The 57,258-nt window shown below is 57.3% G+C and carries 53 protein-coding genes, 1 tRNA gene, 4 pseudogenes and 1 other annotated feature (1 of these 59 only partly in view); of the genes and pseudogenes, 35 read left to right on the top strand and 23 right to left on the bottom strand.

Translation table 11 applies throughout. The features are described from left to right. The 3 genes from BFR47_RS16545 to ttcA form a co-directional block, all read left to right on the top strand. Positions 1-237, top strand: partial view of an FNR family transcription factor gene (locus BFR47_RS16545; protein WP_071474090.1) — the end only. The gene continues 510 nt to the left of window position 1, outside the view; only the last 237 of its 747 coding nucleotides appear in the window; the start codon falls outside the window, past its left edge; its stop codon occupies positions 235-237. 27 nt (positions 238-264) lie between these two features. Beyond that, positions 265-1,176 carry a universal stress protein UspE gene (gene uspE / locus BFR47_RS16540; RefSeq protein ID WP_071474089.1) on the top strand — a complete coding sequence of 304 codons (912 nt, stop codon included), beginning with the start codon at positions 265-267 and terminating at the stop codon, positions 1,174-1,176. Positions 1,177-1,246: 70 nt separating this feature from the next. Beyond that, the gene (gene ttcA, locus BFR47_RS16535) at positions 1,247-2,200 is read left to right on the top strand and encodes a tRNA 2-thiocytidine(32) synthetase TtcA (protein ID WP_071474088.1); all 954 of its coding nucleotides are present in this window, start codon (positions 1,247-1,249) and stop codon (positions 2,198-2,200) included. A gap of 189 nt (positions 2,201-2,389) precedes the next feature. Here ttcA and BFR47_RS16530 read toward each other — a convergent pair whose 3' ends face one another. Next, positions 2,390-2,989 (bottom strand): DUF2987 domain-containing protein, encoded by a 600-nt coding sequence (locus BFR47_RS16530; protein WP_071474087.1) that lies wholly within the window; start codon positions 2,987-2,989, stop codon positions 2,390-2,392. After that, positions 2,986-3,753: a DUF2189 domain-containing protein gene (locus tag BFR47_RS16525; protein ID WP_071474086.1), complete on the bottom strand. Its 768-nt coding sequence runs from the start codon at positions 3,751-3,753 to the stop codon at positions 2,986-2,988. Before BFR47_RS16525 ends, BFR47_RS16530 begins: the two co-directional genes overlap by 4 nt. Positions 3,754-3,988: 235 nt before the next feature. On the opposite strand from BFR47_RS16525, the gene potA reads away from it, so the two are divergent. Genes potA through BFR47_RS16505 form a run of 4 tightly spaced genes read left to right on the top strand, consistent with a single transcriptional unit; the run spans position 3,989 to position 7,828 of the window. Next, entirely contained in the window at positions 3,989-5,110 is a 1,122-nt protein-coding gene (potA, locus tag BFR47_RS16520) for a spermidine/putrescine ABC transporter ATP-binding protein PotA (protein WP_071474085.1), read from the top strand. Further along, the gene (gene potB / locus BFR47_RS16515; RefSeq protein ID WP_083399196.1) at positions 5,097-6,017 is read left to right on the top strand and encodes a spermidine/putrescine ABC transporter permease PotB; all 921 of its coding nucleotides are present in this window, start codon (positions 5,097-5,099) and stop codon (positions 6,015-6,017) included. The genes potA and potB overlap by 14 nt, the downstream gene beginning before the upstream one ends. Next, a complete protein-coding gene (potC, locus tag BFR47_RS16510) occupies positions 6,010-6,777 on the top strand; it encodes a spermidine/putrescine ABC transporter permease PotC (RefSeq protein WP_071474084.1) in 768 nt (255 codons plus the stop codon). Before potB ends, potC begins: the two co-directional genes overlap by 8 nt. Before the next feature lies 1 nt (position 6,778). Further along, positions 6,779-7,828: an extracellular solute-binding protein gene (locus BFR47_RS16505; RefSeq protein ID WP_071474083.1), complete on the top strand. Its 1,050-nt coding sequence runs from the start codon at positions 6,779-6,781 to the stop codon at positions 7,826-7,828. A 61-nt stretch (positions 7,829-7,889) separates the two neighbouring features. Here the strand turns inward: BFR47_RS16505 and cobB are convergent, their stop codons facing one another. The 8 genes and pseudogenes from cobB to thrS form a co-directional block, all read right to left on the bottom strand. Further along, a complete protein-coding gene (gene cobB / locus BFR47_RS16500; protein ID WP_071474082.1) occupies positions 7,890-8,606 on the bottom strand; it encodes a Sir2 family NAD+-dependent deacetylase in 717 nt (238 codons plus the stop codon). 160 nt (positions 8,607-8,766) lie between these two features. Further along, positions 8,767-9,072, bottom strand: a complete 306-nt coding sequence (locus BFR47_RS16495; RefSeq protein WP_071474081.1) for an integration host factor subunit alpha — start codon at positions 9,070-9,072, stop codon at positions 8,767-8,769. A gap of 4 nt (positions 9,073-9,076) precedes the next feature. Further along, positions 9,077-11,463, bottom strand: a pseudogene (gene pheT, locus BFR47_RS16490) (phenylalanine--tRNA ligase subunit beta). Between the two features lie 15 nt (positions 11,464-11,478). Beyond that, positions 11,479-12,462, bottom strand: coding sequence for a phenylalanine--tRNA ligase subunit alpha (gene pheS / locus BFR47_RS16485; RefSeq protein ID WP_071474080.1), 984 nt, complete (start codon positions 12,460-12,462; stop codon positions 11,479-11,481). Positions 12,463-12,617: 155 nt separating this feature from the next. Continuing rightward, entirely contained in the window at positions 12,618-12,974 is a 357-nt protein-coding gene (gene rplT, locus BFR47_RS16480) for a 50S ribosomal protein L20 (protein WP_071474079.1), read from the bottom strand. A gap of 14 nt (positions 12,975-12,988) precedes the next feature. Then, positions 12,989-13,183 (bottom strand): 50S ribosomal protein L35, encoded by a 195-nt coding sequence (rpmI, locus tag BFR47_RS16475; RefSeq protein WP_071474078.1) that lies wholly within the window; start codon positions 13,181-13,183, stop codon positions 12,989-12,991. A gap of 74 nt (positions 13,184-13,257) precedes the next feature. Beyond that, positions 13,258-13,755, bottom strand: coding sequence for a translation initiation factor IF-3 (gene infC / locus BFR47_RS16470; RefSeq protein WP_281245988.1), 498 nt, complete (start codon positions 13,753-13,755; stop codon positions 13,258-13,260). A gap of 41 nt (positions 13,756-13,796) precedes the next feature. Further along, complete coding sequence (gene thrS, locus BFR47_RS16465) at positions 13,797-15,731, bottom strand: threonine--tRNA ligase (protein WP_071474076.1); 1,935 nt, start codon at positions 15,729-15,731, stop codon at positions 13,797-13,799. Positions 15,732-16,107: 376 nt separating this feature from the next. On the opposite strand from thrS, the gene BFR47_RS16460 reads away from it, so the two are divergent. The 3 genes from BFR47_RS16460 to BFR47_RS16450 are packed head-to-tail and all read left to right on the top strand — an operon-like array spanning position 16,108 to position 17,957. Next, entirely contained in the window at positions 16,108-16,971 is an 864-nt protein-coding gene (locus tag BFR47_RS16460; RefSeq protein WP_071474075.1) for a fructosamine kinase family protein, read from the top strand. A gap of 8 nt (positions 16,972-16,979) precedes the next feature. Then, positions 16,980-17,726 (top strand): pteridine reductase, encoded by a 747-nt coding sequence (locus BFR47_RS16455; RefSeq protein WP_071474074.1) that lies wholly within the window; start codon positions 16,980-16,982, stop codon positions 17,724-17,726. A gap of 27 nt (positions 17,727-17,753) precedes the next feature. Beyond that, positions 17,754-17,957 carry a CPXCG motif-containing cysteine-rich protein gene (locus tag BFR47_RS16450; protein WP_071474073.1) on the top strand — a complete coding sequence of 68 codons (204 nt, stop codon included), beginning with the start codon at positions 17,754-17,756 and terminating at the stop codon, positions 17,955-17,957. Positions 17,958-17,999: 42 nt separating this feature from the next. Here the strand turns inward: BFR47_RS16450 and BFR47_RS16445 are convergent, their stop codons facing one another. Beyond that, entirely contained in the window at positions 18,000-18,605 is a 606-nt protein-coding gene (locus tag BFR47_RS16445) for a riboflavin synthase (RefSeq protein ID WP_071474072.1), read from the bottom strand. A 160-nt stretch (positions 18,606-18,765) separates the two neighbouring features. On the opposite strand from BFR47_RS16445, the gene BFR47_RS16440 reads away from it, so the two are divergent. From BFR47_RS16440 to aptA, 4 genes are all read left to right on the top strand, one after another. Continuing rightward, entirely contained in the window at positions 18,766-20,154 is a 1,389-nt protein-coding gene (locus BFR47_RS16440) for an MATE family efflux transporter (protein WP_071474071.1), read from the top strand. After that, entirely contained in the window at positions 20,099-21,133 is a 1,035-nt protein-coding gene (locus tag BFR47_RS16435) for a DUF3080 family protein (RefSeq protein ID WP_071474070.1), read from the top strand. The genes BFR47_RS16440 and BFR47_RS16435 overlap by 56 nt, the downstream gene beginning before the upstream one ends. A gap of 91 nt (positions 21,134-21,224) precedes the next feature. Then, positions 21,225-21,301, top strand: a tRNA-Val gene (locus BFR47_RS16430). Between the two features lie 582 nt (positions 21,302-21,883). Continuing rightward, positions 21,884-23,206 carry an omega-aminotransferase AptA gene (gene aptA, locus BFR47_RS16425; protein WP_071474069.1) on the top strand — a complete coding sequence of 441 codons (1,323 nt, stop codon included), beginning with the start codon at positions 21,884-21,886 and terminating at the stop codon, positions 23,204-23,206. A 71-nt stretch (positions 23,207-23,277) separates the two neighbouring features. Here aptA and BFR47_RS16420 read toward each other — a convergent pair whose 3' ends face one another. Further along, positions 23,278-23,871 (bottom strand): FMN-dependent NADH-azoreductase, encoded by a 594-nt coding sequence (locus BFR47_RS16420; protein WP_071474068.1) that lies wholly within the window; start codon positions 23,869-23,871, stop codon positions 23,278-23,280. Positions 23,872-24,552: 681 nt separating this feature from the next. On the opposite strand from BFR47_RS16420, the gene BFR47_RS16415 reads away from it, so the two are divergent. The 3 genes from BFR47_RS16415 to BFR47_RS16405 are packed head-to-tail and all read left to right on the top strand — an operon-like array spanning position 24,553 to position 29,289. Next, on the top strand, positions 24,553-26,475 hold the full coding sequence (locus BFR47_RS16415) for a PrkA family serine protein kinase (RefSeq protein WP_071474140.1): 1,923 nt from the start codon (positions 24,553-24,555) through the stop codon (positions 26,473-26,475). A 23-nt stretch (positions 26,476-26,498) separates the two neighbouring features. Then, complete coding sequence (locus BFR47_RS16410; RefSeq protein ID WP_071474141.1) at positions 26,499-27,767, top strand: YeaH/YhbH family protein; 1,269 nt, start codon at positions 26,499-26,501, stop codon at positions 27,765-27,767. Between the two features lie 7 nt (positions 27,768-27,774). Further along, positions 27,775-29,289, top strand: coding sequence for a SpoVR family protein (locus BFR47_RS16405; protein ID WP_071474067.1), 1,515 nt, complete (start codon positions 27,775-27,777; stop codon positions 29,287-29,289). A gap of 37 nt (positions 29,290-29,326) precedes the next feature. Here BFR47_RS16405 and fadR read toward each other — a convergent pair whose 3' ends face one another. Then, on the bottom strand, positions 29,327-30,040 hold the full coding sequence (gene fadR, locus BFR47_RS16400; protein ID WP_071474066.1) for a fatty acid metabolism transcriptional regulator FadR: 714 nt from the start codon (positions 30,038-30,040) through the stop codon (positions 29,327-29,329). 126 nt (positions 30,041-30,166) lie between these two features. On the opposite strand from fadR, the gene dsbB reads away from it, so the two are divergent. Then, positions 30,167-30,679 carry a disulfide bond formation protein DsbB gene (gene dsbB / locus BFR47_RS16395; RefSeq protein WP_071474065.1) on the top strand — a complete coding sequence of 171 codons (513 nt, stop codon included), beginning with the start codon at positions 30,167-30,169 and terminating at the stop codon, positions 30,677-30,679. Between the two features lie 7 nt (positions 30,680-30,686). Here the strand turns inward: dsbB and BFR47_RS16390 are convergent, their stop codons facing one another. From BFR47_RS16390 to BFR47_RS16380, 3 genes are read right to left on the bottom strand one after another with little or no spacing between them, the layout of a single operon-like run. Then, positions 30,687-31,121 carry a YcgN family cysteine cluster protein gene (locus BFR47_RS16390; RefSeq protein WP_071474064.1) on the bottom strand — a complete coding sequence of 145 codons (435 nt, stop codon included), beginning with the start codon at positions 31,119-31,121 and terminating at the stop codon, positions 30,687-30,689. Positions 31,122-31,125: 4 nt separating this feature from the next. Further along, on the bottom strand, positions 31,126-31,788 hold the full coding sequence (locus tag BFR47_RS16385) for a fumarylacetoacetate hydrolase family protein (protein ID WP_071474063.1): 663 nt from the start codon (positions 31,786-31,788) through the stop codon (positions 31,126-31,128). A gap of 38 nt (positions 31,789-31,826) precedes the next feature. Continuing rightward, positions 31,827-32,108: a YcgL domain-containing protein gene (locus tag BFR47_RS16380; protein WP_071474062.1), complete on the bottom strand. Its 282-nt coding sequence runs from the start codon at positions 32,106-32,108 to the stop codon at positions 31,827-31,829. Between the two features lie 105 nt (positions 32,109-32,213). On the opposite strand from BFR47_RS16380, the gene minC reads away from it, so the two are divergent. The 3 genes from minC to minE are packed head-to-tail and all read left to right on the top strand — an operon-like array spanning position 32,214 to position 34,036. After that, on the top strand, positions 32,214-32,891 hold the full coding sequence (gene minC / locus BFR47_RS16375) for a septum site-determining protein MinC (protein WP_071474061.1): 678 nt from the start codon (positions 32,214-32,216) through the stop codon (positions 32,889-32,891). 23 nt (positions 32,892-32,914) lie between these two features. Beyond that, the gene (minD, locus tag BFR47_RS16370; RefSeq protein WP_071474060.1) at positions 32,915-33,727 is read left to right on the top strand and encodes a septum site-determining protein MinD; all 813 of its coding nucleotides are present in this window, start codon (positions 32,915-32,917) and stop codon (positions 33,725-33,727) included. 3 nt (positions 33,728-33,730) lie between these two features. Further along, a complete protein-coding gene (gene minE, locus BFR47_RS16365) occupies positions 33,731-34,036 on the top strand; it encodes a cell division topological specificity factor MinE (protein ID WP_071474059.1) in 306 nt (101 codons plus the stop codon). A gap of 37 nt (positions 34,037-34,073) precedes the next feature. Here minE and rnd read toward each other — a convergent pair whose 3' ends face one another. The 6 genes and pseudogenes from rnd to BFR47_RS16340 all read right to left on the bottom strand — a co-directional run bounded on the left by rnd (position 34,074) and on the right by BFR47_RS16340 (position 40,735). Further along, a complete protein-coding gene (gene rnd, locus BFR47_RS16360; protein WP_071474058.1) occupies positions 34,074-35,168 on the bottom strand; it encodes a ribonuclease D in 1,095 nt (364 codons plus the stop codon). 54 nt (positions 35,169-35,222) lie between these two features. Next, the gene (gene fadD / locus BFR47_RS16355; protein WP_071474057.1) at positions 35,223-36,935 is read right to left on the bottom strand and encodes a long-chain-fatty-acid--CoA ligase FadD; all 1,713 of its coding nucleotides are present in this window, start codon (positions 36,933-36,935) and stop codon (positions 35,223-35,225) included. A gap of 136 nt (positions 36,936-37,071) precedes the next feature. After that, the gene (locus tag BFR47_RS18055; RefSeq protein ID WP_175514124.1) at positions 37,072-37,221 is read right to left on the bottom strand and encodes a hypothetical protein; all 150 of its coding nucleotides are present in this window, start codon (positions 37,219-37,221) and stop codon (positions 37,072-37,074) included. Positions 37,222-37,232: 11 nt separating this feature from the next. Continuing rightward, positions 37,233-37,912 (bottom strand): annotated as a pseudogene (gene tsaB / locus BFR47_RS16350) (tRNA (adenosine(37)-N6)-threonylcarbamoyltransferase complex dimerization subunit type 1 TsaB). 6 nt (positions 37,913-37,918) lie between these two features. Beyond that, the gene (yoaA, locus tag BFR47_RS16345) at positions 37,919-39,862 is read right to left on the bottom strand and encodes a DNA repair helicase YoaA (RefSeq protein ID WP_071474056.1); all 1,944 of its coding nucleotides are present in this window, start codon (positions 39,860-39,862) and stop codon (positions 37,919-37,921) included. Positions 39,863-40,018: 156 nt separating this feature from the next. Continuing rightward, positions 40,019-40,735, bottom strand: a complete 717-nt coding sequence (locus BFR47_RS16340; RefSeq protein WP_071474055.1) for a ZIP family metal transporter — start codon at positions 40,733-40,735, stop codon at positions 40,019-40,021. Positions 40,736-40,953: 218 nt separating this feature from the next. Here BFR47_RS16340 and BFR47_RS16335 point away from each other — a divergent pair, with 218 nt between their 5' ends. The 13 genes and pseudogenes from BFR47_RS16335 (at position 40,954) to hisIE (ending at position 55,118) form a co-directional block, all read left to right on the top strand. Further along, a complete protein-coding gene (locus tag BFR47_RS16335) occupies positions 40,954-41,682 on the top strand; it encodes a tRNA (adenine(22)-N(1))-methyltransferase (RefSeq protein WP_071474054.1) in 729 nt (242 codons plus the stop codon). Positions 41,683-41,825: 143 nt separating this feature from the next. Next, on the top strand, positions 41,826-43,193 hold the full coding sequence (gene hglS / locus BFR47_RS16330) for a 2-oxoadipate dioxygenase/decarboxylase HglS (RefSeq protein ID WP_071474053.1): 1,368 nt from the start codon (positions 41,826-41,828) through the stop codon (positions 43,191-43,193). Between the two features lie 363 nt (positions 43,194-43,556). Beyond that, positions 43,557-44,555, top strand: coding sequence for a TAXI family TRAP transporter solute-binding subunit (locus BFR47_RS16325; RefSeq protein WP_071474052.1), 999 nt, complete (start codon positions 43,557-43,559; stop codon positions 44,553-44,555). Positions 44,556-44,624: 69 nt separating this feature from the next. Continuing rightward, on the top strand, positions 44,625-46,556 hold the full coding sequence (locus BFR47_RS16320; RefSeq protein ID WP_071474051.1) for a TRAP transporter permease: 1,932 nt from the start codon (positions 44,625-44,627) through the stop codon (positions 46,554-46,556). Between the two features lie 99 nt (positions 46,557-46,655). Further along, on the top strand, positions 46,656-47,570 hold the full coding sequence (locus tag BFR47_RS16315; protein WP_217645597.1) for a LysR substrate-binding domain-containing protein: 915 nt from the start codon (positions 46,656-46,658) through the stop codon (positions 47,568-47,570). Between the two features lie 250 nt (positions 47,571-47,820). Continuing rightward, positions 47,821-47,943: a sequence feature (His leader region), on the top strand. 55 nt (positions 47,944-47,998) lie between these two features. After that, positions 47,999-48,895 (top strand): ATP phosphoribosyltransferase, encoded by an 897-nt coding sequence (gene hisG, locus BFR47_RS16305; RefSeq protein WP_139215219.1) that lies wholly within the window; start codon positions 47,999-48,001, stop codon positions 48,893-48,895. Between the two features lie 3 nt (positions 48,896-48,898). Then, on the top strand, positions 48,899-50,191 hold the full coding sequence (gene hisD / locus BFR47_RS16300; RefSeq protein ID WP_071474047.1) for a histidinol dehydrogenase: 1,293 nt from the start codon (positions 48,899-48,901) through the stop codon (positions 50,189-50,191). Next, positions 50,188-51,246: a histidinol-phosphate transaminase gene (gene hisC, locus BFR47_RS16295; RefSeq protein WP_071474046.1), complete on the top strand. Its 1,059-nt coding sequence runs from the start codon at positions 50,188-50,190 to the stop codon at positions 51,244-51,246. Before hisD ends, hisC begins: the two co-directional genes overlap by 4 nt. Further along, positions 51,247-52,317: a bifunctional histidinol-phosphatase/imidazoleglycerol-phosphate dehydratase HisB gene (gene hisB, locus BFR47_RS16290; protein WP_071474045.1), complete on the top strand. Its 1,071-nt coding sequence runs from the start codon at positions 51,247-51,249 to the stop codon at positions 52,315-52,317. Then, a pseudogene (gene hisH / locus BFR47_RS16285) lies at positions 52,314-52,915 on the top strand (imidazole glycerol phosphate synthase subunit HisH). Before hisB ends, hisH begins: the two are co-directional and overlap by 4 nt. A gap of 79 nt (positions 52,916-52,994) precedes the next feature. Then, entirely contained in the window at positions 52,995-53,732 is a 738-nt protein-coding gene (hisA, locus tag BFR47_RS16280; protein WP_071474044.1) for a 1-(5-phosphoribosyl)-5-[(5-phosphoribosylamino)methylideneamino]imidazole-4-carboxamide isomerase, read from the top strand. After that, positions 53,714-54,487, top strand: coding sequence for an imidazole glycerol phosphate synthase subunit HisF (hisF, locus tag BFR47_RS16275; RefSeq protein WP_071474043.1), 774 nt, complete (start codon positions 53,714-53,716; stop codon positions 54,485-54,487). The genes hisA and hisF overlap by 19 nt, the downstream gene beginning before the upstream one ends. Next, on the top strand, positions 54,480-55,118 hold the full coding sequence (hisIE, locus tag BFR47_RS16270) for a bifunctional phosphoribosyl-AMP cyclohydrolase/phosphoribosyl-ATP diphosphatase HisIE (RefSeq protein WP_281245987.1): 639 nt from the start codon (positions 54,480-54,482) through the stop codon (positions 55,116-55,118). The genes hisF and hisIE overlap by 8 nt, the downstream gene beginning before the upstream one ends. A gap of 479 nt (positions 55,119-55,597) precedes the next feature. Here the strand turns inward: hisIE and BFR47_RS16265 are convergent, their stop codons facing one another. After that, positions 55,598-56,800, bottom strand: coding sequence for a cation:proton antiporter (locus BFR47_RS16265; protein WP_071474042.1), 1,203 nt, complete (start codon positions 56,798-56,800; stop codon positions 55,598-55,600). 340 nt (positions 56,801-57,140) lie between these two features. On the opposite strand from BFR47_RS16265, the pseudogene BFR47_RS17885 reads away from it, so the two are divergent. Further along, a pseudogene (locus BFR47_RS17885) lies at positions 57,141-57,258 on the top strand (IS630 family transposase); the annotation flags it as partial.

Here is a 57,258-nt window from a genome sequence, read left to right as displayed (position 1 = left end):
GCCTTTTTGCACGGCCTGTCGACGCGCTTTTCACAACGGGGTTTTTCTGCCCGCGAGTTTCGCCTGACCATGACCCGGGGTGATATCGGCAACTACCTGGGACTCACCGTCGAAACCGTCAGTCGTCTGCTGGGCCGTTTTCAGAAAAACCACCTGATCGAGGTGGAGGGAAAGTATATCCGGATTCTGGATCTGCCGGAGCTGGCCCAATTGGCCGGCTCACCGACCCCGACCTGAGTTTCACTCCTATAGAAGGGACTCGTTATGATTAAATATCAACATATTCTGGTGGTGGTTGATCCTGTAGCCGAGGTTCAGGCGGCGCTGCACCGGGCTGTTTCCGTCGCCGCCCTCGAAGAAGACGCCATCGTCACCCTGTTTCTGCCCATCTACGACTTTTCCTATGAAATGACCTCCATGCTGTCCAGCGACGAGCGCGACGAAATGCGTGAAGGTGTACTCCAGGGCCGGGAAGAATGGTTGAAAACCCTGCTGAGGCCCTATGCCGACAGTAAGATCCGTTTCGAACTCAAGGTGGTATGGCACAGCCGGCCGTTCGAGGCCATCATCCAGCAGGTGCAGACAGGCCATCACGATCTGGTGGTGAAGAGCACCCACAAGCATGCGCTGATCCAGTCGTTTATCTTTACCCCTACCGACTGGCATCTGTTGCGCAAGTGTCCCTGTCCGGTGTTGCTGGTCAAGGAACAGGACTGGCCCATGGGGGGCAACGTCCTGGCGGCCGTCAACTGCTGCAGCGACGACAAGGCGCAGGAAGCGCTGAACAACAGGATCATTCACGAAAGTGCCGAAGTCGCCCGCTTGCTGTCGGCGACCCTGCATCTGGTAAATGCCTATCCCATCACGCCGGTGAACATGGCGCTGGAGCTGCCCGACTTCGATCCCCATGCCTACAATGCGGCGGTGAAAAAGCATCATGAGCGCGCCCTGTATGAATATGCAGTGCGCTTTGATCTGGAGTCCAGCTCGCTGCATCTGGACGAAGGATTGGCGGAAGAAGTGATCCCCCGCTGTGCGGACGATATCAACGCCAGCCTGGTGATCCTGGGCTCGGTCGGTCGTACCGGGCTGTCTGCGGCCCTGCTTGGCAACACCGCCGAATACGTGATCGACAAACTCCACTGTGACGTGCTGGTGTTGCGCCCCGACGTCTGATCCCCGACTGGCGCCTTGCCCTCGGGGCGCCAGTCACTATAATAGCCCCAGTTTTTTTGCCGGGGTTACCATGTCCGAACAAGCCATTTCCGAACAAGACTCGTCTGTTCAAACTGCCAAGCAAGTATATAACTTCAACAAGCTGCACAAGCGGTTGCGCCGCCACGTGGGCGAAGCCATTGCCGACTTCAACATGATTGAAGACGGCGATCGGGTCATGGTGTGCCTGTCCGGCGGAAAAGACAGCTATGCCATGCTCGATATTCTGCTCAATCTCAAGGCTCATGCGCCGATCAACTTCGATATTATCGCGGTGAATCTGGATCAGAAACAACCGGGTTTCCCCGAGCATGTGCTGCCCGCCTACCTGGATCAGCTGGGCGTGGAATACAAGATAGTGGAAGAAGACACCTATTCCATCGTGATGGACAAGGTACCGGAAGGAAAAACCACCTGCTCGCTGTGCTCCCGCCTGCGCCGGGGTATTCTGTACCGCACCGCCACCGAGCTTGGCGCCACCAAAATCGCCCTGGGCCACCACAGAGACGACATTCTCGAAACTCTGTTGCTGAACATGTTCTATGGCGGCACCATGAAGTCGATGCCGCCCAAGCTGGTCAGCGACAACGGCAAACATGTGGTGATCCGTCCGCTGGCTTACTGCAAGGAAAAGGATCTGGTGCGTTTTGCCGAGGCACGCAAGTTTCCAATCATTCCCTGCAACCTGTGCGGCTCCCAGGAAAACCTGCAACGGCAGGCCATCAAGAACATGCTGCAAGACTGGGACAAACGCTTCCCCGGCCGTATCGAAAGTATGTTCCGCTCGCTGCAGAATCTGGTGCCTTCTCACCTACTGGATCATCAGCAGTTCGATTTCAAGAGCATCAACAGCGACTCGGGCGTGATTGACGGCGGCGATATCGGCTTCGACAAGCCGGAGGTGGCGCCGCGCTTCATCGATGAAGATGAGGAAGACGCCGGCCCGGCATTGGGCGAGCGGCTGGATATCATCGAAGTGAAATAACAAAAAGGCGCCGCGGCGCCTTTTTTGATGGTCATGGTTTGTTGATGACACCAGGCAGTATTTTATACTGCCTGGTATCGATTTACCCCGAGCAAATACTTTTCACTCCAGCATTTTACGCTGTATATTTGGCTTATTCTACGTGATTATCTGGTTCAACACCGTCCATCACGTATGACGCCTCACGGTTCAGAACCAGGGAGTGATTCGTACCGCCGGCAGTGACAGGGTACGCTCGCCAGCCAGTTCGGCCCCACTCAGCTTCAGTTGCTCTGCTCCGTTCAGCTGTTGTCCCGGCTCGGCCGGACGCAGCTGTACTCCCTTCAGCTCGGGTACAAAGTATTTACCCGGCCAGCCGGCCATTTTCTGCAGCAGGGTGTGCATCTCGTGCTGCACCAGGCGTAGTTGTGCCATGGACGTCTCGCCGGCGGCCAGGTTTGCCTGGATCTGAACGGCAATGTCACATTGCTCGGGGTGGTCTACTTCCAGCTCGACCACCGCCTTGTCCAGATCCAGCTGTTTATCATAGGGCAGCACAAACTGGCCGTGAGGCAAAACGACGACCTGCCCTCGCGGCATATCATCCACCCGCACGGTGCCGGACTCGATGGTGCAAACCCCCTCGCCGTCGGTACGGCTCAGGTAAAATCCCAGCTCCGCCTGCTCGACCTTGGCCTTTTCCACCTTGGCCATGTGCTTGTAAAAAGCACTGTAACCGAGCATCAGCGGGGTGGCCTGGACCGTGGTAGCGGTCAGCACCAGCATGGCAATGATCAGAGAAGTCTTCATGCGTCGAAACGATCCTTGGGAGACTCGGGAGAAGGGAAAGTCGGGTTTTGCTGGTGGTCCGGTATGCCTTCAACACCGCAGGCTTCGCGATAGAGAATGCCCTTTACCACGATATAGAGTGGCGCCACCCAGACCAGGCCGATGCCGAAGGTCAACACGGCGCCCATGAACAGCACCACCATCAGCAGATGGACAGACAACAGGGCCAGCCACTGGCGGGCAAAGAGCCGCAGCGAGGTGATAATGGCCTGTACCGGGGTCAGTCCTTTTTCCAGGATCAGCGGAAAGGTGAACATCAGAGCCACGCTCATCACCAGCGTCGGTAACATCGACAACATGGGCGGGAGCCCCAGAGACTGACCCAGGGGCAGAAACAGGCTGCTGATGATGCCCATGAGCATGCTGGTCAGGGCCAGGGGCAGCAGATAGCGGAAGTAGTCGAAGATCTGATTGGGGCGAATGGGCCTGTCCACCGCCCGGTGGACGCCCATCATGTCCAGGCCGCCACTCATGGGAGCCATCACCATGGAGATCAGCAAGCCCAGCAGGGTGGTATTCCATGACGCTTCCTCGCCTTCGCCGCTCACCGTCATCAACAGCTGATTCAGCAGCAACCAGCAGCCGACCACACCGATGGTGGCCAGCAATATCGGCATCTTGGCACCCTGAATACGTTGCCAGGCCTCCTGAAAAACAGCCTTGGGAGACAGTGTAAAGCCCTGCTCCAGCGATTGTTGCAGCCGGGCAAATCGTGGTTCATTCATAATTCGGTCTCTTGCTTGAAGTGGTGCCATTATAACGGAGGAAGGGAGCCGAGGCAGTAACGCTAAGCCATTATTGGCGCAAGGGAATTCAAACCCTTGTTCGCGAGTGATTAAACAGTAAAAGTGTTCGGCTCGAGCATAAATATTCGTTTTGAGTTGCCATGGCCCGGGTCTAGAATGCCGCTCTTTTTGACGGAAAAACGCAGCGCGTTTTCATCGAGGTGTATAAGGGTACATGGCGGAACACACTATTCCCCTGGTCTCTCTGACGGGTGTCAGTAAAACATTTGACGGCAAAGCTATCATAGACAACCTGGATTTATCCATTTATGACGGCGAATTCCTCACACTTCTTGGTCCCTCGGGCTGTGGTAAAACCACGGTGCTGCGACTGATTGCCGGGCTGGAGCAGGCGGACAGCGGCCGCATTACCCTGGCCGATGCCGACATGACCCGGGTGCCGGCCGAGCACCGGCACGTGAACACCGTGTTTCAGAGTTACGCCCTCTTCCCCCACATGACGCTGTTCGACAACGTGGCCTTTGGTCTGCGCATGCAGAAGTTGCCGATGGCGGAGATCCGCCCACGGGTGATGGAGGCGCTGACGATGGTGCAGCTGGAGCAGATGGCCAGCCGCTATCCGCATCAGCTTTCCGGTGGCCAGCAACAGCGGGTGGCCATCGCCCGGGCCGTGGTCAACCGCCCCAGGGTGCTGCTGCTCGACGAGTCGCTCAGTGCCCTCGACTACAAGCTGCGCAAGCAGATGCAGAGCGAGCTCAAGCAACTGCAGCGCCGGCTCGGCATTACCTTCGTGTTCGTGACCCACGATCAGGAAGAAGCCCTGTCCATGTCCGATCGTATTGTGGTGATGCAGGGCGGCAAGGTGGTGCAGGACGGTACCCCGCGCGAAATCTACGAGTCGCCTGCCAACCTGTTTGTGGCGCGCTTTATTGGCGAAATCAACATCATGGACGGCGAGCTGCTGACACCGGCCGATGATCGCCCCGGTGCCTGGCATGCCCGGGTGGAAGGCAGGGAGTGCGTGGTGCATAGCCAGCAGGCGTTCAGCGCCGGCGACAGGGTGTGTGTGCTGTTGCGCCCGGAAGATGTGCGCATGGCGGTGATCCCTGCCGGGATCACCGACGCCGAGAATACCGGTGTGCCGGGGCGCATCATCGAGCGACTGTACAAGGGAGCTACGCTTGAATCCCGGGTAGAGCTGCCATCGGGCCGGCAAATCCTGATCGCCGAGTTCTTCGACGAAGACGATCCGGACTTCGATTATCGCCTGGGTGAACAGGTCAGCCTCAGCTGGGTAGACAACTGGGAAGTGGTATTGCCCCATGAACCACACTGACCGCCTGCACCCGGATAATGTGCCAGCCAGGGCGCCTGGCACCAACGGCTGGCGAGCCAATGGTTTCAGAAATCTCGCGATCACGCTGATCGTCAGCTGGCTGCTGTTATTCGTGTTTCTGCCCAACCTGATGATCATCATGACCAGCTTCATGACCCGGGATCACAGCAGCCTGATAAGCCTGGTGTTCAGCCTGGACAGCTATGGCCGGCTGCTGGATCCGCTGTATGTGAAGGTGCTGGGACATTCGCTGCTGATGGCCGGCCTCGCCACCCTGCTGTGTCTGATCGTGGGCTATCCGTTCGCCTTTATCATCGCCAGACTGCCGGCCCGCGTCCGGCCGCTGATGCTGTTTCTGGTGATAGTGCCGTTCTGGACCAACTCGCTGATCCGCACCTATGCACTCAAGGTCGTACTGGGCACCAAGGGCCTGCTCAACACCCTGCTGTTGAGTGTGGGGCTGATTGAGCAACCGCTGCGCATCATGTTTACCGAGGTGGCGGTGATCATCGGCCTGGTCTACATACTGCTGCCCTTCATGGTGCTACCCCTGTACTCCGCCATCGACAAGCTCGACGGCCGGCTGCTGGAGGCGGCCCGGGATCTGGGCGCCGGTGCCCCGGCCCGCTTTTTCCGGATCATACTGCCGCTGACCCTGCCGGGCATCGTGGCCGGTTGCCTGCTGGTGTTTCTGCCGGCGCTGGGCATGTTTTATGTCTCGGACCTGCTGGGCGGGGCCAAAAACCTGCTGATCGGCAACATCATCAAGACCCAGTTCCTCAACATCCGGGACTGGCCTTTCGGTGCCGCCACCAGTGTGACCCTGACGGTATTGATGGCGGGAATGATGTATCTGTATTACCGGGCGGCAAAGATGCTGAACAGGAAGGTGTCGATCGATGATTAACTGGCTCAAGGGCGGCGTCTTGCTGCTGGTGTTCGCCTATCTGTATATTCCGATTGGCGTATTGATTGCCAACGCCTTCAACCGCTCCCGCTACGGTATTCGCTGGGAAGGGTTCACCCTCGACTGGTTCAGCCGCCTGGCCGGCAACGCCAGCCTGATGGAAGCCGCCCGGCACTCGGTGACCATCGCCCTGGTGTCGGCCAGTGCGGCGGCGCTGATCGGTACCCTGGCGGCGGTGGCCCTGTATCGCTACCGCTTCCGCGGCAAGGGCTTCGTCGGCGGCATGCTGTTTGTGGTAATGATGTCGCCGGACATCGTGATGGCCATCTCTTTGCTGGCGCTGTTTGTGGTGCTGGGCATTTCACTTGGCTTCTGGTCGCTGCTGTTTGCCCACATCACCTTTTGCCTGCCCTTCGTGGTGATCACCGTCTATTCGCGGTTCAAGGGCTTTGATGTGCGCATGCTGGAAGCGGCCCGGGATTTGGGGGCCGGCGAGGCGGTGATCTTTCGCAAGATCATCCTGCCGCTGGCCGGGCCCGCCATTGCCGCCGGCTGGTTGCTGAGCTTTACCCTGTCGCTGGACGATGTGATCGTCAGTTCTTTTGTCACCGGTCCGAGTTATGAAATTCTGCCGCTGAAAATCTACTCCATGGTCAAGGTGGGGGTCTCCCCCGAGGTGAACGCCCTGGCCACCATCATGCTGGCGGTATCGCTGGCGCTGGTGGTGATCTCTCAACTGCTGTTAAGGAAGAAACGCTGACATGAAATTCTGGTTCCGTCCCCTGGCCCTGGTTGTGGCCGCCACCTTGCCCGCGATCGCACACGCGCAGGATCGTCTCTCTGTCTATGCCTGGGCCGAATACCTGCCCGACGATGTGCTGCAGGCTTTCACCGAAGAAACCGGCGTCAAGGTGGATTACGCCAGCTTCGACTCGAATGAGGCGCTTTATGCCAAGCTCAAGCTGTTGCAGACCAGCAAGGCGAGCGAAAGCTACGATCTGATTTTTCCGTCCAGCTACATGCTGAGCAAGATGGCGCGCGAAGGCATGCTGCAACCACTCGACAAGAACAAGCTGCCGCACTTCAGTCAGCTTGACGACAGCATGCTGGACAAGGACTTCGATCCGGGCAACCGCTACAGCATGCCCTACGCCTTCGGCAGTACCGCCATCGCCGTGAACCGGGACGATCTGGCCGATGCCGAGGTGAAGTCCTGGCAGGACTTGTGGGACAGCCGCTGGCAAGGACAGCTGATGCTGACCGACGATATTCGCGAAAGTTTTCAGATGGCGCTGCTGACCCTGGGCTATTCCGCCAACAGCCGGGAGCCGGCCGAAATCGAGGCCGCCTATCAAAAGCTGGTGCCGCTGCAAGACAACGTACTGCTGTATAACTCCGACAATCCGCGTATGCCCTATGTGACCGGGGAAACCTCGCTGGGGCTGCTGTGGAGCGATCAGGCTTACAAGACCCAGCAGGACGGCATTGCCCTGGAATACGTGTACCCGGAAGAAGGCGCCATCTTCTGGGTAGACAGCGCGGCCATTCCCGCCGACGCCAGGTCGGTGGACGCCGCCCACCAGTTTCTGGATTTTCTGATGCGTCCGGAGATTGCGGCCCAGATCATTCAGGAGCTCGGCATTGCGGTGCCGAACAAGGGCGCCAAGCCCTTGCTGCCGGCCGAAGTGGCCACCAGCCCGGTGCTGTTCCCCTCCTCCGAGGTGGTCGGCAAGGGGCACTTCCAGGATGATCTGGGGGATGAAACCCTGGCCATCTACGAAGAGTACTGGGTAAAACTTCGCTCCCGCTAATCATGACAGCCCGCTGACAGCGGGCTTTTTAATGCGGGATAAAGATGTTGATCAGAATCGGTTACCTGCGGCCGCCGAGCAGCTCGTCGACATAATCGACGACTTTCACGGTGGCCTGGCCGTAACGGTGCTCGTCGAAATGGTTGTTGACCTGGCTCGGCTCCAGATTGATTTCTATGGTGTGGGCGTTATGCATGGCCGCTTCATGCACCAGGCCGGCGGCGGGATAAACGTTGCCGGAGGTGCCGATGGCGATAAACAGGCTGGCCTCGCTCAGAGCCTGGTAGATACGATCCAGCTGCAGTGGCATTTCACCAAACCACACCACATGAGGCCGGAGCGGCTCGGGAAACTGGCAGCAATGACACAAATCCGTGACATGCAGCTGACCGGTCCAGTCAACGGTCTGATTGGAATGCGGGCAACGGGCCTTGAGCAGTTCGCCGTGCATATGCAGCACATTCTGGCTGCCAGCCCGTTCATGCAGGTCATCGATATTTTGCGTCACCACCGTGACCTGCTCCGGCCATTCCGCTTCCAGCCGGGCCAGAGCCAGGTGAGCGGCGTTGGGGGTCACGGTTTGCAACAGGTGTCTGCGGGCGTTGTAAAAACGATGCACCAGCTCCGGGTCTCTCTGGTAGCCTTCGGGGGTAGCCACATCTTCGATATGATGCTCTTCCCACAAACCATCGCTGGCCCTGAAGGTTCTGATCCCCGACTCGGCCGAGATGCCGGCGCCGGTGAGAATGACGATATTTCCTTTGCGCACTGTCCGCATCCCTTTGGCTGATGATACTGAGCCTAGGCTAACAGTATCCCTACCCCGCAGACAATGCGTCCTTAGTCTTAATGAGTAAAGGTATAAAGCGTCAGGGGCAGGAGAAAGACAAATACTTGATCAGAAATAAAAAAGCCAGGCACTGGGCCTGGCTTGGGTCTTATTCTGAATCGTCGAGCTGTGGTACGTTTTCTACCCTAGCCTTGAGCTTCTGGCCGGGTCGAAAGGTCACGACCCGGCGGGCCGAAATGGGAATATCTTCCCCGGTTTTGGGGTTGCGCCCGGGCCGTTCACCCTTGTTGCGCAACTCGAAATTACCGAAACCGGAAATCTTGACCTGTTCACCCTGCTCCAGAGCCGAGCGTATTTCTTCGAAAAACGCTTCCACCATGTCTTTGGCATCACGCTTGGTCATGCCAAGTTCGGTGAACAGATGCTCTGCAATGTCGGCCTTGGTTAACGCCATACGCTCAATCCCTCAAGGAAGCACTAAACTCGTCAGAAAGTGCCGAGACAATACGCGCCACGGTGTCGGCAATCTCTTTCTCTTCCAAAGTCCTGTGGGTATCCTGCAACACCAAGCCGAGTGCGAGACTCTTCTTGCCGTCGGCAATTCCCTGCCCTTGGTATACATCGAACAAGTTTAATCCAACCAATTGATCTCCGCCAACTTTCCTAGCTAAATCAAGGATATCGCCGGCGGCAACTTCATTATCGACCACCAGCGCCAGATCGCGGCGGTTGGCCGGGAAACGGGACACTTCCACCGCTTCCGGCACCCGGCGTCCGGTGAGGGCCGCCAGCTCGATTTCAAACACATAGGCCTGGGACTTCAGACCCAGCTTGCGCAGCAGACTCGGATGCACGGCGCCGAGCAGACCAACCTGTTTGTTGTCGCGCAGCAGTGCCGCAGACTGCCCCGGATGCAGGGCACCGATATCGGTACGGGCAAAGGAGAAGCTCAGCTCGTGGGCACTCAGGGCCAGCAGGGCTTCGACATCGCCCTTGATATCGAAGAAGTCCACGCCCTTGTCGGCCATGTCCCAGTGCTCGTCCACCACCGGGCCCAGCAGCAGCCCGGCCAGAACCGGGGTCTGGCGCACGCCGTTTTCGGCACTGGCGTCCGGGACAAAGGTCAGCCCCTGTTCGAACAGGCGCAGCCGTGATTGCTGGCGGTTCTGGTTGTAGACCGCCGCCTGGATCAGACCCGGCCACAGGGACACCCGCATCACGGACATGTCGGCGGCGATGGGGTTGGGCAGCACCATGGTCTCGGCGTCCGGGAACAGCCGTTGTTGCTGAACGGGATCCACGAAGCTGTAGGTAATGGCTTCCTGATAACCCAGATCCACCAGCGCGTCTTTCAACCGGTTCAGGGGCAGTTTGGCTTCCTGATGGCGAGACATGGTCAGGCCGGCCACCGGGGCCACATCGGGAATGTTGTTGTAACCGTAGATGCGCGCCACTTCTTCCACCAGATCTTCTTCGATACTGATGTCGAAACGGTAGCTCGGCACCACGACCTGCCAGCCGTCGGCGGTGACGGTCACATCCAGGCCCAGACGAGACAGCATGTCGGTCACCTGGGAGGCTTCGATGTCGATGCCAATCAGACGATTCAGTTTGGCATGACGCAGGGTCACGGTGTTGGCCTGGGGCAGCTCGGACTCGGCTGCGGCTTCCACTACCGGGCCGCTTCGCCGCCACAGATGTCCAGCAACAGCGCGGTGGCCCGCTCCATTACCTTGTGCTGCAAGCGGTAATCGACGCCGCGCTCGAAGCGGTGGGAAGAGTCGGTGTGCAGGCCGTAGTTGCGCGCCCGACCGGTAATGGCCAGCGGGCTGAAGAAGGCACACTCCAGCAATACGTCGCGGGTGGTCTCGGTCACGCCAGTGGCTTCGCCGCCGAAGATGCCGGCCATGGCCACGGCCTGTTTCTCGTCGGCAATCACCAAGGTGTCACTGTTCAGGCTGACCTCAACACCGTCGAGCAGGGTCAGCTTTTCGCCCTGCTCCGCCATACGTACGGTAATGCCGCCGTTCAGGGTCGCCAGATCGAAGGCATGCATCGGCTGGCCCCATTCCAGCAGCACGAAGTTGGTGATGTCTACCACCGGGTCGATACTGCGGATACCGCTGCGACGCAGTTTTTCCTGCATCCACAGCGGGGTGCTTGCCTGGACGTTGATGTTTTTGACCACCCGGCCGAGGTAACGAGGGCAAGCCGCCGGGGCCTTCAGCTCGATGCTCACCCGATCATCGATGCTGGCGGGGACCGCCGGGATCTCGGGCCAGTTCACATCCTGCTGGTTCAGTACACCCACTTCCCGGGCCAGGCCGGCCATGCTCAGGCAGTCGGCGCGGTTGGGGGTCAGGTCCACTTCGATGATGACATCGTTCAGGGCCAGGTACTCGCGTACCGGGGTACCGACAGGGGCATCGGCCGGCAATTCGATGATGCCACTGGAGTCCAGCTCGATGCCGAGTTCGCCGTAGGAGCACAGCATGCCGTGAGACGGCTGACCACGCAGCTTGGCTTTCTTGATCTTGAAATCGCCGGGCAGCACGGCGCCGACCACGGCCACCGCCACCTTCAGGCCCTGGCGGCAGTTGGGTGCGCCACAGACGATGTCCAGCAGCTCGTCACCGCCGACGTTGATCTTGGTGACGCGCAGCTTGTCCGCATCCGGGTGCTGGCCGCATTCGACCACCTCGCCCACGACCACCTGACTGAAGTCACCGGCAACCGGCTCGATGCCATCCACTTCCAGCCCGGCCATGGTGATTTGCTCGGCAAGAGCCTCGGCGCCAAGGCCGGTATTGACCCATTCATCCAGCCATGATTTTGAAAATTTCATTATTGCTCCTGCCGCTTACCGGAATTGCTTGAGAAAACGCAGATCATTTTCGAAGAAGGCGCGCAAGTCGTTCACGCCATAACGCAGCATGGTGAGACGCTCGACACCCATGCCGAAGGCGAAACCACTGTAACGCTCGGGATCGATGCCGACGGAGCGCAGTACATTGGGATGCACCATGCCGCAACCCAGTACTTCCAGCCATTTACCGTTCTTGCCCATCACATCCACTTCGGCACTGGGCTCGGTAAAGGGGAAATAGGAAGGACGGAAACGGATTTGCAGATCTTCTTCGAAAAAGTTGTGCAGAAAATCGTGCAGCACCCCTTTCAGCTGGGTGAAGCTGACATTTTCGTCGACCAGCAGGCCTTCCACCTGATGGAACATCGGGGTGTGAGTCTGATCGTAGTCGTTACGGTAGACCCGGCCCGGTGAAATGATGCGGATCGGTGGCTGCTGCTGTTCCATGGTGCGAATTTGCACGCCGGACGTCTGGGTGCGCAGCATCAGCTTGGGATTGAAGTAGAAGGTGTCGTGATCGGCGCGGGCCGGATGATGCGCCGGAATGTTCAGGGCGTCGAAATTATGGAAATCATCTTCGATTTCCGGACCTTCAGCCACCTGGAAGCCCAGCTCGCCGAAAAAGGATTCGATGCGCTTGATGGTACGGCTGACCGGATGCAGACCACCGGCAGCCTGGCGGCGACCCGGCAGGGTAATATCCAGGGTCTCACTGGCCAGCTTCTGGTTCAGTTCGGCCAGCTGCAGCGCCTCGCGCTTACTGTTGATGGCATCGCTGACAGCCTGTTTGGCCTGGTTGATAACCTGACCGGCGGCGGGGCGCTCTTCGGCAGACAGCTTGCCCAGGGCCTTGGACTGTTCGGTAAAGAAGCCCTTTTTGCCCAGATAATGTACCCGGATGTCATCCAGTTCGGCGGCGTTGGCGGCAGCCTGGATCTCCGCCTGTGCTTTGACGATCACGTCTTCCAGCTGATCCATGTATTCCTCGTTACTTGCCCGCTTGATGCAGACACTGAATAATTTGAAAGGCCTTGATAATAAAGGATATGTCTCGTCCCTGCCACCACTGAGCCCGGCAGAGAGCAACAAAAAAGGAGGCCGGAGCCTCCTTTTTTATTTATCGTCTGAGCGACTTAAACCAGGGCTTCTTTCGCTTTGGCAACCAAAGCAGTGAAGGTGGTCTTGTCGTGTACGGCGATGTCAGCCAGGATCTTGCGATCGATTTCAACAGAGGCTTTTTTCAGGCCATTGATGAAGCGGCTGTATGACAGACCATTCTGACGGCTTGCTGCGTTGATACGCGCAATCCACAGCTGACGGAACTGACGTTTTTTCTGACGACGGTCACGATAGGCATATTGACCGGCTTTGGTTACTGCCTGTACCGCTACGCGATAAACGCGTGAACGGGCACCATAATAACCTTTGGCCTGTTTCAGTACTTTCTTGTGACGAGCGCGTGCAGTTACACCACGTTTAACTCTTGGCATTGTTCACTATCCTCTTAAGCAGTCGGCAACATGGATTTGATCTGGGCAACGTCAGACGCCGCTACCAGACACTTACCGCGCAGCTGACGCTTACGCTTGGTGCTTTTCTTGGTGAGGATGTGACGCAGGTGGGATTGCTTGCGCTTAAAACCACTGGCGGTCTTTTTAAAGCGCTTTGCAGCACCTTTGTTCGATTTCATTTTCGGCATAAAAACTCCGCATTGTTAATAACAACAAACAGCAAGGCGAGCCGGGTAGAAATTACCCGGCTACTTGCAGGGCCTTACTGTTTTTTCTTCGGGGCAAGCACCATGACAGCCTGACGCCCTTCCAGCTTGGGAAAGGCTTCGACCACGGCCAATTCGTCCAGATCCGTTTTGATACGGTTGAGCAAATCGAAGCCGAGCTCCTGATGCGCCATTTCACGACCGCGAAAACGCAGCGTGACCTTGGCTTTGTTGCCCTCTTCTAAAAAGCGAACCAGGTTGCGTAGTTTTACCTGGTAGTCGCCATCATCGGTGCCGGGTCGGAACTTGATTTCCTTGACCTGGACTTGTTTCTGCTTTTTCTTTTGTTCCTTGGTCGCCTTGCTCTTCTCGTAGAGGAACTTGCCGTAGTCCATAAGACGGCAGACGGGCGGCTCGGCATTGGGACTGATTTCCACCAGGTCTACACCTGCGCCGGCGGCGGCTTCAAGAGCCTCGGTAATGGATACGACGCCCATGGGCTCGCCTTCCAGGCCGACCAGACGGACTTCTTTCAGTCGGATTTCTTCATTCAGTCGATTGCGAGGAGCTGGTTTGCTCCCTTTTTTAGCGCCTTTTATAACCTATCCTCCACTGTTTTCTTACCGCGAGTAAGGATCTCCTGCTGTATCAGCTTTGTCAGCTCTTCTACATCGAAGACGCCGAGATCCTGTCCTTTCCGGGTACGAACCGCTACTTTGCCGGCTTCGACTTCTTTATCGCCGCAAACCAGCATGAAAGGTACCCGCTTCAGAGTATGCTCGCGGATTTTAAAGCCTATCTTCTCATTTCTCAAGTCCGCTTTGGCCCGAATGCCAACATTATTCAGACTGTTAGCCAGATTGAGGGCGTAATCGGCCTGATTATCGGTAATATTGAGCACCACTACCTGATTCGGGGCCAGCCAGGTCGGGAACAGACCGGCGTACTCTTCAATCAGGATACCGATAAAGCGCTCGATGGAGCCGAGAATAGCACGGTGAATCATCACCGGTACATGGCGTTCGTTGTCTTCACCCACATAACTGGCCCCCAGGCGACCCGGAAGTGCGAAGTCGAGCTGAACGGTACCGCACTGCCAGGCCCGGTTCAGACAGTCGTGCAGAGTGAATTCGATTTTTGGGCCGTAGAAGGCGCCCTCGCCCGGCTGCAGATCGTAGTCGATACCGGCGGCCTTGAGCGCCTGCTCCAGAGCCAGTTCGGCCTGATCCCAAACCTCGTCACTGCCGATGCGCTGCTCGGGGCGGGTCGAGAGTTTGACCGCGATGTTGTTGAAACCGAAGGTTTCGTAGGTGTCATACACCATCTGGATACAGGCAGAGACTTCTTGCTGGATCTGCGCTTCGGTACAGAAGATATGCGCATCATCCTGGGTAAAGCCCCGAACCCGCATCAGGCCGTGCAGGGCACCGCTCGGCTCGTTGCGGTGGCAGCAGCCGAATTCCGCCATGCGCAGCGGCAGATCCCGGTAGGATTTCAGTCCCTGATTGAAGATCTGCACGTGGCCCGGACAGTTCATCGGCTTGATGGCGTAGTCCCGGTTCTCGGAATGGGTGGTAAACATGTTTTCGGCATATTTGTCCCAGTGGCCGGATTTTTCCCACAGCACCCGGTCCATCATGAAGGGGCCCTTCACTTCCTCGTACTGGTACTCGCGCAACTTGTCGCGCACGAACTGTTCCAGTTCCCGGAAGATGGTCCAGCCGTCGTTGTGCCAGAACACCATGCCCGGCGCTTCTTCCTGCATATGATAGAGGTCGAGCTGCTTGCCGATCTTGCGGTGATCGCGCTTGGCCGCTTCTTCCAGCTGCAGCAGATAGCCCTTGAGCGCCTTCTTGTCGGCCCAGGCGGTGCCGTAGACGCGCTGCAGCATCTTGTTCTTGGCATCACCACGCCAGTAGGCACCGGAGACTTTCTGTAGCTTGAAATGCTGACAGAAACGCATGTTGGGCACGTGCGGGCCACGACACATGTCGATATATTCTTCGTGGTGATAGAGACCGGGTCTGTCTTCCTGGCTAACGTTCTGATCCAGAATTTCTATCTTGTAGGGTTCATGCCGCTGGGCAAAGGTGTCCCGAGCTTCCTGCCAGCTGACCTTTTTCTTGATGACCGGGTATTCGGTCTTGGCCAGCTCCAGCATCCGGGCTTCCAGCTTGCTGATGTCTTCTTCGGTCAGCACATGGTCGAGATCGATGTCGTAATAGAAACCGTTGTCGATGACCGGTCCTATCGCCATCTTGGTCTGGGGCCACAGCTGCTTGATGGCATGACCCAGCAGGTGAGCACAGGAATGGCGGATGATCTCGAGACCGTCCTGATCCTTGGCGGTGATGATGGCCAGTTTGGCATCCTGCGTGATCAGCTCGCAGGCATCGACCAGCTGACCATCGATACGGCCGGCGATACAGGCCTTGGCCAGTCCGGGACCGATATCCTGAGCCACGTCCAGTACGGAAACGGCCTGTTCGAAATGGCGTTGGCTGCCATCGGGAAGAGTAATTGTCGGCATGAAATGTCCTTAACAGTGGTGCACCCTACCAAAGCGCACATGTAATGCATGAAAATGAACCTAATATAATGAAAAGCTTCATGGCTGCGTCAACCATCTGACTTACCTTGCCAGTCTGGCACGCCTCTGGTGCTACCCGGCGGCACAGGTTGAGAGCGAAAGACTTTACCAGAATTGCCCTTTTCCTGCCATGGGCGGCCCATGATTAGACAGCGGGTGCAGGAGCCTTGACCACCCCTCTCCCATCGCGCCATCAATGATGTCCGGTTCGTGGTTTGTTTATCGATGTTGGGGACGTCGTTTTTGATCTTGATGGGGTTTTGTCGGCAATCTCATGGCCTATACTGTGCTCAAACCAAGACTTAGCGGAGGCGCTATGTGGCATGTAATCGCCCATCAGATTTCACAGGCAACCGGCAGAGACTTTACGATCAATGAAAAAAAACCGCTGCCGGGTGGTGAGATAAACCAGGCATTTGCTCTTTCGGATGGCCAGAAAAACTACTTCGTCAAACTGAATGACAAGGCGCGGGTGGATATGTTCAGCAGCGAATGGACCAGCCTGGACCATCTGCAGCGTAGTCAGACGCTGGTGACTCCCAAGCCCATTTGTTGTGGCACTACCCCCACCAGCAGTTTTCTGGTTCTGGAGTACCTGTCGTTTGACGAGGCCGATGAGCAGGACTGGTACATGCTGGGTCGCCAACTGGCTCATCTGCATCAGAGCCATGATCAACCGATGTACGGCTGGGATGAAGACAACTTTCTCGGGCTGTCGGTACAGCCCAATGCCTGGCACAAAAAATGGTCGACCTTCTTTGCCGAACAGCGCATCGGCTGGCAACTGAAGCTGCTGGAAGAAAAGGACATCCGTTTTGGTGATATCGAAGAGGTGATCGGGGGTATCAAGCAGCATCTGATTAATCATCAGCCCCGCGCCTCACTGTTGCACGGTGATCTCTGGCGGGGTAATGTCGCGTTTTGTAAGCACATGGGGGTGATATTTGACCCGGCCTGCTACTTTGGTGACAGAGAAACCGATATTGCCATGACCGAACTGTTTGGTCAGTTTCCCCGTGTGTTCTATCAGGGTTACAATGCGGTCTGGCCTCTGGAAGAGGGCTACGCCGAACGGCGTGACATTTACAACCTTTATCACCTGCTCAATCACGTCAATCATTTTGGCGAACCCTATTTCGAGCAGGCCAAAGACAGCTTGTATCGTATTATTGCCAGTTAGGAGACCCCATGCCGCAACCCGTGGTATTGATCACCGGAGCCGCCAAGCGTATTGGTGCCGAATTAAGTCGCTACCTGCATCAAGAGGGCTATCGGCTTGTCCTTCATTATCACCGCAGCGAAGCCGCGGTTACCGCCCTGCAGCAGGAACTGAATGCCGCCCGCCCGGACAGTGTCCGTCTGTTATGTCAGGATCTGACCCGTCTGGATGAATTGAACGGCATGGCCGATAAGGCCGTTGCCTGCTTTGGTCGCCTCGATGGCCTGATCAACAATGCGTCCAGTTTTTATGCCACGCCATTCGGCAACGCTTCTCCTGCGCAGTGGCAAGAGCTGGCCGCCACCAATGCCGCCGCACCCTATTTTCTGAGTCAGGCACTGGCTCCGGCATTGAGGGACAGCCGGGGCTCCATCATTAATATGGTGGATATTCATGCCGAAAAAGGATTGAAACAACATCTGCTGTACAGCATGGCAAAGAATGGTCTGGCTACCCTGACCCGGGGACTGGCCGAAGAACTGGCCCCCCTGGTGAGGGTGAATGGTATCTCTCCCGGCGCCATTATCTGGCCGGAACACAGCTTGACCGAACAGCAAAAACAGCAGGTATTGAACTCGATTCCCATGGGCCGCTTGGGACAGCCTCGGGAAATCGCCGAAACGGCCGCCTTCCTGCTGGCGGGCCCCCGTTACCTGACCGGGCAGATCATCGCCCTGGACGGTGGACGCTCCAGCCGTGGGTTACCCGAAGCCTGAGTCGACACCAACATAAGGAACAACCCGATGCGAGACTATTTTGAGCAAAATATCCTGTGCCCTCACTGTGGTCATCATACTCGCATCGCGGTGGATGCATCAGAAGGCGATCAGGACTATTACGAAGACTGCATGGCGTGTTGCAACGCCATGCATATTGTTGTCAAACGTAATGAACAAAGCGACAGTGTCGAGTTGAGCGTCGATGCGGATGATGAGCAGTATTTCTAATCAGGTTTCTGTTAAACCAACACCTTGTATGTTGGCATAATATTAGCGTGTTGCCATCACACGCTCTACCGTATCAACAATAGCCTGAGTCTGCGGATCGATTTCGATGTTCACCCAGGTGCCGGCCACAATTTGGCCCAGGTTGGTTCGCGCCAGGGTTTCGGGGATAAGGTGCACCGCAAAACGATCGCTACGCACCTCTCCCAGAGTCAGGCTGATCCCGTCGATGCCAATATAACCCTTGGTAAACACGTATTTGGCCAATGCCTCCGGTAGCGCAAACCACAGGGTGGTGTTGGTATCGGTAACCTGTAGCTCAAGCAGCTCGCTCTGGGCCATGATATGGCCCGACATGGCATGACCACCTATCTCGTCGCCAAAGCGCGCGGCCCGTTCCAGATTGACCTTGTCACCTGGCCGTAACCGGCCAAGGTTGGTGACCCGCAATGTTTCCTGCATCAAATCAAAACTTACCCTGTCGCCCTCGATGGCGGTCACCGTCAGGCAGCAGCCGTTGTGCGCCACCGAGGCGCCCAGTTCCAGCCCCGGCAGCATGGCTTCCGGCATTTGAACGAAATGCGTGCGGAAGTCGTTTTTATCCCTGATCTCGAGCAGGGTACCCTGCCCTTGTACTATTCCGGTGAACATGAGTCTTTCCATCTAAAAAGTCAGTTGAAGATAGTGGGAAAATGCCCTCATCAAGGCTATATTCCCCAAACATTGCCGATTTACCCTGTGTTTCCACTACTCATCGAGCGCCGTGCCTTGATGTCGGCCACGTAGTCCTTCTACTGCAAGCGAGAACCCAATGGCCTTCAAGCCTTATCTAGCCGAAATCCCGCGTTTACTGCGGCTTTGTGGCCCCATACTGGTGGCACAGATAGCACAGACCACCATGAGCTTTGTCGATACGGTGATGGCCGGTCAAGTCAGTGCCACCGACATGGCGGCGGTAGCGGTAGCCACCAGTTTCTGGTTGCCGCTGATCCTGCTGGTACAGGGGGTGATCATGGCGTTGACCCCCATCATATCGCAATTAAACGGTGCCCGTCGCCATGGCGAAGTCGCCGGTGCCGTCCATCAGGGATTCTGGCTTACCATAGTGGTTACCCTGCCAGCCATGCTGGCACTGTATTTCTCGCCGCTGGCCCTGCAATGGATGGACGTGGAGCCGTTGCTGGCAGAAAAAACCACCGGCTATTTGCACGGTATTCTGTGGGGCATGCCCGCCTATGCGCTCTACCAGGTGTTGCGTAACTTCAGCGAAGGACTGTCTCATACCCTGCCGACCATGGTGATCGGTTTTATCGGCCTGGCGGTGAACATTCCGGCCAACTATATCCTGATCCACGGCAAGTTAGGGCTGCCGGCCCTGGGTGGCGTTGGTTGTGGCTATGCCTCCGCCCTGGTGTTCTGGGCCATGCTGCTGGCCATGGTCATCTATACCCGTCGCTCACCCCTGCTGCAGGGTTTCAGCATTTTTGCCCACTTGAGTGCTCCCGACTGGCCCCGGATATCCCGACTTTTTCGACTGGGCTTTCCCATTGCCATGGCGATTTTCTGTGAAGTGACGCTCTTCACCGTCGTGGCGCTGTTGCTGGCCCCACTGGGTTCAGAAGTGGTCGCCGGTCACCAGATTGCCATCAACTTCTCCAGCATGATTTTCATGATCCCCCTCAGCCTCGGCATGGCAGTGACCATACGGGTGGGCCACTGCCTGGGAGAAAACAAGGCGGTACAAGCCCGGACCATCGGTATTGTCGGCATTGTTTTCGGTTGTCTGGTGGCGATCATGACGGCCCTGGCCACCGTACTGGGACGCCACGGGATCGGGGCACTCTATACCGACAACAGCGCCGTTCTGGAGCTGGCGGCCAGCCTGCTGCTGCTCGCCTCCCTGTATCAGATCTCCGACTCGGCCCAGGTTATCACCGCCGCCGCCTTGCGCGGCTATAAGGATACCCAGGCCATTTTTTATATTACGGTGGTCGCCTACTGGCTGTGCGGACTGCCTGCGGGCATGGTACTGGGCCTGACCGACTGGCTGGTACCGGCCATGGGCCCTCACGGCTTCTGGATTGGTTTTCTGATAGGCTTGTCGGTAGCGGCACTGATGTTGATATGGCGACTACGGATTATTTATGAACGGGTGGAACATCGCAGGCGGGCTGGCTTGCCTCTGGTTGACGGCATGTAGCCCGCAGAATGAGCTGGAAGCGCATTTTCAGACCTACCTGAAACGGGTTGCTCACGTTCTGGAGGTAACAGCGCCAACCTTGAGTCCGGCGGCGGCCCTGCCGCCGTTGCCTCCTCAGCGAACACTGCAACAGGCACAGCCACGTATTCACTCCGGACTACTCGACGCCCTCAAACTCCGCCAGTGCCGATTGCTAGAGCTGGTCGCCGAGCACAACGGTCCGGTCGGCAAAAGCCAGACCGCCGCGCTCCAGCTGTTATATCACCTGCAGTTTCAGCAAGGAATGCGGCGTTGCCTGACAGATACCGATGATCCGGCACTCGCGGACTGGTTACGGCACATTGCCGCACAAAAGGCGCCTCTGTTACCGGGTTATCACTGGAACATGATGGTCAGTGAACCCGACATCCGTGCTGCCCTCAGCCCCCGGCAGCGCCCCCTGAAATTTGAACAGCAAAGCGGCTATCAGGAAACCATCGCGGCTTTCGAACTGTTTGCGCAGCTGCACGATCTGGCCGGCAACAGCCAGGGGGATGCCCCTCTCACCCCGAGAGAATTGAATCAGGCCCTGGGTGGGCTTTACCACAATGACTATCTCGGGCGGCTGTTTTACTCCCTGCACAGTGCTGCCCACTATCTCGGTATGAGCCTGGCGTTTCTGCAACAACTGGAAGGGTTTGACTGCCGCCGGGGCGGAAAAGTCCAGGCAGAGCGACTACGTAACGCCATGCAGCACTACTATATCGAAGGTATTCAGCGTTATTTCAGCCAGATAGATCGCCAGTTTGTGCAACTGGCCCCCTTGCTGCAACACACCCTCACTCCACCGCCAGACCGGCAGGAATTAATGCATGAATATCGTGAACAGGTCGGCCTGGGGCTGAACAGCCGGCTCTATCGTCGCTATCGCACCCTGACTCTGGAGCACGCCCGGTTGTGGCAACGTTTTCTGCGGCGGTGCGATATTTCACCGACTTGAACAATAGTTCTTCATCCGTTTGTTCAACAAGAAAAAATACTTGCCCAGCCCCGTCCCCTTGGCTAGTATACCGCTCGCTTCAAGACAGTATGCGTCCTTAGCTCAGTTGGTTAGAGCACTACCTTGACATGGTAGGGGTCGGTGGTTCGAATCCACTAGGACGCACCAGATTCTGAAAAGCACACTCAATGAGTGTGCTTTTTTCGTTGTACTCTCCCCTGCTGAACTCTGTTTCTCAAGCCCAAAGCCTGAAGCAACCTCCCTCCTCTCGCCGTGTTCTGCTCGCCAGAATCAGGATGACGGGCCTTCTGCTCGCTCCCGTATGAACCGGGATTCGGAAGTTCTGCTGCTCTATTCTGGTCAACACATTGCATGTTGGCATAATAAAATGCCGCAATCAGCCCATCAGTCTCTGGTCGGTAGCCTCCTCCGGATTCAACCAGTGATGAATGGCGACCCGCGTCTGCTCATCAGGAGTTTGTGGCCACCCGCAGCAGATTGACCGGCATGTTCGGTAGTGTCATCAGCCGCTGTAGCTCCTCCGGGGGCACAGGTTGCACTCTGGCGGTAATAACTCCTGATCTGTTTATTGCTCACCACAGAACCATCACCTCCGAGATCATCATGTTTAAGCATGTCAAACTGAACATTGAAACGACATGATTTTCCAAACATTTCATCTTCTCCACACTGCTCATATTCACCAAACCGCACAGCAAGCGGATATCGAGAGTCTGAGGGAGTGCCAAGATGAATACCAACGAACTAGCCGCCCACTGGATGCCATTTACCCCCAACAAGGGATTCAAGGCAAAGCCGCGTATGCTCACCGGCGCCAAAGGCATGTACTGGACCACGGACGATGCGCGCCAGGTACTGGATATGACCGCCGGTCTGTGGTGCTGCAACGCCGGTCATGGCCATCCGCATATTGCCGAGGCCATCGCCAGGCAGGCGCGCGAGCTCGACTATGCGCCCTGTTTCGGTTTTGGCCACCCGCTGTCCTTCGAGCTATCTGAGCGTCTGGCACGGCTGGCGCCGGGTAACCTGAACAAGGTGTTCTATACCAACTCCGGCTCCGAATCGGTGGAAACCGCCATGAAAATGGCGCTGGCCTATCATCACGCCCGGGGCCTCGGCAGCAAGCAGCTGTTCATCGGCCGGGATCGCGGCTATCACGGCGTCAATTTCGGCGGTATTTCGGTAGGGGGGCTCACCAACAACTACAAGGCTTTTGGCCAGTGGATTCCCAACGACCATCTGTCCCATACCCAGGATCTGGAACGGAATGCCTTCTCCCGGGGTCTGCCCCTGCATGGCGGCGTGGAAAAGGCCAATGAGCTGGAAAAACTGATCCAGCGCCACGATGCCAGCCGTATCGCTGCCGTCATCATCGAGCCCATCACCGGTGCCGGCGGCGTTCTGCCACCTCCGGCCGGATATCTGAAGCGTATTCGGGAAATCTGTGACCAACACGGCATCCTGCTGATCTTCGACGAGGTGATCTGTGGTTTCGGTCGAACCGGCGATGTATTTGCCAGCCAGACCTTCGATGTGGTTCCGGACATCATGACCACCGCCAAGGGCCTGACCAACGGGGCCGCCCCCATGGGTGCCGTGCTGGCCGGAGATCATATCCATGATGCCGTGGTGGACACAGCCGGTGCCGGAGTCGAGTTTTTCCATGGCTATACCTATTCGGCCCATCCGCTGGCCTGTGCCGCCGCCATGGCAACCCTGGATGTGTACGAGCAGGAAGGTCTTTACTACCGCGGCGCAGCCGATGGCGAGATCGCCCGCTATCTGGAACAGGGTTTGCACAGTCTGAAAGGCCTGCCGGGGGTAGTGGATATCCGAAATTATTCGCTGATTGCCGCCGTCGAGTTCGAGCCCATGGCCGGCAAGCCCGGTGCCACCGGTGGGTTGATCCAGACCGACGCCTGGGAACAGGGCATGATGTTGCGCTCCCTCGGCGATGCCATCGCCATGTCACCACCACTGATCATCGGAAAAGAGCATATCGACCAGACCATCGGCATCCTGGAGCGCAGTATCAGACAACACTTTGGCTGAAGACGTTGGTTAACGACAAAGTGATGAAATGAGAGAGGGGCTGTCATGACAGCCCCTTTTTCTGGCAAGGATCAGACGGTATCGAACACGGTGTTCAGCTGGTGCCGTGCATGCGCCAGCCCCGCCCGTTGTTCCTCTTCCCCCATGTTCAAGGCTTCAGCATAAACGAACTCGACCTCGTTGATGCCGATAAAGCCCAGCACGGTCCGCAGATAAGGGGTGATCATCTCGGTAACGCTGTCTTTGTGCCTACCGCCACGGGTGGTCACCACCACCGCTTTCTTGCCGGTCAGCAGCCCTTCCGGCCCCTGTTCGGTATAACGGAAGGTCACACCGGCACGACAGACAAGATCAATCCAGGCCTTGAGCTGTACCGGTACATGGAAATTGTACATGGGAGCGGCAATCACCAGGGTATCGGCCGCCTTCAACTCTTCCACCAACTGGTCCGACAGCGCCAGCACCGCTTGCTGCTGCTCGCTCAGGTTGGCACCGCCCCGCAGGGCCATGGCGCCAGCACCATCCAGCATCGGCAGCGGCTCGGCAGCCAGATCACGTATCGCTACCCCGTCATGGTCGCTTCGTTCAATCTGCTCATCTATCAGTTTGGCTGACTGCGAAAATTCACCCAGAATGCTGGATTTAAGTACCAGTGTTTTAGCCATCCGCTCACTCTCCATTCAATAAATTCATTTAGTAACAGCAGGTTGCCATTATGACTCTCTGCGTCATCTCGACTGTGATATCACTTTATGACAGGACCTGAATGATAGAAATCGGAAAATAACGCACAACAATGTCAATTTTTTTGAATACACAGGGACGATCAAAGGCAGGGTTGACGTAAACGTAAACAGTAATTTTGTGGGGAGCATAAAAAAGAAAACCCTCGCAAGCGAGGGTAAAACAAACGGAAACGTGCTTAAACAGAGCTACACATCATACCTAACAAGTTGCTTACTCAGGCTGTAGCAAATGGCCAGACCTTGATGCACGTCCAATCTAACCGGTGCATATAGCTAAGTCAACGTAAAAAGTGACAATTATCATCACTACACAGCAACCCACCAATAGCATATCGTTGACGTTAACGTAATTATGGCGCTATCAGCTTGAGAAGGCCGTCCTCTATGCCAGTAGCCGTTACTTGCCCCGCTAACAAAGACTCATATGGTAAAGATTTTCCTGCTGGAGATATTTCGCAAAATCTTCGATTTTTCTGAGCGTTACACAAGCGCGATAGCGGAATCCTGTCTAACCTTTCACTAAAGGAATGAAAGATGTGTGCGCAAGGCTCTTTCTTCTGATCAAGACGTCAGAGCCTGGATTTTATGGGGGATAAAGCCATGGGTATATTCGAGCATTACCAAACGCGCTATGAAAAGGCCAAGGAAGAAGAATACGGCCTGCAGGAATTCCTGGACATGTGCCGGGAAGACAAGGCCTGCTATGCATCGGCATCCGAACGGCTGCTGATGGCTATCGGGGAGCCGGAAATGATCGACACCGCACAGGTGCCACGATACAGCCGGCTCTTTTCCAACCGGGTGATTGCACGCTATCCGGCTTTCGCCGAATTTTACGGCATGGAAGAAAGCATCGAACAGATAGTCTCCTACCTCAAGCATGCCGCTCAGGGGCTGGAAGAAAAGAAACAGATCCTTTATCTGCTGGGGCCGGTGGGCGGGGGTAAATCCTCCCTGGCCGAATGCCTCAAGGCATTGATGCAAAAAGTGCCTATCTACCGGCTCAAGGGCTCTCCGGTCAATGATCATCCTTTCAGCCTGTTCGATGCTACCGAGGATGGCCCCGTTCTGGAGCAGGAATATGGTATACCTCGCCGCTATCTGCGGCCCATCATGTCACCCTGGGCCGTGAAGCGCCTGCACGAATACGGGGGCGATATCACCCGCTTCAAGGTGGAAAAAGTCTATCCTTCGGTGCTCGACCAGATTGCGGTCGCCAAAACCGAGCCGGGCGATGACAACAACCAGGATATTTCTTCTCTGGTCGGCAAGGTCGATATCCGCAAACTGGAGCATTTTGCCCAGGATGATGCCGATGCCTATTCCTACTCCGGAGCCCTGTGCAAGGCCAATCAGGGCATGATGGAATTTGTGGAGATGTTCAAGGCCCCGATCAAGGTGTTGCATCCGTTACTGACCGCGACCCAGGAAGGTAACTACAACGGCACCGAAGGGCTTTCTGCCCTGCCCTTCGAGGGCATCATTCTCGCGCACTCCAACGAATCGGAGTGGCAACACTTCAAGCACAACAAGAATAACGAAGCCTTCCTCGACCGGGTATACATCGTCAAGGTGCCTTACTGCCTGCGGGTCACCGAAGAAGTGGAAATCTACAAGAAGCTGCTGACCAACAGCGAACTGTCCAGCGCCAAGTGCGCACCCGGCACCCTGGAAACCCTGGGGCAGTTCACGGTGCTGTCACGGCTGAAAGAGCCCGAGAACTCGAGCCTGTATTCCAAGATGCGCGTCTATGACGGTGAAAGCCTGAAGGACACGGATCCCAAGGCCAAGTCCTATCAGGAGTACAGAGACTACGCCGGGGTTGACGAAGGCATGAACGGTCTCTCGACCCGCTTTGCCTTCAAGATCCTGTCCCGGGTATTCAACTTCGATCATGCCGAAGTGGCAGCCAACCCGGTACACCTGTTCTATGTACTGGAACAGCAGATAGAACGAGAGCAGTTTCCGCAAGACGTCCACGACCGTTATCTGGAGTTCATCAAGGGCCACCTGATCCCGAAATACGTGGAGTTTATCGGCAAGGAAATCCAGACCGCCTATCTGGAGTCTTACTCCGAATATGGCCAGAACATCTTTGACCGCTATGTTATCTACGCCGACTTCTGGATTCAGGATCAGGAGTACCGGGATCCGGAAACCGGTCAGCTGTTTGACCGTTCGGCGCTGAATGCCGAGCTGGAAAAAATAGAGAAGCCTGCCGGCATCAGCAACCCCAAGGATTTCCGCAACGAAATCGTCAACTTCGTGCTGCGGGCCCGGGCCAACAATGCCGGTAAAAATCCCAACTGGACCAGTTACGAGAAGCTCAGAACCGTTATCGAGAAGAAGATGTTCTCCAATACCGAAGAGCTGCTGCCGGTCATTTCCTTCAATGCCAAGACCAGTGCCGACGAGCAGAAGAAGCACGACGACTTTGTGGCTCGCATGATGGAAAAAGGTTATACCCGCAAGCAGGTCAGATTGCTGTCCGAATGGTATCTGCGGGTACGCAAGTCAACCTAATGAAGTGAATGTTGGGGGAAAATATGGCGCATTTTATCGACAGACGACTAAATGGCCGCAACAAGAGCGCTGTCAACCGGCAGCGCTTTATCCGCCGCTACCAACAACAGTTAAAAAAAGCGGTATCGGATGCGGTACTCAAACGCAGTATTCAGGACATCGACAAGGGTGAGAGTGTTTCCATTCCCACCCGCGATATCTCCGAGCCTGTCTTTCATCAGGGGAAAGGTGGCCATCGGGACCAGGTGCACCCGGGCAACGACCAGTTTATTACCGGCGATCGGGTCGATCGCCCCTCTGGCGGGGGCGCAGGCGGCAGTGGCCAGGGTGATGCCAGCAACCAGGGCGAAGGCGAAGACGATTTTGTATTCCAGATCTCCAAGGAAGAATATCTGGACTTGCTGTTCGATGGCCTGGAGCTGCCCAACCTGGAAAAAAACAAGCTCAACAAGATAAGCGAGATGAAAACCTTCCGGGCCGGCTACACCGCCGACGGGGTTCCGGCCAATATCAACATAGTACGCTCACTGCGCCAGTCTCTGGCCCGGCGCATGGCGCTGCAGGTGGGCAAGAAGAAAACCGTGGCCGAACTGGAGCTGGAGCTGGCCGAGCTGAGCAAGCACCCCGCCGAAAACTATGCCCGCATTCAGGATATAGAAGCAGAAATTGTCGAACTCAAAAGACGCATCGCGGCGGTGCCCTTTATCGACACCTTCGATCTGCGCTTCAACAATTTTGTTCAGCGGCCCATTCCTTCCACGCAGGCGGTGATGTTTTGCCTGATGGATGTATCGGGCTCCATGGATCAGGCCACCAAGGACATGGCCAAACGCTTTTACCTGTTGCTCTACCTGTTTCTGACCCGGACCTATAAAAACGTCGAAGTGGTATTTATCCGGCACCATACCCAGGCCAAGGAAGTGGACGAACAGGAATTCTTCTACTCCCAGGAAACCGGGGGCACCATCGTCTCCAGCGCCCTGCAACTGATGAAAGAAGTCATGGAGGCTCGCTACCCTCCGGATCAATGGAATATCTACGCGGCGCAGGCATCGGATGGCGATAACTGGGCCGATGATTCTCCACTGTGCAAACAGTTGCTGCAAAAAGACATCATGTCTTTTGTTCGCTACTACGCCTACATAGAAATTACCAACCGGGCCCACCAGACCCTCTGGCACGAATACGAGTCCATCGCACGCAGCTTTCCCAACTTTGCCATGGAGCATATTCGTTCGGTGGAAGACATTTATCCCGTCTTCCGGGAACTGTTCAAGAAACAAGCGGCATGAGGTGACCATGGCTGAAGCAATGACAGACACTCGCCCGCTCAGTGACGGCCCCGACTGGAGCTTTGATTTACTCGAAGCCTACCACAAGGAAATAGCCCGCATCGCCAAGAGTTACGGCCTGAGCACCTACCCCAACCAGATAGAGATTATCACCGGCGAACAGATGATGGATGCCTACTCGAGCATCGGCATGCCCATTGGCTACCATCACTGGTCCTACGGCAAAAAATTCATTCAGACCGAGCAGCATTACAAACGCGGCCAGATGGGGCTGGCTTACGAAATCGTGATCAATTCCAACCCCTGCATCGCCTACCTGATGGAAGAGAACACCATGCCGATGCAGGCACTGGTCATCGCCCATGCCTGCTACGGGCATAACTCCTTTTTCAAGAACAACTATCTGTTCACGACCTGGACCGATGCCGAGTCCATCATCGACTACCTGCTGTTTGCGAAACACTACATCACGGAATGCGAAGAAAAATACGGGGTGGCCGAGGTAGAGGCAATACTCGACAGCTGTCATGCGCTGATGAATTACGGGGTGGACCGCTACAAACGTCCCCAGAAACTCTCTCTGGCCGAAGAGCGGCGGCGGCAGAAGGCCCGCGAAGCCTACCTGCAGACCCAGGTCAACGAGTTATGGAAAACCCTGCCGCGCATGGATGATGCCAAACAGGTCAAGAAAATGCGTTACCCCCAGGAGCCGGAAGAAAACATCCTGTATTTCATCGAGAAGCACGCGCCCCTGCTCGAGCCCTGGCAACGGGAGATTGTGCGTATCGTGCGCAAGATAAGCCAGTACTTCTATCCCCAGAAACAGACTCAGGTGATGAACGAAGGCTGGGCGACGTTCTGGCACTACACCATTACCCAGCATATGTACGACGAGGGGCTGGTCACCGACCGCTTTATCATGGAGGTGCTGCACAACCATACCAACGTCATCTTTCAGCCCCCCTACAACAGCAAGTTCTATTCCGGCATCAACCCCTATGCACTGGGTTTTGCCATGTTTCAGGACTTGCGTCGTATCTGTGAGCACCCCACCGACGAAGACAGGGCCTGGTTTCCAGACATCGCCGGTTCCGACTGGGTCAAAACGCTGCACTTTGCCATGGAAAACTTCAAGGACGAGAGCTTTATCAGCCAGTTTCTGTCACCCAAGGTGATGCGCGATCTGCACCTGTTCGCCGTGGCCGACGATGACACCCGCAATTATCTGGAAATTTCGGCCATTCACGATGAGCAGGGCTATCGCAAACTGCGCCAGACCCTGTCGAACCAGTATAATCTGGCCAACCTCGAGCCCAACATTCAGGTCTATAACGTGGAAGTGAAGGGCGACCGTTCACTCACCCTGCGCCATGTCCCCCACAACCGCATTCCCCTGGCCGACTCACACCGTGAGGTGCTTAAGCACGTTCACCGGTTATGGGGCTTTAATGTGATACTGGAGCAGGAAGAAAGCGACAACAACGCCAGCATCATCGCCCGTTGCCCGGAACAGGCTCCCTAGGGGTAAACAAAAAACGCCTCCGTCAGGAGGCGTTCTGTCAATGCTGTACCAGGGTGTCGGGAATATGCTCTCGCATATCATGCCACAGCCTGCCCGAGTCTTTACCGTAGTTCCGTACCAGCTCGGTCACTTCGTTCACCCGGCCGTTTTCTGCCAGCTCAGCCAGACTGTGGTAGTAATCCACCGCCAACTGGCGCGTGGCCGAGTGTGAAAAATAATAACGGCCTACCCGGCAGTACAATCCCTTGAAACCGTTCAGGATCAACGCATAAATCGGGTTACCGGAAGCAAAGGCCAGCCGGTGATGCAGTTCATAATCGTAGGCGGCGAATGCATCCGCATCATCTTGCAGCCCTTCCAGCTCGGCGACGACCGAGATGACCTGTTCGGGAGCATTCTTCACGGCTGCACGAATAAAGATACTGCTGATATGAGTACGGGCAGACAACAACTGATCGATAAGCTCCGGCATCTTGTCTTCATCGAGCCGCGCCAGCGTTTCCAGGATATTCAGGCTGGAGGTTTCCCAGAAATTATTCACCCGGGTCGGCTTGCCATGCTGTATGGTCAGCCAGCCATCCCGCGCCAGACGCTGCAGTACTTCACGCAGTGTGGTTCTGGTCACCCCGATCAACTCGGATAACTCCCGTTCGGCGGGTAAAATGGAGCCAGGTGGAAAGTGACTGTTCCAGATGGATTCTATGATATATTGTTCTGCAAAATTGGCTGGGCTTTGTGCCTTGATAACCATGAAACCACTCTGTTAATTTTGTTACGACAGTCGAGATTAACCGCCGATAATAACAGAGCAGACCAGTTTCCCACAAGCGCTACCCTGCCACATGACAACCTTCCTCTCCGACACCGTGGGGTTTCGATGCTGTACGACTTTTCCCGTACCCGTTTAGCCTGGGGCCTGCTGACCATAGGCGCAACCTTGCTGTTGGCAATAGCGCTGTTTTTTCAGTATGTGCAGGGGCTGTATCCCTGTGTGATGTGCGTATATCAACGGGCGGCACTGGCCGGGGTGATACTGGCGGCGCTGCCCGGCTGGCTGGCGCCACGCAACGGACTGGTAACCGGTCTTGCCCTGGCCGGCTGGCTGGCGGCATCGGTCAAGGGGTTCTGGCTGGCAAACGAGCATGTCGGTTATCAACTCAACCCGTCTCCCTTCAACCAGTGCTCCAGTTTTGCCGACTTTCCACAGTGGCTGGCACTCGACCGCTGGTGGCCGGCACTGTTTCACCCCAGCGGGGACTGCTCCGATACCTCCTGGAGCTGGCTCGGCTGGAGTATGCCCCAGTGGCTGATGGGCATTTTTGCCGTACTGGCCGGCCTGGCCGCCTTCTTTATTATCGTGCGGATATCAGGGGTGAGGCGCAAAGCGTGAGCAGAGGTTAACGGGCCCAGGTAATGATGTGATCTTCCCAGTTACCGGCCCTGGACTCGGGCACCACCTTGCCACGCACCGACTGACCGGCCTTGTGCATGGCACTCTTGGAGCCGGTACGCAGCGGGTGCCAGGACGGCAACGACTGACCTTCCGCCAACAAACGATAGGCGCAGGTGGAAGGTAACCAGTAATAATCATCCAGCTTGTCTCGGGTAATCTTCAGACAGTCCGGCACCTTGGCAAAACGATTGCCATAGTCGCTACAGGCGCAACTGTGGGTGTTCAGCAGTTCGCAGGCCACATTGGTATGCACCAGTTCATCGGTATCTTCATCAATCAGCTTGTTGAGGCAACACTTGCCACAGCCATCACACAAGGCTTCCCACTCCCCATCGGACATCTCCTCCAGAGACTTGGTATACCAGAAATCGGCCTGCATAAAATTATCCTGCCACTTTGGCACTGAACCGGTACTGCCCGTCCAGTTGCATATCGAGTTCATCCAGCGGCTTGAGTTCGGCAACGCCCTTGGGAGTGCCGGTCAGTACCACATCACCGGGATTAAGGGTAAAACAGCGACTCATTTGCGCCAGCAATTCGCCAATGGACCACATCATCATGGCGGTGTTACCCGACTGACGAGTCGCTCCATTGACCTGCAAGGCAAAATCCAGATGCTGTAAATCGTTGAGCACCTCGGGCAAGGCAAAGGGACTGATCGGACAACTGCCGTCAAACGCCTTGGCCCGCTCCCAGGGGTGGCCGTTGGCCTTGAGCTGCTCCTGCACATCACGCAAGGTGAGATCCAGCGCCAGACCCACACCGGCAATGGCCTCCAGCGCGTGGCCCGGCTCGGTATGGCACAAACGACGTCCGATCAGCAATGCCACTTCCAGCTCATGGTGTACCGCCCCCTGCCCTTTGGGCAGCAACAATGGCACATCCAGACTGGCCAGGCTGGTAGACGGCTTGATGAACAGCAACGGCTGTTCGGGGACAGGGTTGTTCAACTCCGCCGCATGGTCCCTGTAGCTACGGCCCACACACACCACTTTGCCTACCGCATAGGGTAACGGTTGTCCTTGTACATCCAGATGTTGGTACATGAGGGACTCCTGTTCGGTTTACAACATGAAAAGAAGGATCAGCTGGACGCCTTGCCCTGAGACTTCCGGTGTTGCTTCAGCAGATCTTCCGGCGGGGGCGGCAACTGCAGATAAAATCCCTGGGACTTTAACGCCAGGCGCACCTTGCCCAAATCAGCCTGAGCCAGATGGGTCTTTGTGGCCAGGTTGACGATCATCGCAAGCTTTGGCGTACCGAAGGTTTCCAGCAAAGAAGAAGGCACGCGAGAAAAGTCGTCGCGGCGCTCGACAAAAAGATAAGTCTCTGCCTTTTTGGGGCTTTTATACACTACACACAACATGGAAATTGCTATAATCCGTCGAGTTTATTGCCAGTCAAGATGGCAAACTATAACATCAGCATGACCAATAACAAAAAGGATTGAATCCTCGGGGGAAAGCCGCTTATGGCGGAGCATGGCATCGAATTAAAAGGCAGTAGTTTTACCCTGTCGGTGATTCATATTACCGACACCGACATTGCACGAGTAAAACGACAGCTGGCAGAAAAAATTGCGCAGGCACCGGCTTTTTTCCGGGCTGCCCCGCTGGTTATCAATATAGAAAAGTTGTCACAACAGCCTGACTTCAATGCGCTTGCCAGAGCCATCCAGGAGCTGGATCTGGTCCCGGTCGGGATTTCCGGTGCCAGAGACGATGCAACCCGGGCCGCCGCACGCGCCGCCGGGCTGGCCATCATGAGTACGGGCAAGGTACCGGCAGCACAAGAAACACCCACAGCCTCCCTGCTTAACCAACCCGGAACCAAGGTTCATCGTGGTCCGGTACGCTCCGGCCAGCAGATCTATGCCCCCAATGGCTCACTGGTCATCCTCGGATCGGTCAGCAACGGGGCCGAAGTCATTGCCGACGACAGCATTCATATCTATGGTCAACTGCGCGGACGGGCCGTGGCGGGCGCCAAGGGCAACGAATCGGCACGAATTTATTGTCAGCAAATGATGGCAGAGTTGATCTCCGTTGCCGGCCATTATCAACTCAGCGATGGGCTCCAGGGTTCGAGCTGGGAACAGGCCGTTACTATTTCTCTGGCGGGCGAGCAGTTAAAGTTCGATCGTCTCTAATTCTTCGATCTTAGGAACACACTATGGCACGAATTATCGTCGTCACATCCGGGAAAGGAGGCGTGGGTAAAACCACCTCCAGTGCAGCCATCAGTACCGGTCTGGCCAGTCTTGGTCATAAAACCGTGGTGGTTGATTTTGATATCGGCCTGCGCAACCTGGATCTGATCATGGGTTGCGAACGCCGCGTCGTATACGATTTTGTCAACGTGATTAACGGTGATGCCAACCTGAATCAGGCACTCATCCGGGACAAGCGAGTCGATCAGCTCTACATTCTGCCCGCCTCCCAAACCCGGGACAAGGACGCCCTGACCAGGGACGGCGTAGAGAAAGTCCTCAACGATCTGGCCGCCATGGGCTTCGAGTATATTATCTGTGACTCTCCCGCCGGCATCGAAACCGGGGCGCTGATGGCGTTGTACTTTGCCGACGAAGCCATCGTCACCACCAACCCGGAAGTGTCCTCGGTACGGGATTCCGACCGTATTCTGGGTATTCTGTCGTCCAAGTCGCGTCGGGCCGAACAAGGCATGGAGCCGATCACGGAACATTTGTTGCTGACCCGCTACTCTCCCGAACGCGTCAGCCGTGGCGACATGCTGAGCGTGCACGATGTACAGGAAATACTGGCGATTCCCCTGCTGGGCGTGATCCCCGAATCCCAGGCCGTACTCAAGGCGTCAAACGCCGGCGAGCCGGTGATCCTGGATGGTGAGTCCGATGCGGCCCTGGCCTATGCCGACACCGTCGCCCGCCTGCTGGGCGAAGAACGCCCCTTCCGTTTCCTCGATGAAGAGAAGAAGGGATTTTTCAGCCGACTTTTTGGGAGTTAACCCATGTCTCTACTGGACTATTTTCGTTCAAAAAAGAACTTTAACAGCGCCAAACTTGCAAAAGAGCGCCTGCAGATCATTGTTGCCCACGAACGTAGCCAGCGGGATACCCCGGATTACCTGCCGCAAATGCAACAGGATATTCTGGAGGTGATTCGTAAATATGTGAACATCGATCTCGATCAGATCTCGGTGCAGCTCGACCAGAAAGGTGAAAACCTGTCGGTACTGGAGCTCAACATCATGCTGCCCGAGCTCGACGATAAGGAAAAAGAGAAAGAGAAAGAAAAAGAGCAGCCCGCACCGTAAAAGCCAGGGGCGAGTCTGTTCGCCCCCTTTTTGTTCATCACAGCTGTGATGTGAGCAGTTCTCCGCGCCAGCCTTGCAACAGGACCGGTGTCATGTCCGTACTTTCTTCGAGCCGCCACTTCCAGCTCAGGTACTGATGGATCAGTCGCTTCGAGGCGATCAACTCCGCCGGTATTTCGGCCTGTTCACCAGCCTGCTCGACAATGGCCTTGATGCGCTTCAGCTCCGCCTTGTATCCCGGATAATCCACCAACCGCTGCACCGGCTCCGGCCAGCTGTCGGGCGCAGCCAGTGCCTGTTGCACCAACGCCAGCAAGGTGTCGCCATGACGCTTGATTTCCATCGGTTCCAGCCCCAGCCGGTTCAGATCACCCAGGCTCTGGGGGGCCCGCTCCGCCACCCGAAACAGATGGGCTTCCTTCACCACGAAGTTCACGGCCAGATCCCGGCGCCGTGCCTCGCTCAGGCGCCACTCGCACAACCGCTGCAAAATACCCAGTGCCTGGCGATCCAGCGTCCAGGCATTCTTGATATCCAGATACGCCAGCGCAGGGGCAACACTGACGCTGCGCCGTTTCACCGCGCGTTCACATTCCTGCTCGAACCAGTCGGTCAGCCCCTTCCGCTCCAGTTGCTGCCACAGCGTCTGATAGATCGGATAGAGATAAATCACGTCATCGGCCGCATAGCGAAGCTGCTCGTTCGACAACGGCCGTGCCAGCCAGTCGGTACGGGCATGGGCCTTGTCGAGGCTGACGCCGAGTAACTTCTCCACCAACGGCGCAAAACCGAGCTGGGTACCGTACCCCAGAAAGGCGGCGGCCAACTGCGTGTCGTGGACGCGGGCAGGCAAGGCGCCACTCTGATGCTGAAACAATTCGAGATCCTCTCCCCCGGCATGCAACAGACACAAGCGAGCGGGATCGTGCAGCAATCGCCACAACGGAGACAGGTTGGACACCACAACCGGATCGATGAGCGCGGTGTGCCGGCCATCAAATAACTGATAAAGGCCCGGTTTGGCATAGAAGGTACGGGTACGAACAAATTCGGTATCGAGCGCCAGCAGGCGGGCGTCGGTGGCACAGAAGTCGGCCAGGGTCTGGTTGTCGGTGATCAGTGTATAAGTCATGGGTACTCTGCGAGTAGACGGCAAAATAAAACCCCGACTGCCCGGGGTTTCGGCTCAGGCAGCGGCTTCTCGCAGCTCCCGGCGCAATATTTTACCGACATTGGTTTTAGGCAATTCGTCACGAAATTCTATCACCTTAGGCACCTTATAGGCAGTCAGATATTGACGGCAATGGTCGAGCAGCACCTTTTCGTCGAGGCTGGCGCCCGGCTTTTTTACCACCACCAGTTTCACCACTTCTCCCTGGTGACGGGATACCCCCACCGCCGCCGCTTCCAGCACGGCCGGGTGCTGCATGGCGACTTCTTCGATTTCATTGGGAAACACATTGAAGCCGGACACCAGTATCATGTCCTTCTTCCGATCCACAATGGTCAGAAAACCCTGCTCGTCGATGGTCGCGATATCGCCGGTACGCAGCCAGCCATCATGAAAGGTGCCGTCATCTGCACCATTCTGGCCCCAGTAGCCGCTCATGACCTGAGGCCCTTTCACCTCCATTTCCCCGGGAGTATGGGTCAGGTGAATTTCTTCGCCATTATCGTCGACCAGCCGAACCTCGGTGGAACACACCGGCAACCCGATGGTGCCGTTATAGCCCTCCATGTCATAGGGACACACCGTCACCAGCGGCGAACACTCGGTCAGGCCATAGCCCTCCAGCAGCTTGCTGCCGGTTATCGCCTGCCACTGCTCGGCCACCGCGCGCTGTACCGCCATGCCGCCGCCGATGGTCAGCTTCAGGCGGTGGAAGTCATGACTCTGAAAGTCCGCGTTGTGCACCAGTGCATTGAACAGGGTGTTGACCCCGGTGATACAAGTAAAATCATACCCCCTGAGCTCCCGTACAAAACCCGGAATATCCCGCGGGTTGGTGATCAGCAGGTTGTGGGCACCGAGACGTAAAAACAGCAGGCCGTTTACCGTCAGCGCAAACACGTGATACAGCGGCAGCGCGGTGACCACCTGTTCCTGTCCGGTGCTCAACACCGGGCCATAAACGCCAATACACTGCTCCACGTTGGCCAGCATATTGCGATGGCTGAGCATGGCGCCCTTGGAGCGCCCGGTGGTGCCGCCGGTATATTGCAAAAAGGCCAGGCTATCACCATTGAGTTCGGGACGGGTATAAACGAGCCGCTTTCCCCGAGCCATGGCCGTCTTGTAGGCAACGGCACCCGGCAACTGGTAATCGGGTACCAGCTTTTTGATGTATTTGACGGCAAGATTGACCATCGCCCCTTTAACCAACCCCAGATGATCGCCCATGCGGGTCAGGATCACATTTTTTACCGCCGTCTCTTTCAGCGCCTCGGTCAGGGTATGGGCGAAGTTCTCCACGATGACGATGGTGCTCGGCCTGGCGTCATTCAGCTGATAGGCCAGCTCCCGCGCGGTATAAAGCGGATTGACGTTCACCACCACCAGACCGGCGCGCAGGGCGCCAAACAGGCAGACCGGATATTGCAGCAGATTCGGCATCATCAGTGCGATCCGCTCGCCCGGCGCCAACCCGAGCCCCTGCTGCAGATAGGCGGCAAAGTCCCGCGACAGTATATCCAGCTCCCGGTAACACAAGGTCTTGCCGAAATTGCTGTAGGCCGGCAGTTCGGCAAACTCATTGACGCTCTGCTCAAACATCTCCAGCAGTGAGGTAAAGCGGTCGGCATCAATCTCGGCGGGCACCCCCGCCGGATAACGGCTCAGCCAGGGCTTACCGGAAAAGGCTGTCGGGGTCGGTTGCGGGCCGGACGGGATATGTTCCATATCAGTCTCCAGGGAGAGCACGGGAAGACACGAACCCCGTTGCAGTGATGACGCCCGATTAAGGCGCTTGCGCTAAAATCCATGCCCGCAGAATACCAAAGGAAACATTACGTCAACAAGCTGGTGTGACCGCGCGTCACCGTCGTCGATGATGCCAGAGCCGGATACGGCGCAGGTTATTGCGCCGGCGTCGCTGGCGGTATTGCCGGCTGCGGTGATAAGGCCGCAAGGAATAAAACAGCGTCCAATCGCGGTCGTTCTGCTGTTTTATTGAAAAAATGATCACGGAAACTCCTGTCAGCGTCCCGGCAGTTTCTGCCAGGTCACCTTGTCCCGCAGATAGACAGGTCGGGCATCGGCGGCGCTGACTCCTTGCCCCTGATGCCACAACTGTACGGCCTGTGGTAACAGATCCCGGGCTTCGGGAAAGGGAACCGACTCGCATCGTCCTTCGACCCGCGCCATCAGTTCAGCTAGGTGACAAAACCGGTGCCCACACCCCACTGCCAATGGTCGCTCGCGGTCGCCAGAAATTGCGCCGGCGCCAGCACCTGCTCTTCGTCCGTGCCAACCATCAATCCCTGTTCCAGCCGGTAACCACCCACATAAATTTCCCCCATACGGGCATCGATGGCGGCCAGTACCTGCTCGCCGCCGCAGGCACGGTGAGCGCCCTGAGCCAGGGCCTGTAGATTGGAGACGCCCAGCAACGGCAAGTCGGCGCCGAACGCCAGTCCCTGAGCTATCCCCAGAGTAATACGCACACCGGTAAAAGAGCCCGGTCCCCGGCCAAAGGCCAGGGCATCGAGCTGACTGAGCGACAATTCAGCTTCGGCCAGCAACTCGGCCACCATCGGCAGGATCAAATCCGTATGGCCGCGAGGCGCCACCTGGTAACGGCTCAGCAGCTCACCATCCTGCCACAGGGCGGCAGAGCAGGCCTCGGTGGCGGTGTCGATGGCCAGTATTCGGGTCATGTCTTCTTACTCCAGGGTTGATAGAAATTCGGCTACCTGCTGCAAACTGCGGGTGCGTGGCATGGCCGGCAGGCTATTGATAAAGTCGGCGCCGTAGGCCCGGTTGACCAGGCGGCCATCGGTGATCACCAGCACGCCTTTATCCTGTACATCCCGGATCAGGCGCCCCACCCCCTGCTTGAGGGTAATGATGGCCTTCGGCAACTGCACCCGGGCAAAACCGTCTTCGCCCCGGCGACGGCAGTCTTCAAGCCGGGCACTGAGCAGCGGATCGTCCGGGGCGCTGAACGGCAGCTTGTCGATCACCACACATTGCAGCGCATTGCCACGCACGTCGATACCTTCCCAGAAACTGCTGGTGGCCACCAGCACCGCCCGGCCATCCTGACTGAAGCGCTCCAGCAGCCGTACCTTGTTGTCTTCACCCTGTACCAGCACAGTACGTTGCAGCCGGATACGCAGCACCTCGGCCACCTCGTTCATCACCTTGTAACTGGTACAGAGGAAAAAGCTGCCGCCGGGTACCGCATCCAGAGTGTCGGCCAGGCTGTCGGCCAGCCAGCGACCGCGGCCGGCCGCATGGGTTTCCGGCAGATAACGGGGCACACACAAACGAGACTGGCGAGAGTAATCAAAAGGACTGTCCAATTGCAAGGTGCGACACTCCGACAGCCCGAGATCGGTACAAAAGTGCGCAAAACTGTCCCCCACCGCCAGCGTCGCGGAGGTAAAGACCCAGCTCACGTTGTCTTTGGCCAGCTCCGCCGAGAAACGTTCGGCCACCGACAGCGGGGTCTTGTGAAAGCTGATGTGCAAACGAGTACAGTCATACCAGTAGGAGTAGCCGTCTTCCTCCACCCGGGTGACCGAATCCAGCTGGGTGCGCAGCCCCACCAGACGCTCGAAACAGTGATCCAGCTGTTCACCCCGCCCCAGTGCCAGCTTGAGCACCTCGTAGCTGAACTCCAGACTCTCGTTCAGCCGGGCCAGCGCCTGCGCCACCTCGGTCCGGGCCAGCAAGGGCCGCAATTGCCCCCGGCTGCTGTCATGGCCGAAGGCCAGCCGCAGATCCTGAGCATGGCGTTCCAGTTGATCCGCCGCCTTGCCCAGCTGAGCCATGTCTTTGGCTTCCACCTTGTAGGCCAGCCGCAGATCCCGCGCCAGTTCGAGGAACTGCCGGCTGGACTGGCTCTGACCGAAATACTGGCCGGCAATTTCCGGTAACTGATGAGCTTCATCCAGAATGTAGGCATCGGCATCGGGGATCAGCTGACCGAAGCCGGTATCGCGCACCGCCATATCGGCGAAGAACAGGTGATGATTCACCACCACCACCTGCGCCTCCATCGCCTTTGCCCGGGCCTTGACCAGATAACAGTCCTGATAATGGCCGCAGTCACGACCCAGACAGTTGTCGTTGGTACTGGTCACCAGTGGCAGTACCTCACTGCGTTCGGCCAGGCCGGGAATATCGCCGATGTCACCGCTGTGGGTCATGGGCACGAAACGTCGCACCCGCTGCAGATCGGCCAGCCCCTCCGCCGACAACGGTGGCACGCTGTCGCTCAGCAGATTCAACCGTTCCAGACAGAGGTAATTGGCGCGCCCCTTGAGCAGAGCCACCGGATGATGATAATTCATCGCCTTGACCAGGGTCGGCAAGTCCCGATGAAACAATTGTTCCTGCAGGTTGCGCGAGCCGGTGCTGAGCACCACCCGGGTGCCTGCCGCCAGCACCGGCGCCAGGTAGGCGTAGGTTTTGCCGGTACCGGTGCCCGCCTCGACCACCAGCGGCACCTTGTCCTGCAGCGCCTGCCCCACCGCCGTCGCCATGTCGGCCTGGGCCGCACGGGGCTTGAAGCCGTCAATGGCTCGGGCCAGCGGACCCTCATCGGTAAAGAGTTCTGTAACAAGGGGGGCAAAAGGCGCGGTGCTGTCGTCTTGGTCCAAGGCTGGCGAGTCTCGTCGGTGAAAAAGGCATGATAACAAAAGCGGGCCCGACACGGCAGCCGACTGTTCCGTTTTAGCGGTCAGAGGCGACGACCCCGTCGCCTCTTTACCTGGCCCAGTCTCCTGTCCTTGTTGCCATTTAACGCTGGGCTTTGTTTATCTGGTCAGCATATGCCCCACCATGCCCAACACGAAGCCCAGTACCGCCCCCATGGGCGGGGCCCAGTGTTTTTCGAGCACCGCCTGGGGGGCGATGTCCTGAAACACCGAATAGAGAATACCGCCGGCGGCAAACAGCATGATACCGGCCACCAGCATCGGGGAGTCCGCCAGCCAGATATAACCGGAGATGCCCGCCACCGGCCCCAACAACGCCATCAAGACAAACAGGATGATCACCGTACGTCCGCGATAATAAGCAGACTCGCCAAGCTCCCGATAGGCATTAAACCCTTCCGGTATGTTCTGCAACGCCATCAAGCCGGCCAGCAGCAGGGCGCTGCTGGTACTGCCCAGCGCCAGGGCCGCCCCCAGCGCCAGCGACTCGGGGATAAAATCCGACAACATGGCCGCCAGCTGACTGGCCGGGGTATTCATCCTGAACAGCAATACATCCAGTACCATGAACGCCAGACCACCGCCACAGAAATACAGGGCCGCCGACATCGTGTCGAGGCTGGTCGCCCCATCGGGTACCAGCACCAGCGCCACCGCCGACAACAGCGCGCCGCCGCCAAACGCCACCACCGAATGACGAAACTCGTTTTCCAGCCAGTCCGGGTGTATGTGCTCCTTGCTGCCGATCAGGGCTCCGAGCGGCATGGCCATGCCCGCCATCAGCGTCAGCCCCAGTATTACCATGATATCCAGCATCGCTTACCCTCATATGAATCCGCTGTTTATTACGCTTTGCTACCACACCCCGACCGCCATTGCCATCACTGCGCCAATACCGGCACCGCTCTCTGGGTCGATACGCAGGCAGCTCGCGCTGATATACTGGGCGACCCGGTAACACGGGGGCAGGCTGTTTCCGTTCGTACCACCGCCATCAACATGCATATAAAAACATTATAAAACAGAAGCTTAATATGAAAATTGGCAAGCGACTCTCACACATTGAAGCCATGATCACCTCCGGCTATACCCATATCTGGGACTGTTGTTGTGACCATGGCCTCCTGGGTGCCAGCTTATTGTCACGCCAGGCGGCGCCCCGTATCCACTTCGTGGATATCGTGCCCGAGCTGATGCGCGAGCTGGAAACCAAACTGCATCACTTTTACCCTGATATGGCACCGAATGCGTCACGCCCCCCGTCATCCTCCGTATCCGAATGGCGGGTCCACTGTCTCGATGTGGCCGCATTGCCACTCTCTCGCCATGACGGAAAGCACCTGGTGATTATCGCCGGCGTGGGCGGTGATTTGATGGTACGCCTCGTTACCGCGATTCATCGGGCCAACCCCGGCGCCAGCATCGACTTCCTGCTCTGCCCCGTCCATCATCAATTCACCTTGCGACAGCAGCTGAACCGGCTGGACTTTCATCTGCTGCAAGAGCGGCTGCTGGAAGAAAACCGGCGCTTCTACGAGTTGCTGCTGGTCTCGTCCCGGCGCGACGACATACCACACCGAAGCAGGGTGAGTGCCGTCGGCGAGCAGATATGGCATGCCCACACTCCCGAACAAGCCGACACCGCCCGCCGTTACCTGAACCGTACCCTCGGCCATTACCAAAGAATGCAGCGCGGACAGGAATCTGAGGTTCAGCATATTATTCAGGCCTACCAGGCGGTCACCATTCACCAGCACGCCTGAGCCGGCACGATCGAACGCCCCCCGACGCCAATCCATTCCTGTTTGGAATGGATTCACGAGCAGTTGCCGTTTGTCATGTCTATCCCTGTGGCATTAAGGTGCAGGGATATTCACTGGCTCATTGGTCAAAGGACATTACCATCATGGCGCTCGAACATTTTCTGCCCGCAGACGATATCCGTACCCTGTTTTCCACATCCATGTCCCGTATGTATCAGCAGGAGGTGCCCCAATACGGCACTCTGATGCAGCTGGTCGCCGAGGTCAACGAGCAGACACTGGCCGGCGAGCCCGCGCTGCAACAGCAACTGCAGGACAACGGCGAGCTGGAACGGCTCAGCCTGGAACGCCATGGCGCCATCCGGGTAGGCACTGCCGCCGAACTCAACATGCTGCGCCGGATTTTCGCCATCATGGGCATGTATCCGGTCAGCTACTACGACTTGTCCGAGGCCGGGGTTCCGGTACATTCCACCGCTTTCCGCCCCGTCGATGAAGCCTCGTTGCGCCACAACCCGTTCCGCATCTTCACCTCCCTGCTACGGCTGGAGCTGATAGCCGATGATGCCCTGCGGGCCCAGGCGGCAGAGATACTGGCCCGGCGCGACATCTTTACCGCCACGGCACGGAAGCTGGTCGCCCAGGCCGAAGAGCAGGGTGGCCTGACTGCGGACCAGGCCCGGCAGTTTGTGGCCGAAGTACTGGAAACCTTCCGCTGGCATCAGCACGCCACCGTCGACCTGGCCACCTATCAGGCCCTGCAGGACGCTCATCGTCTGATTGCCGACGTTGTCTGCTTCCGTGGTCCGCATATCAATCACCTGACCCCGAGAACCCTGGACATCGACACCGTTCAGCAGCAGATGCCCGCCGTCGGCATCAACCCCAAGGCGGTGATCGAAGGGCCGCCCCGCCGTCGTTGTCCCATTTTGCTGCGCCAGACCAGCTTTACCGCCCTGGAGGAAGCGATTCACTTTGCCGGTGACCAGGCCGGTACCCATACTGCTCGTTTCGGTGAAATCGAACAGCGCGGCATGGCACTCACGCCCAAGGGTCGCGCCCTCTACGACGAGCTGCTGAACCGCTCGCGGCAGGCACCGGCTCAGGCCGATAACGAGACCCATCAGCGCCAGCTGGCCGCCGCCTTCGCCGATTTCCCGGACGATGAACACAGCCTGCGCACACAACAGCTGGGCTATTTCCGTTACAGCCTGACCGAGGCCGGCCGCCAGCAGGCCGGGCATGGTGGCGCCGGCGGCGATCTGAACGCCCTGATCGAGGCCGGCCTGGTACAGGCCACCCCCATCACCTATGAAGACTTTCTGCCGGTCAGCGCCGCCGGTATCTTCCAGTCCAACCTGGGCGGCACCCACCACCAGGCCTATGCCCAGAATGCCAATCAGGCCGCCTTCGAGCAGGCCCTGGGCTGTCCGGTGAGGGATGAGTTCGCCCTCTATGCCACCCTGCAGGACGACTCCGCCCGCCAGGTCCTTCAGGCCCTCGGCGCCTGAGATAAAACCCGGCATGAAACGGCAGCCCCAGCGTGCGGGCTGCCTTTTCCTTTAGGTATTACCCGCCTCAAATACCCAGACAAAGCGCCCAGATAAAACACCACGTAAAAACACAACGGTCACCGCAATCGCTGAAAAATAAATCAGAAATAGAATAAAAAACCATTAAATGACCGAAAGTAAGGAATAGATACATGACTTTTTTTCGTTTGATCTGTAACAATCAACAATGAGAACCTTCCCCGCCGTTTACGAACGCAACACAAAACCACAACAAGGCCGGCGCACACCAGACATCAACAGCCATCGGCTGACATTGACGATGAAATGGCAGAACGCTCGGCTGATAAGGATATTGAACCCATGAAGAAGACTTTACTGGCTGCCGCCACCCTGACTCTGACCACCGCACTGATCGGCTGTGACGCCGGTGGCAGCAAGGCCAATATTGCCGTCGGTCCCGCCGCCAGCACCACCCAGAAGGTATCGCGCATGGTACTGGGCGCCTACGGCATCGAAGACGGCGATTTCAACGCATATCAGGAGCGCTTCGGTGACGCCCTGGACGGCGTGCAGGATGGCAACATCGATATTTCCATGGGCATCATGGGTCTGCCGGCCGGCAGCATCGAAAGCCTGCAGGCTTCCTCCGGTGACGTGGTAATGCTGAGCCTGTCCGATGAAGTGGTGGACAACATCGAGAAAAACAGCGACTACCGCCGCTTTACCATTACCAAAGACAGCTACAAGTTCCTGGACAAGGACGTGCAGACCATCGCCGCCTTCGCCGTCATGATGGGCAATACCAACACCATCAACGAAGAAATGGGCTACCAGCTGGCCAAGGTCATGTACGACCAGGCCGATCAAATCACCCATTCCCAGGCCAAGTTCCTGACTCTGGAACACGCCCTCAACGGTGGCGATGCACTCAAAATCCACCCGGGTGCCAAGCGTTTCTATGAAGAGAAAGGCCTGACCGTGAATATGCCGGTAGCAGAGCTCGGCGACATCACCGCCAAACACGAGTTTATTCTCGGCACCGGCAGCCAGGGCGGCACCTATTACCCGCTGGGCGGCGAAATTGCCACCACCTGGAACAACAATATTCCCGGCGCCAACTTCACCAACGTAGAAACCAGTGCCTCCATCGAAAACCTGGTCAGCATCCGCGACGGCAAGATGGATCTCGGCATGTCGGTTCACGTACCGGCCCGTAACGCCCTCGAAGGCAAGGCCGAATTCGAAGGCTCGCCGGTCGATAACGCCGCTTTCATCGGTCAGATTTACCCGGAAGTGGTTCAGATCGTCAGCCGTTCAAGCAACAAAGTCTCTTCTTTCGAGAGCATCAAAGGGAACTAAATCCTCCCGGTTTGGATTGAGGTGGGCACTCGTGCCCGCCTCTTTTTATTTGGCTAATGGATATCTGCAATGGATAACACTCAAACACCAGAAGCACTGCTCGAAAAATACGACAAAGAGTCGGCCTTCAGAAAAAATATCGGTCGCTGGGGCTGGATAGTCACCCTGTTTGCCGTCGCCCTGACCAGCTTCCACCTCTATACCGGCTACTTCGGCACCCTGCCCACCCAGAAGCAGGGCGCGGTCCACCTCGGGCTGGCACTGGGCATGATATTTTTGCTGTATCCGGCCAGCCGCCATGGCATCAAGCGCAATGGCGTGGCCTGGTATGACGTGATTCTGGCCTTCGTCGCCACCTTCGCCGCCTATTACAAGATCCTGTTCTTCAACGAGATCCTGCAGGGCCGTATCACCGGCTACTCGACATTTGACCTGGTCATTTCCATTCTCGGCGTGCTGTTCGTGCTGGAAGCGACCCGGCGTACCGTGGGCATGCCCATCGTCATCGTCGCCTCGCTCGCCATCGCCTATGCCTTGTTCGGCAACTTCATCCCGACCCGTATTCTGTCCCATCCCGGTTTCGAGATGACCGATGTCTCGGTCAGCCTGTGGTTCCGGGAAAGTGGTATTTTTGGCACGCCCATCCAGATTTCGGCCAAGTTTATCTTCCTGTTCCTGTTCTTCGGCGTGGTACTGACCCGCACCGGCGTGGGTCAGTTCTTCAATGATCTGGCTTTTGCCTGCACCGGCCGCTATACCGGCGGCAGCGCCAAGGCCGCCGTCATCGCCAGCGCCTTTCAGGGCATGATTTCCGGCAGCTCGGTCGGCAACACCGTCGCCTCCGGCTCCTTCACCATTCCGATGATGAAGAAAGCCGGCTTCAAGCCCGAATTTGCCGCCGCCAGCGAAGCCGCCGCCTCTACCGGGGGCCAGATCATGCCGCCACTGATGGGGGCCGCCGCCTTTATCATGGTGGAGTATATCGGCGTGTCTTATGCCGAAATCATGATGGCCGCCATTATTCCGGCCATTCTCTACTTCAGCGGCATCTTCATCGGCGCCCACTTCGAAGCCAAGAAACAGGGCATTCTGGGTATTCCCAAGGATCAGCTGCCGAGCAAACTCGGCTTGCTCAAGCGCCAGGGCTACATGCTGCTGCCACTGGTGGTGGTGGTCGGCACCATCCTCGCCGGTTTTACCGCCCAGCGCGCCGCCCTGCTCGGCATCGCCGCCGCGCTGATTGTGAGCATGGTGAAAAAGGAAACCCGACTCTCGCCCAAATCGCTGCTGTCGCTGCTTGAGCAGGGTGCACGGGTCGCCCTGCCGGTGATCGCCGCCGTGGCCACCGCCGGTATCATCGCCGGCGTGGTCGGCATGACCGGCCTGGGCGCCAAGTTTGCCGCCGGTATCATCAACCTGGCCGACGGCACCCTGATCCTGGCGCTGATCTTCACCATGGTCGCCTGTATCGTACTGGGCATGGGGCTGCCGACCACCGCCAACTACGTGGTAACCGCCACCATAGCGGCGCCGGCGCTGATCAACGAATTTGGCCTGGCACCCATTGCCGTGCACCTGTTCGTGTTCTATTTCGGCATCGTGGCTGACATTACCCCGCCGGTGTGTCTGGCGGCCTATGCCGGAGCCGGTATCGCCCGGGCCAACCCGATGAAAACCGGGGTCACCGCGGTCAAGCTGGCCATCGGCGCCTTTATCATTCCCTATGTGTTCGTCTACAACCCGATACTGGTGATGGTCGACGTCAACCTGCCGGAACTGGCCATGGCGCTCGCCTTCGCGCTGCTGGGCATGATGGCCATCAGCAGTGCGCTGATCGGCTACTTCATTCGCCCCTCCTCGCTACCGGAAAGAGCCATGCTGCTTGCCGCCGGCCTGGCCATGGTCATGCCGGGCGCCATCAGCTCCGGCAGCGGCCTGTTGCTGATTGGCGTCTGTTACTGGTTGCAGCGCCAGCGACCTGCGCTCGCCACCACCGCCTGAAGGTAACCCATCGACCCGGCCGTTCCCGGCCGGGTCAACACTACCCTCGCCCCGAAGCTCGAACCCGGGCGATACTCAATCCCAAACGGCACTGGTATAATGGGCGACGTTTTCCTCTCGTCGGCCGGATTGATGCGCTATTTACCTTCCATTGCTGCCATGCAGTGTTTTGAAGCCGCCGCCAGGCACCTCAGTTTTACCCGTGCGGCAGACGAACTCAGCCTGACCCAGAGTGCGGTCAGCAAACAGGTCGCTCAGCTTGAATTCTTCCTCAACCGCAAGCTGTTCCGGCGGGTACGGCGCTCTCTGTGCCTGACCCCGGAAGGCACCATTTATATCGGCGAAGTACGCAAGATCCTGGCTCAGCTGGAAATGTCGTCCCAGTACATCATGTCCTACAACAACCAGCTCGATGTGCTTAAAATCGCGACGCTGCCCACCTTCGGTACCCGCTGGCTGGCCCCCCGGTTGACGAGCTTCCTCGACCGCCATCCCCATATCAGCCTGGACTGCTGCGAAAAGGTCGAAACCTTCGATCTGGACAAGGAGGGTATCGATATCGCCTTTTTCTACGGTCACGGCAGCTGGCCCGGGCTGGAATGCCACCGGCTGTTCGATGAAGAGGTGGTGCCCGCCTGCTCGCCGAGCTTACTCAAGTCCCAGACCCCGGCTTCTCCGCTCGATCTGACCCGTTACCGCCTGCTGCATCTGTCTACACGCCCCCAGTCCTGGCACGACTGGTTCGCCTCGCAGAGCCTGACCACGGAACACAGTTATCAGGGCAATCGCTTCGAGACCTTTCACATGCTGATCCGGGCCACCATGGCAGGCGCCGGCATCGCCCTGCTCCCGCGTTTTCTGATCGCGGACGAACTGAGCAGGGGAGAACTAATCATGCCCTGGTCCCACAGCATGGTCAGTGCCAACGGCTATTATCTGGCCTACCCGGAGCGGCTGGGAGAAATTGAAAAGATCAGGCTGTTTGCCGAGCATCTGCTACCCACGCCAGACTGAGCAGACAAGATATTTCACCAATATGGCATGAATAATTATTTATATTTACTGAAAAAAACGATATTTACCCTATAGTTCACCAAGGCATTATCCGGGATGTCATTCAGCCCCGTATGCATCCACCGCCATCGCTGCAAGTTTCTTGCGATCCGGGGTTGGCAAACCGGGCCCGGCTTGCTAAGGTGAGCGCAGACCTTTAGAGAGACACAGGCCAACCCTTTATTATGAACTTCCTGCTCAACGCCAAGCTTCACCATCATCATCCCGACTAGGCTTTCAGAATGCATCATTCTGGAAGGCCTTACTCTTGGCGGCTTCCAGCAGGACAGAATACATAAACCCTCGGAAGCTTCCCTTCCGGGGGTTTTTCGTTTTAGACGTTAATTTTTACCGATTTATTTTACAGACAAGGACACAACAGCATGACACTGGACCAAAATCGCCTTCGCATCGCCATTCAGAAATCCGGCCGCCTCAGCACCGAATGCCAGAAACTGCTCAAAGGCTGCGGCGTCAAGCTGAACCTGCGCGAGCAGCGCCTGATCGCCCACGCCGAAAACATGCCCATCGATCTGCTGCTGGTACGCGATGACGACATTCCCGGTCTGGTCATGGACGGCGTGGTCGACCTGGGTGTGGTCGGTGAAAACGTGCTGGAAGAAACCCTGATGGAGCGCCAGGCTCAGGGCGAGAGCGCCGATTACAGCGTGCTCAAGCGCCTGGACTTCGGCGGCTGCCGCCTGTCGCTGGCGGTGGCTCAGGAGTTCGACTATCAGGGCCCCGAGAGCCTGGAAGGCAAACGTATCGCCACCTCCTACCCCTGGCTGCTCAAGCGCTACATGGACCGCCAGGGCGTGAAGTTCAAGAGCGTGATGCTGAACGGCTCGGTGGAAGTCGCCCCCCGCGCCGGCGTGGCCGAGGCCATCTGTGATCTGGTGTCTACCGGCGCCACCCTGGAGGCCAACGGCCTGGTCGAAACCGACGTCATCTTCCGCTCCAAGGCGGTGCTGATCCAGAGCGCCAATACTCTGCCTACCGCCAAACAGCAGATTATCGACAAGCTGCTACCGCGCATCCAGGGTCTGCAACAGGCGCGTGAAAGCAAATACATCATGCTGCACGCCCCCAAGGATCGGCTGGAAGCGGTCATCGACCTGCTGCCCGGCGCCGAACGCCCCACCATCATGCAGTTGGCCGGTGAAAGCAACCAGGTGGCCATTCACATGGTGAGCGGCGAAGACATGTTCTGGGAAACCATGGAAGGGCTCAAGGCCCTGGGCGCCTCCTCCATTCTGGTGCTGCCCATCGAGAAGATGATGGAGTAAGTCATGAAGACTCTCGACTGGAATCAACTGAATACCTCCGAGCAGACACAGGCCCTGCGCCGCCCGGCCCTGGCCCAGGGCGGACGCGAAGAACAGGTCGCCGGCATCATTGCCAAAGTACGCGAGGGCGGTGATGCCGCCCTGATGGAGCTGACCCGCACTCTGGACCGCACCGAGCGCAATACCCTGCAACTCTCGGAGCAGGAAATCGACGCCGCCGCCGACAGAGTCAGCGACGAACTGAAGGCCGCCATCGAACTGGCCATCGGCAACATCGAAACCTTTCACCGGGCCCAGCTGCCGCAACCCCTGGCGCTGGACACCTCACCCGGCGTGCGCTGCGAGCTGCACTTTCAGCCGCTGGAAAAGGTCGGCCTCTATGTGCCAGGCGGCAGCGCGCCGCTGGTGTCTACCGTGATGATGCTGGCCATTCCGGCCCGGCTGGCCGGCTGTGAGCGGGTGATATTGTGCTCGCCACCGCCGATCAACGACGCCATCGTCTATACCGCCCGCCGCTGTGGCGTCGACGCCATCTACACCCTGGGCGGCGCTCAGGCGATAGCGGCCATGGCCTACGGCAGCGACACCGTCACCAAGGTGGACAAGATTTTCGGCCCGGGTAATTCCTGGGTCACCGAAGCCAAACAGCAGGTGTCCTCGGATGTGGACGGCGCCGCCATCGACATGCCCGCCGGCCCCTCCGAAGTGCTGGTGATCGCCGACGACACCGCCGACGCCGACTTTATCGCCTCGGATCTGCTGTCTCAGGCCGAACACGGCCCCGACTCCCAGGTCATACTGGTGACCCCGAGCCGCGAACTGGCACAAAAGGTCGACATGGCGCTGGAGCAACAACTGGCACAGCTGTCCCGGGCCGATATCGCCCGCCAGGCCCTGGCCGAGAGCCGTACCTTTATCTGTGACGATATGACTCAGGCCGCCGCCATTTCCAACGCCTATGCTCCCGAGCACCTGATCGTGCAGACCGCCGATCCGCGCGCCCTGCTTCCAAAACTAAAAAATGCGGGCTCGATTTTCCTCGGCGCCTGGACCCCGGAGTCGGTCGGCGACTACGCCAGCGGTACCAACCATACTCTGCCCACCTACGGCTATTCGCGCACCTATTCCAGCCTGGGGCTGGCCGACTATCAGCGCCGGTTTACGGTGCAGGAACTGAGCCCGGAAGGCCTGCGCGCCATCGGCCCGGCGGTGGAACTGCTGGCCGCGACCGAAACCCTGGATGCCCACAAGAATGCGGTGAGCCTGCGGCTTGCCAAACTGGAGAAGCAAGCATGAGCATCACCAAACTGGCCCGCGCCCAGGTGCAGGCCCTGACCCCCTATCAGTCGGCACGGCGCATCGGCGGCCAGGGCCACATCTGGCTCAACGCCAACGAAGCAGCCGACAGCGGCGAGTACCGCCTCGATTGCTCGCGGCTGAACCGTTACCCGGAATGTCAGCCGCCCCAGGTGATCAATGCCTATGCAGCCTACGCCGGCGTGACGCCGGAACAGGTGCTGGTCAGCCGCGGCGGCGACGAAGGCATCGAGCTGCTGATCCGTACCTTCTGCGAGCCGGGCCTGGACAATATCCTGCTCTGTACCCCGACCTACGGCATGTACGCCATCAGCGCCGAGACCAACGGCGTGGGCATCATCGATGTACCGCTGAATCCCCGGCGTCAGCCCGATTTCGACGGCATCATCGAGCAGCTCGACAGGGTCAAGCTGGTGTTCCTGTGCTCGCCCAACAACCCCACCGGCGATCTGGTGGACAAAGCCGGGCTGGTTCGCCTGCTCGACGCCGCCAACAATCGCGCCCTGGTGGTGGTGGACGAAGCCTATATCGAGTTCTGCCCCGAGTTCACCCAGGCCGATCTGCTGGCCGACTACCCGCAGCTGGTGCTGATCCGTACCCTGTCCAAGGCCTTCGGCCTGGCCGGCATTCGCTGCGGTTTTACCCTGGCCAGCCCCGAAGTCATCGGCCTGCTGCAGAAAGTCATCGCCCCCTACCCTATCCCCGAGCCGGTGGCCCAGATTGCCGCGCAGGCCCTGAGCGATAGCGGGCTGACGACCATGCGTGCACGGGTGGACGAGATCAACGCGCTCAAGACCCGTCTGGCCGAACAACTGGGTCAACACCCACAGGTGGCAGAAGTCTTCGCCCCCAACGGCAATTATTTGCTGGTACGCTTCACCGCAGGGGCCGCCCTCTTTGCCCGCATGGCCAGGGCCGGTATCATACTGCGTGATTTTGGCAGCAAGCCCGGGCTTTCCGATTGTATTCGAATCACCATCGGCAACAGCGCCGAAATGGACGCGGTACTTCAGGTACTGCAACAGGAGCAATAAGTGACTAAGGAACGTATCTTATTTATCGACCGCGACGGCACCATGGTAGAGGAACCGCCGGTAGACAAACAACTGGACCGGCTGGACAAACTGGCCTTTCTGCCCGGCGTGATCCCGGCCCTGCTCAAGTTGCAGGACGCCGGCTACAAGCTGGTGATGGTCACCAACCAGGACGGCCTGGGCACCGACAGCTTCCCGCAGGCTGATTTCGACGCCCCCCACAACCTGATGATGCAGATCATCAACTCTCAGGGCGTGAACTTCCAGGACGTACTGATCTGTCCCCATTTCCAGCACGACGACTGCGCCTGCCGCAAGCCACGTCTGGGGCTGGTAAAAGACTACCTGCAGGCCGGTCGGATCGACTTTACCGACTCCTGGGTGATCGGCGATCGCCAGACCGACATGGGACTGGCCGAGAACATGGGGCTAAAGGGCCTGCACTACGGCCACAACGGCCTGGGCTGGCCCGAAATAGTGGCCCGTCTGCTGAGCCGGGGTCGTACCGCCGAGGTGACCCGTACCACCAAGGAAACCGACATCCGCATCGCGCTGGATCTGGACACTCAGGGTGGCAACCAGATCCACACCGGGCTGCACTTCTTCGACCACATGCTGGATCAAATCGCCACTCACGGCGGCTTTCAGCTCAAGGTGGCGGTCGAGGGCGATCTGCATATCGACGATCACCACACGGTGGAAGACACGGCGCTGGCGCTGGGTGAAGCGCTGCGCAAGGCACTCGGCAACAAGCGCGGCATCGGCCGTTTCGGTTTCGTGCTGCCGATGGACGAATGCGAAGCCGCCGTGACCCTGGACCTGTCCGGCCGGCCCTACATGAAGTTCGAAGGTCAGTTCGGTCAGGACAAGGCCGGCGATCTGTCGGTAGAAATGGTGCCTCATTTCTTCCGTAGCCTAAGCGACAGCCTAGCCGCCAATATTCATCTCAAGGTCACCGGCGACAACACCCACCACATGGTGGAAAGCGTGTTCAAGGGCTTCGGCCGCGCCCTGCGTCAGGCCATCAAGGTGGAAGGCAACGAGCTGCCCTCCAGCAAGGGGGTTTTGTGAACAGTCCCGTAAACGTCGTTATTATCGATACCGGCTGCGCCAACCTGTCCTCGGTGCGCTACGCCATAGAACGCCTGGGCTATGAGGTCACCGTCAGCAAGGAGCCCGAGGTGGTATTGGCCGCCGACAAGCTGTTGCTGCCCGGCGTGGGCACCGCCCGCGAGGCGATGAAAAACCTGAAAGACCGCAATCTGATCGAACTCATCAACCAGCTGCAGCAGCCGGTGCTGGGTATCTGCCTCGGCATGCAGATGCTGGTCAGCCACTCCGAAGAAGGCGATGTCGACTGCCTCGGCAAAATCGAGGCCGAGTGCGCCCACATGGAAAGCAACGAGGGCATTCGTCTGCCGCACATGGGCTGGAATCAGATAACGCCCATGCCCGGTCACCCGCTGTTCAAGGACATCCCCGAAGGCAGTTTCTTCTACTTCGTGCATTCTTACGCGGTGCCGGTAGGCGAATATACCCTGCTTCCTGCCAGCATGGTCAGACCTTCAGCGCCGCCATCGGCCAGGAAAATTTCTTTGGCGTGCAATTCCATCCGGAGCGCTCCGGCGCCGCCGGTGCCCAACTGCTGAAAAACTTCCTGGAGCTGTAATGATTATTCCTGCCATAGAGCTGAATGATCGGATGCGGCAAGGTGCCCAACAGCTGAACACTTTCTGGAGCCGTAACACATGATTATTCCTGCCATAGACTTGATTGGTGGCAAGGTAGTGCGCCTGTATCAGGGTGACTACCAGCAAAAAACCGAATATACCGCCTCGCCACAGGAGCGGTTCGATCTCTATGTGGCCGAAGGCGCCACCCAGCTGCACCTGGTGGATCTGGACGGCGCCAAAGACAGCAGCCAGCGTCAGCTTGAGGTGATCCGCGAACTCATCAAAAACACCCCGGTACCGGTGCAGATCGGCGGCGGCATCCGTACCGAGCAGGACGTGAAAGACCTGCTCGACATCGGCGCCCAGCGGGTGGTGATTGGCTCCACCGCCGTGAAAAATCCCGAAATGGTCACCAGCTGGATCAAGCAGTACGGTCCCGATCGTATCGTGCTGGCACTGGACATCAACATCACCCCCTTTGGCGAGAAGAAGATCGCCATCGCCGGCTGGCAACAGGACAGCGGCATCACCATCGAAGCCCTGCTCGAGCACTACCTGCCCGCCGGTCTCTGTCATGTGCTGTGCACCGACATCTCCAAGGACGGCACCCTCACCGGCTCCAACGTGGCGCTGTACCGGGAGCTGGCCGCCCGCTATCCCACCATTCTGTGGCAGGCCTCCGGCGGCATCGGCAACATCGGTGATGTCGAGGCCCTCAAGAGCACCGGCGTGGCCGGGGTGATCCTGGGTCGCTCCCTGCTGGAAGGTAAATTCACCGTCGAGGAGGCCATTGCATGCTGGCAAGACGCATAATTCCCTGCCTAGACGTCAAGGACGGACAGGTGGTCAAGGGCGTGAAGTTCCGTAACCACGAGATCATCGGCGACATCGTCCCGCTGGCCGAACGTTATGCGGCCGAAGGCGCCGACGAACTGGTGTTCTATGACATCACCGCCAGCAGCCAGGACCGCGTCGTCGACAAGAGCTGGGTCAGCCGGGTGGCGGAAGTGATCGACATTCCGTTCTGCGTGGCCGGTGGCATCAAGTCGGTGGAAGATGCGGCCCGCATCCTCGAATTCGGCGCCGACAAGATTTCCATCAACTCCCCCGCCCTGGCCGACCCTCGGCTGATCACCGAACTGGCCGACACCTTCGGCGTACAGTGCATCGTGGTCGGTATCGACTCCTACTTCGACGAGAGTACCGGTCAGTATCAGGTGCACCAGTTCACCGGTGACGAAAGCCGCACCCAGGTGACCAAATGGAACACCTTCGACTGGGTGCAGGAAGTGCAGCAGCGGGGCGCCGGCGAAATCGTGCTCAACGTGATGAACCAGGACGGTGTGCGCCAGGGCTACGACCTCGAGCAACTGCTACGGGTGCGCGCCATTTGTAATGTCCCGCTGATCGCCTCCGGTGGTGCCGGTGAAATGAAGCACTTCCGTGACGCCTTCCTCGAGGCCGATGTGGACGGCGCCCTGGCGGCGTCGGTCTTTCACAAGGGCATTATCAATATCGGTGAGCTCAAGCAGTATCTGAAACAGGAAGGAGTGGTAATACGTGACTGATTGTAACGCGTCTGATACCAACACGTTTAATGCCGGCACGCTGGACTGGGACAAGGTCGACGGCATGATGCCCGTGGTGGTGCAGGACTGCCACAGCGGCCGGGTGCTGATGCTGGGCTACATGAATCAGGACGCCCTGGCCAAGACCCTGGAAACCCGCCAGGTCACCTTTTTCAGCCGCACCAAGAACCGGCTGTGGACCAAGGGAGAAAGCTCCGGCCATGTGCTGCAACTCAAAGACATCAGCACCGACTGCGACAACGACACCTTGCTGGCGATAGTCGATCCCGTTGGCCCTACCTGCCATCTGGGCAATGTGTCCTGCTTCAACGAGCAGCAGGCGCCCGACCTGACCTTTCTGGCCGAGCTGGAGCAGGTGATCGCCAGCCGCAAGGGTGCCGATCCCAAGTCCAGCTACACCGCCAGCCTGTACGCCAGCGGCACCAAGCGCATCGCCCAGAAGGTGGGTGAAGAAGGGGTGGAAACCGCCCTCGCCGCTACCGTGCACGACCTCGACGAGCTGGTGTGCGAGTCCGCCGACCTGCTCTACCACCTGACGGTGCTGCTGCAGCAGGAAGGCCTGCAACTGAGCGACGTGATCGCCAAGCTGCAGGAACGACACAGCAAATAAACGCACCAGGCGGGCCAAGAGCCCGCCTTTTCTTTACCCTTTGGAATCGTTGTACAATCTCGTCGGGAACGGGGCACTACTTCACGACACGCTTCAAGCCCTTCCCTGGGACGCTCGGCAAATGCCATCCATGGCATTTTATCGGTCGTGAAGCAGACACCCCGCCCCTCCTAAATCCGCCATTGCACCGCCTGAAAATATAACCCCGCACCAGCACGCCACACCGAACAACTGACAGCTAACGACTTTCAATAGCTGCGCACTGATTGGTTTTATGTAAAATATAAAACCACAAACACCAAGCAACGACAGCCCCTGCACCATCCTGAAATACGGCCCTCGACAAACGATGCCGGATCGGCAGCACTTACTCCACGGTCAGGGCTTCAATGTTCATCCGCACCGAGCCATTTATACATCACGAAAATTGCACACATTCATGAATATTAGCTTAATATGCTTGGGCCTTTTTATGATCATCATAAAACTTTTTTCAAAATAATGGGGTACACCAGCAAAGACACAAAAACCATAATAAAAGCGATGGTCAGAAATAGCGGTTTATAACTAAAATCGTTGGGTAATAAAAGAATAAGGGCAATAGAAATTGCACCACGTGAACCTGAAAAGTTGAGTAACCAAAAGTCCTGACGGGTGATTTTTTCTTTTTCAATACGCAAAAATGGACTCAGAATACCAAGCGCTATAAACCGTGACATAAATAGCACAACCACACCTATAACTACTAAAGTAATGGTTATGATCTCAATTGATGCCTGCGAGAAAAAGCTTGCTCCAAGCAAAAAGAAGAGAATGCTGTTTACAATGTATTCCAGATAATCCCATACTTGCTCTTGAGCCCCTTGCACTTTATCATTATTTTCATCGGGACGATAACCAAACGCGAGAGCCCCTGCAAAGACAGCAAGTACACCAGGAAAATGGAAAGTCTCCGCAAGGAGAAAGCTCGCAAAAGCGAGGGCCAGGGTAATATTGACCGTAAGCGATGGGGCCTTATTTTTCCATACGCGTAAAAGAAAACGAGCAAGTCTTCCCAGGACTACTCCAAGAGCAAGAGCCCCTAAAATATTAACAACCAGCTTACCTCCGCTCAGCGCGAGACTAATTTCCTCTGTTCCAAAAATCATAACAGAAAGTGTTGCGAAGACCGCAACAACAAAACCATCATTAAGGATTGACTCTCCTTCAATGAGCATTTTTCTTTCTGTGCTGAGGTCTTTAGATTCATGCAAAATCGCACTGACAGCAATAGGATCAGTCGCAGAAACGATAACCCCAAAGAGTAGCGATTCAAGCAATGGAACGTGAAATACCCAGTAGAGAACCAGAGCCACACCAACCATGCTGATAACGATCCCTAATGTCGCGAGAATCGATGATTCTTTAAGCACCTTTCTAAAATGGTGTAGACACATTTTCTTAGCTGCAGCGAAAATAAGAACAGGAACCAACACAAAGAGAATGATATTAGGGTCAAGAAAAACTTCAGGGAGGTGGAGCAGCTCAAAATGATTCACGGCACCGTATATCATGCCAAGACACAACACCCAGATAACACTGGGAAACAGCATTATTCGCTCGGAGTAGTACGAGAGCGCATTAAGGACGACAAGTCCAGAAATCACAAAAACAATAAGAGTGATTAGTGATGAATCATGCATTTATGATTTCTCCTTGTGTGGTCTCCTAACGCCCTGATAACAGGAAAATTTGGTTGGATAAAATTTGAGGAGCGAAGATAGCCAGCCGCATTTTGTCCTGATTGATTAGCTCGTCATGTTCTATTTTAGGCGTCTTTCTCGATGATTTGTTTAACTATTTCTTCCATTGTTTCCGCACAAATATCAGGTTTAAGATACAGAGGATGATAGATAGCACCTGAGCGTTCAATATAAATAGCTGTTCCGAATAGTAGATCACTGAAGGAAGGGAACTCAGTCCAGTTTGTGCGATCTGATCAGTCGCCAAACAAAACAAAACGACACCCAAAGGACTGAGTTCATGCCGATCTTACCACCCCTACCTCGCCCAGAGCGACGCCGAATGCACAAGATTATTCAGACTACGCGCGACAAGCAGCATGCCCGTCGAGTCATGGCCATCCTACTGCGTTATGAAG

Source organism: Oceanisphaera psychrotolerans, from assembly GCF_001870485.1.
Taxonomy (GTDB): Bacteria; Pseudomonadota; Gammaproteobacteria; order Enterobacterales; family Aeromonadaceae; genus Oceanimonas; species Oceanimonas psychrotolerans.
Note: the sequence above shows the minus strand (reverse complement) of the source record. Positions and strands in the feature narration are given on the sequence as shown.

Excerpts from the sequence above, each read along its gene's own strand:
- BFR47_RS16420 (WP_071474068.1), bottom strand. The coding sequence starts at position 23,871 with ATGGCTAAAACACTGGTACTTAAATCCAGCATTCTGGGTGAATTTTCG.
- hisF (WP_071474043.1), top strand. The coding sequence starts at position 53,714 with ATGCTGGCAAGACGCATAATTCCCTGCCTAGACGTCAAGGACGGACAG.
- cobB (WP_071474082.1), bottom strand. The coding sequence starts at position 8,606 with ATGCGGACAGTGCGCAAAGGAAATATCGTCATTCTCACCGGCGCCGGC.
- BFR47_RS16325 (WP_071474052.1), top strand. The coding sequence starts at position 43,557 with ATGAAGAAGACTTTACTGGCTGCCGCCACCCTGACTCTGACCACCGCA.
- BFR47_RS16405 (WP_071474067.1), top strand. The coding sequence starts at position 27,775 with ATGGCTGAAGCAATGACAGACACTCGCCCGCTCAGTGACGGCCCCGAC.
- hisC (WP_071474046.1), top strand. The coding sequence starts at position 50,188 with ATGAGCATCACCAAACTGGCCCGCGCCCAGGTGCAGGCCCTGACCCCC.
- BFR47_RS16435 (WP_071474070.1), top strand. The coding sequence starts at position 20,099 with ATGAACGGGTGGAACATCGCAGGCGGGCTGGCTTGCCTCTGGTTGACG.
- BFR47_RS16450 (WP_071474073.1), top strand. The coding sequence starts at position 17,754 with ATGCGAGACTATTTTGAGCAAAATATCCTGTGCCCTCACTGTGGTCAT.
- BFR47_RS16415 (WP_071474140.1), top strand. The coding sequence starts at position 24,553 with ATGGGTATATTCGAGCATTACCAAACGCGCTATGAAAAGGCCAAGGAA.
- BFR47_RS16455 (WP_071474074.1), top strand. The coding sequence starts at position 16,980 with ATGCCGCAACCCGTGGTATTGATCACCGGAGCCGCCAAGCGTATTGGT.
- thrS (WP_071474076.1), bottom strand. The coding sequence starts at position 15,731 with ATGCCGACAATTACTCTTCCCGATGGCAGCCAACGCCATTTCGAACAG.
- rplT (WP_071474079.1), bottom strand. The coding sequence starts at position 12,974 with ATGCCAAGAGTTAAACGTGGTGTAACTGCACGCGCTCGTCACAAGAAA.
- BFR47_RS16525 (WP_071474086.1), bottom strand. The coding sequence starts at position 3,753 with ATGAATGAACCACGATTTGCCCGGCTGCAACAATCGCTGGAGCAGGGC.
- minE (WP_071474059.1), top strand. The coding sequence starts at position 33,731 with ATGTCTCTACTGGACTATTTTCGTTCAAAAAAGAACTTTAACAGCGCC.
- pheS (WP_071474080.1), bottom strand. The coding sequence starts at position 12,462 with ATGGATCAGCTGGAAGACGTGATCGTCAAAGCACAGGCGGAGATCCAG.
- BFR47_RS16530 (WP_071474087.1), bottom strand. The coding sequence starts at position 2,989 with ATGAAGACTTCTCTGATCATTGCCATGCTGGTGCTGACCGCTACCACG.
- aptA (WP_071474069.1), top strand. The coding sequence starts at position 21,884 with ATGAATACCAACGAACTAGCCGCCCACTGGATGCCATTTACCCCCAAC.
- rnd (WP_071474058.1), bottom strand. The coding sequence starts at position 35,168 with ATGACTTATACACTGATCACCGACAACCAGACCCTGGCCGACTTCTGT.
- fadD (WP_071474057.1), bottom strand. The coding sequence starts at position 36,935 with ATGGAACATATCCCGTCCGGCCCGCAACCGACCCCGACAGCCTTTTCC.
- minD (WP_071474060.1), top strand. The coding sequence starts at position 32,915 with ATGGCACGAATTATCGTCGTCACATCCGGGAAAGGAGGCGTGGGTAAA.
- rpmI (WP_071474078.1), bottom strand. The coding sequence starts at position 13,183 with ATGCCGAAAATGAAATCGAACAAAGGTGCTGCAAAGCGCTTTAAAAAG.
- BFR47_RS16445 (WP_071474072.1), bottom strand. The coding sequence starts at position 18,605 with ATGTTCACCGGAATAGTACAAGGGCAGGGTACCCTGCTCGAGATCAGG.
- potB (WP_083399196.1), top strand. The coding sequence starts at position 5,097 with ATGAACCACACTGACCGCCTGCACCCGGATAATGTGCCAGCCAGGGCG.
- ttcA (WP_071474088.1), top strand. The coding sequence starts at position 1,247 with ATGTCCGAACAAGCCATTTCCGAACAAGACTCGTCTGTTCAAACTGCC.
- minC (WP_071474061.1), top strand. The coding sequence starts at position 32,214 with ATGGCGGAGCATGGCATCGAATTAAAAGGCAGTAGTTTTACCCTGTCG.
- BFR47_RS16410 (WP_071474141.1), top strand. The coding sequence starts at position 26,499 with ATGGCGCATTTTATCGACAGACGACTAAATGGCCGCAACAAGAGCGCT.
- BFR47_RS16315 (WP_217645597.1), top strand. The coding sequence starts at position 46,656 with ATGGGCGACGTTTTCCTCTCGTCGGCCGGATTGATGCGCTATTTACCT.
- BFR47_RS16320 (WP_071474051.1), top strand. The coding sequence starts at position 44,625 with ATGGATAACACTCAAACACCAGAAGCACTGCTCGAAAAATACGACAAA.
- BFR47_RS16380 (WP_071474062.1), bottom strand. The coding sequence starts at position 32,108 with ATGTTGTGTGTAGTGTATAAAAGCCCCAAAAAGGCAGAGACTTATCTT.
- potC (WP_071474084.1), top strand. The coding sequence starts at position 6,010 with ATGATTAACTGGCTCAAGGGCGGCGTCTTGCTGCTGGTGTTCGCCTAT.
- BFR47_RS16440 (WP_071474071.1), top strand. The coding sequence starts at position 18,766 with ATGGCCTTCAAGCCTTATCTAGCCGAAATCCCGCGTTTACTGCGGCTT.
- fadR (WP_071474066.1), bottom strand. The coding sequence starts at position 30,040 with ATGGTTATCAAGGCACAAAGCCCAGCCAATTTTGCAGAACAATATATC.
- BFR47_RS16265 (WP_071474042.1), bottom strand. The coding sequence starts at position 56,800 with ATGCATGATTCATCACTAATCACTCTTATTGTTTTTGTGATTTCTGGA.
- hglS (WP_071474053.1), top strand. The coding sequence starts at position 41,826 with ATGGCGCTCGAACATTTTCTGCCCGCAGACGATATCCGTACCCTGTTT.
- BFR47_RS16390 (WP_071474064.1), bottom strand. The coding sequence starts at position 31,121 with ATGCAGGCCGATTTCTGGTATACCAAGTCTCTGGAGGAGATGTCCGAT.
- uspE (WP_071474089.1), top strand. The coding sequence starts at position 265 with ATGATTAAATATCAACATATTCTGGTGGTGGTTGATCCTGTAGCCGAG.
- BFR47_RS16385 (WP_071474063.1), bottom strand. The coding sequence starts at position 31,788 with ATGTACCAACATCTGGATGTACAAGGACAACCGTTACCCTATGCGGTA.
- hisD (WP_071474047.1), top strand. The coding sequence starts at position 48,899 with ATGAAGACTCTCGACTGGAATCAACTGAATACCTCCGAGCAGACACAG.
- BFR47_RS16335 (WP_071474054.1), top strand. The coding sequence starts at position 40,954 with ATGAAAATTGGCAAGCGACTCTCACACATTGAAGCCATGATCACCTCC.
- BFR47_RS16460 (WP_071474075.1), top strand. The coding sequence starts at position 16,108 with ATGTGGCATGTAATCGCCCATCAGATTTCACAGGCAACCGGCAGAGAC.
- potA (WP_071474085.1), top strand. The coding sequence starts at position 3,989 with ATGGCGGAACACACTATTCCCCTGGTCTCTCTGACGGGTGTCAGTAAA.
- hisA (WP_071474044.1), top strand. The coding sequence starts at position 52,995 with ATGATTATTCCTGCCATAGACTTGATTGGTGGCAAGGTAGTGCGCCTG.
- BFR47_RS16495 (WP_071474081.1), bottom strand. The coding sequence starts at position 9,072 with ATGGCGTTAACCAAGGCCGACATTGCAGAGCATCTGTTCACCGAACTT.
- BFR47_RS16340 (WP_071474055.1), bottom strand. The coding sequence starts at position 40,735 with ATGCTGGATATCATGGTAATACTGGGGCTGACGCTGATGGCGGGCATG.
- dsbB (WP_071474065.1), top strand. The coding sequence starts at position 30,167 with ATGCTGTACGACTTTTCCCGTACCCGTTTAGCCTGGGGCCTGCTGACC.
- BFR47_RS16505 (WP_071474083.1), top strand. The coding sequence starts at position 6,779 with ATGAAATTCTGGTTCCGTCCCCTGGCCCTGGTTGTGGCCGCCACCTTG.